The 57671-nt window shown below is 39.6% G+C and carries 49 protein-coding genes and 2 tRNA genes (1 of these 51 running past the window's edge); 21 read left to right on the top strand and 30 right to left on the bottom strand.

What is annotated here, in order from left to right:
* The 3 genes from ftsA to RYH73_RS24795 form a co-directional block, all read left to right on the top strand.
* Window positions 1-832: the 3' portion of a cell division protein FtsA gene (ftsA, locus tag RYH73_RS24805; RefSeq protein WP_335316146.1), read on the top strand. It extends 503 nt beyond the left edge of the window; 832 of the gene's 1335 nt are visible here — the last part of the coding sequence; the start codon falls outside the window, past its left edge; the stop codon is at window positions 830-832.
* Window positions 833-1090: 258 nt separating this feature from the next.
* Window positions 1091-2791, top strand: a complete 1701-nt coding sequence (ftsZ, locus tag RYH73_RS24800; protein WP_335316145.1) for a cell division protein FtsZ — start codon at window positions 1091-1093, stop codon at window positions 2789-2791.
* 317 nt (window positions 2792-3108) lie between these two features.
* On the top strand, window positions 3109-4350 hold the full coding sequence (locus RYH73_RS24795; RefSeq protein WP_335316144.1) for an aminotransferase class I/II-fold pyridoxal phosphate-dependent enzyme: 1242 nt from the start codon (window positions 3109-3111) through the stop codon (window positions 4348-4350).
* Window positions 4351-4442: 92 nt separating this feature from the next.
* On the opposite strand, the gene dapA is transcribed toward RYH73_RS24795, so the two are convergent.
* From dapA to ileS, 8 genes are all read right to left on the bottom strand, one after another.
* On the bottom strand, window positions 4443-5348 hold the full coding sequence (gene dapA, locus RYH73_RS24790; RefSeq protein WP_335316143.1) for a 4-hydroxy-tetrahydrodipicolinate synthase: 906 nt from the start codon (window positions 5346-5348) through the stop codon (window positions 4443-4445).
* 60 nt (window positions 5349-5408) lie between these two features.
* Window positions 5409-7427: an NAD-dependent DNA ligase LigA gene (gene ligA / locus RYH73_RS24785; RefSeq protein ID WP_335316142.1), complete on the bottom strand. Its 2019-nt coding sequence runs from the start codon at window positions 7425-7427 to the stop codon at window positions 5409-5411.
* A gap of 205 nt (window positions 7428-7632) precedes the next feature.
* Complete coding sequence (locus RYH73_RS24780; protein ID WP_335316141.1) at window positions 7633-7818, bottom strand: hypothetical protein; 186 nt, start codon at window positions 7816-7818, stop codon at window positions 7633-7635.
* A gap of 200 nt (window positions 7819-8018) precedes the next feature.
* Entirely contained in the window at window positions 8019-10742 is a 2724-nt protein-coding gene (acnA, locus tag RYH73_RS24775; RefSeq protein WP_335316140.1) for an aconitate hydratase AcnA, read from the bottom strand.
* Between the two features lie 145 nt (window positions 10743-10887).
* The gene (locus RYH73_RS24770; RefSeq protein WP_335316139.1) at window positions 10888-11598 is read right to left on the bottom strand and encodes an SIMPL domain-containing protein; all 711 of its coding nucleotides are present in this window, start codon (window positions 11596-11598) and stop codon (window positions 10888-10890) included.
* A 158-nt stretch (window positions 11599-11756) separates the two neighbouring features.
* Complete coding sequence (locus RYH73_RS24765; protein WP_335316138.1) at window positions 11757-12407, bottom strand: lipoprotein signal peptidase; 651 nt, start codon at window positions 12405-12407, stop codon at window positions 11757-11759.
* An 84-nt stretch (window positions 12408-12491) separates the two neighbouring features.
* Entirely contained in the window at window positions 12492-12875 is a 384-nt protein-coding gene (locus tag RYH73_RS24760) for a TraR/DksA family transcriptional regulator (protein WP_335316137.1), read from the bottom strand.
* A gap of 81 nt (window positions 12876-12956) precedes the next feature.
* On the bottom strand, window positions 12957-16370 hold the full coding sequence (gene ileS / locus RYH73_RS24755) for an isoleucine--tRNA ligase (protein ID WP_335316136.1): 3414 nt from the start codon (window positions 16368-16370) through the stop codon (window positions 12957-12959).
* A gap of 170 nt (window positions 16371-16540) precedes the next feature.
* On the opposite strand from ileS, the gene RYH73_RS24750 reads away from it, so the two are divergent.
* From RYH73_RS24750 to RYH73_RS24730, 5 genes are all read left to right on the top strand, one after another.
* A complete protein-coding gene (locus RYH73_RS24750) occupies window positions 16541-16780 on the top strand; it encodes a signal peptidase (RefSeq protein WP_335316135.1) in 240 nt (79 codons plus the stop codon).
* A gap of 1 nt (window position 16781) precedes the next feature.
* Window positions 16782-17156 carry a diacylglycerol kinase family protein gene (locus RYH73_RS24745; protein ID WP_335316134.1) on the top strand — a complete coding sequence of 125 codons (375 nt, stop codon included), beginning with the start codon at window positions 16782-16784 and terminating at the stop codon, window positions 17154-17156.
* Window positions 17146-17868 (top strand): DNA repair protein RecO, encoded by a 723-nt coding sequence (gene recO, locus RYH73_RS24740; protein WP_335316133.1) that lies wholly within the window; start codon window positions 17146-17148, stop codon window positions 17866-17868. Before RYH73_RS24745 ends, recO begins: the two co-directional genes overlap by 11 nt.
* Before the next feature lie 126 nt (window positions 17869-17994).
* On the top strand, window positions 17995-18855 hold the full coding sequence (locus RYH73_RS24735; protein WP_335316132.1) for a M20/M25/M40 family metallo-hydrolase: 861 nt from the start codon (window positions 17995-17997) through the stop codon (window positions 18853-18855).
* A gap of 50 nt (window positions 18856-18905) precedes the next feature.
* Complete coding sequence (locus RYH73_RS24730) at window positions 18906-19805, top strand: DUF72 domain-containing protein (RefSeq protein WP_335316131.1); 900 nt, start codon at window positions 18906-18908, stop codon at window positions 19803-19805.
* A gap of 60 nt (window positions 19806-19865) precedes the next feature.
* Here RYH73_RS24730 and RYH73_RS24725 read toward each other — a convergent pair whose 3' ends face one another.
* The gene (locus RYH73_RS24725; protein WP_335316130.1) at window positions 19866-20492 is read right to left on the bottom strand and encodes a hypothetical protein; all 627 of its coding nucleotides are present in this window, start codon (window positions 20490-20492) and stop codon (window positions 19866-19868) included.
* 238 nt (window positions 20493-20730) lie between these two features.
* Here RYH73_RS24725 and RYH73_RS24720 point away from each other — a divergent pair.
* Both RYH73_RS24720 and RYH73_RS24715 read left to right on the top strand, forming a co-directional pair.
* Window positions 20731-20805 (top strand) — tRNA-Val (locus tag RYH73_RS24720).
* Window positions 20806-20855: 50 nt separating this feature from the next.
* Window positions 20856-20933: transfer RNA gene (locus RYH73_RS24715), tRNA-Val, on the top strand.
* Window positions 20934-21312: 379 nt separating this feature from the next.
* Here RYH73_RS24715 and RYH73_RS24710 read toward each other — a convergent pair.
* The 5 genes from RYH73_RS24710 to RYH73_RS24690 form a co-directional block, all read right to left on the bottom strand.
* Window positions 21313-21825, bottom strand: coding sequence for a glutathione peroxidase (locus RYH73_RS24710; protein WP_335316129.1), 513 nt, complete (start codon window positions 21823-21825; stop codon window positions 21313-21315).
* 12 nt (window positions 21826-21837) lie between these two features.
* Complete coding sequence (locus RYH73_RS24705) at window positions 21838-22689, bottom strand: N-acetylglucosamine kinase (protein WP_335316128.1); 852 nt, start codon at window positions 22687-22689, stop codon at window positions 21838-21840.
* Between the two features lie 89 nt (window positions 22690-22778).
* Window positions 22779-24086 (bottom strand): TolC family protein, encoded by a 1308-nt coding sequence (locus tag RYH73_RS24700; protein ID WP_335316127.1) that lies wholly within the window; start codon window positions 24084-24086, stop codon window positions 22779-22781.
* A gap of 14 nt (window positions 24087-24100) precedes the next feature.
* Entirely contained in the window at window positions 24101-27217 is a 3117-nt protein-coding gene (locus RYH73_RS24695; RefSeq protein ID WP_335316126.1) for an efflux RND transporter permease subunit, read from the bottom strand.
* Window positions 27218-27220: 3 nt separating this feature from the next.
* On the bottom strand, window positions 27221-28279 hold the full coding sequence (locus RYH73_RS24690; RefSeq protein ID WP_335316125.1) for an efflux RND transporter periplasmic adaptor subunit: 1059 nt from the start codon (window positions 28277-28279) through the stop codon (window positions 27221-27223).
* A 269-nt stretch (window positions 28280-28548) separates the two neighbouring features.
* Here RYH73_RS24690 and RYH73_RS24685 point away from each other — a divergent pair, with 269 nt between their 5' ends.
* The gene (locus RYH73_RS24685; RefSeq protein WP_335316124.1) at window positions 28549-30318 is read left to right on the top strand and encodes a M61 family metallopeptidase; all 1770 of its coding nucleotides are present in this window, start codon (window positions 28549-28551) and stop codon (window positions 30316-30318) included.
* Window positions 30319-30396: 78 nt separating this feature from the next.
* On the opposite strand, the gene RYH73_RS24680 is transcribed toward RYH73_RS24685, so the two are convergent.
* A complete protein-coding gene (locus tag RYH73_RS24680; RefSeq protein WP_335316123.1) occupies window positions 30397-30891 on the bottom strand; it encodes a hypothetical protein in 495 nt (164 codons plus the stop codon).
* 271 nt (window positions 30892-31162) lie between these two features.
* Between RYH73_RS24680 and RYH73_RS24675 the strand changes: the two genes are divergently transcribed.
* Entirely contained in the window at window positions 31163-32959 is a 1797-nt protein-coding gene (locus tag RYH73_RS24675; protein ID WP_335316122.1) for an AMP-dependent synthetase/ligase, read from the top strand.
* An 18-nt stretch (window positions 32960-32977) separates the two neighbouring features.
* On the opposite strand, the gene RYH73_RS24670 is transcribed toward RYH73_RS24675, so the two are convergent.
* Window positions 32978-33844 (bottom strand): cupin-like domain-containing protein, encoded by an 867-nt coding sequence (locus RYH73_RS24670; RefSeq protein ID WP_335316121.1) that lies wholly within the window; start codon window positions 33842-33844, stop codon window positions 32978-32980.
* Window positions 33845-34101: 257 nt separating this feature from the next.
* Here RYH73_RS24670 and RYH73_RS24665 point away from each other — a divergent pair, with 257 nt between their 5' ends.
* The 5 genes from RYH73_RS24665 to RYH73_RS24645 all read left to right on the top strand — a co-directional run bounded on the left by RYH73_RS24665 (window position 34102) and on the right by RYH73_RS24645 (window position 41009).
* Entirely contained in the window at window positions 34102-34539 is a 438-nt protein-coding gene (locus RYH73_RS24665) for a MarR family winged helix-turn-helix transcriptional regulator (protein WP_335316120.1), read from the top strand.
* Window positions 34540-34596: 57 nt separating this feature from the next.
* Window positions 34597-37026, top strand: coding sequence for a 3-hydroxyacyl-CoA dehydrogenase/enoyl-CoA hydratase family protein (locus tag RYH73_RS24660; protein ID WP_335316119.1), 2430 nt, complete (start codon window positions 34597-34599; stop codon window positions 37024-37026).
* A 22-nt stretch (window positions 37027-37048) separates the two neighbouring features.
* Window positions 37049-38221 (top strand): acetyl-CoA C-acyltransferase, encoded by a 1173-nt coding sequence (locus RYH73_RS24655; RefSeq protein WP_335316118.1) that lies wholly within the window; start codon window positions 37049-37051, stop codon window positions 38219-38221.
* A gap of 63 nt (window positions 38222-38284) precedes the next feature.
* On the top strand, window positions 38285-40078 hold the full coding sequence (locus RYH73_RS24650) for an acyl-CoA dehydrogenase family protein (protein ID WP_335316117.1): 1794 nt from the start codon (window positions 38285-38287) through the stop codon (window positions 40076-40078).
* 121 nt (window positions 40079-40199) lie between these two features.
* Entirely contained in the window at window positions 40200-41009 is an 810-nt protein-coding gene (locus RYH73_RS24645) for a DUF4198 domain-containing protein (protein ID WP_335316116.1), read from the top strand.
* Window positions 41010-41030: 21 nt separating this feature from the next.
* On the opposite strand, the gene RYH73_RS24640 is transcribed toward RYH73_RS24645, so the two are convergent.
* The 11 genes from RYH73_RS24640 to pdxA all read right to left on the bottom strand — a co-directional run bounded on the left by RYH73_RS24640 (window position 41031) and on the right by pdxA (window position 51609).
* Window positions 41031-42419 carry a LutB/LldF family L-lactate oxidation iron-sulfur protein gene (locus RYH73_RS24640; RefSeq protein WP_335316115.1) on the bottom strand — a complete coding sequence of 463 codons (1389 nt, stop codon included), beginning with the start codon at window positions 42417-42419 and terminating at the stop codon, window positions 41031-41033.
* Window positions 42420-42460: 41 nt separating this feature from the next.
* Window positions 42461-44041, bottom strand: a complete 1581-nt coding sequence (locus tag RYH73_RS24635) for a M28 family peptidase (RefSeq protein ID WP_335316114.1) — start codon at window positions 44039-44041, stop codon at window positions 42461-42463.
* A 12-nt stretch (window positions 44042-44053) separates the two neighbouring features.
* Window positions 44054-44494, bottom strand: coding sequence for a ribose 5-phosphate isomerase B (rpiB, locus tag RYH73_RS24630; RefSeq protein WP_335316113.1), 441 nt, complete (start codon window positions 44492-44494; stop codon window positions 44054-44056).
* Between the two features lie 11 nt (window positions 44495-44505).
* The gene (gene tatC / locus RYH73_RS24625; RefSeq protein WP_335316112.1) at window positions 44506-45390 is read right to left on the bottom strand and encodes a twin-arginine translocase subunit TatC; all 885 of its coding nucleotides are present in this window, start codon (window positions 45388-45390) and stop codon (window positions 44506-44508) included.
* A 232-nt stretch (window positions 45391-45622) separates the two neighbouring features.
* Entirely contained in the window at window positions 45623-46963 is a 1341-nt protein-coding gene (gene accC, locus RYH73_RS24620) for an acetyl-CoA carboxylase biotin carboxylase subunit (protein ID WP_335316111.1), read from the bottom strand.
* Between the two features lie 49 nt (window positions 46964-47012).
* Entirely contained in the window at window positions 47013-47501 is a 489-nt protein-coding gene (gene accB / locus RYH73_RS24615; protein ID WP_335316110.1) for an acetyl-CoA carboxylase biotin carboxyl carrier protein, read from the bottom strand.
* 103 nt (window positions 47502-47604) lie between these two features.
* Window positions 47605-48594, bottom strand: coding sequence for a beta-ketoacyl-ACP synthase III (locus RYH73_RS24610; protein ID WP_335316109.1), 990 nt, complete (start codon window positions 48592-48594; stop codon window positions 47605-47607).
* An 8-nt stretch (window positions 48595-48602) separates the two neighbouring features.
* The gene (gene plsX, locus RYH73_RS24605) at window positions 48603-49541 is read right to left on the bottom strand and encodes a phosphate acyltransferase PlsX (protein ID WP_335316108.1); all 939 of its coding nucleotides are present in this window, start codon (window positions 49539-49541) and stop codon (window positions 48603-48605) included.
* 105 nt (window positions 49542-49646) lie between these two features.
* Window positions 49647-49838, bottom strand: a complete 192-nt coding sequence (rpmF, locus tag RYH73_RS24600; RefSeq protein WP_013663337.1) for a 50S ribosomal protein L32 — start codon at window positions 49836-49838, stop codon at window positions 49647-49649.
* Between the two features lie 14 nt (window positions 49839-49852).
* A complete protein-coding gene (locus RYH73_RS24595) occupies window positions 49853-50389 on the bottom strand; it encodes a YceD family protein (RefSeq protein ID WP_335316107.1) in 537 nt (178 codons plus the stop codon).
* Between the two features lie 164 nt (window positions 50390-50553).
* Window positions 50554-51609, bottom strand: coding sequence for a 4-hydroxythreonine-4-phosphate dehydrogenase PdxA (pdxA, locus tag RYH73_RS24590; RefSeq protein ID WP_335316106.1), 1056 nt, complete (start codon window positions 51607-51609; stop codon window positions 50554-50556).
* A 215-nt stretch (window positions 51610-51824) separates the two neighbouring features.
* Between pdxA and rsmA the strand changes: the two genes are divergently transcribed.
* Both rsmA and RYH73_RS24580 read left to right on the top strand, forming a co-directional pair.
* On the top strand, window positions 51825-52607 hold the full coding sequence (rsmA, locus tag RYH73_RS24585) for a 16S rRNA (adenine(1518)-N(6)/adenine(1519)-N(6))-dimethyltransferase RsmA (protein ID WP_335316105.1): 783 nt from the start codon (window positions 51825-51827) through the stop codon (window positions 52605-52607).
* A gap of 9 nt (window positions 52608-52616) precedes the next feature.
* A complete protein-coding gene (locus RYH73_RS24580; RefSeq protein ID WP_335316104.1) occupies window positions 52617-53573 on the top strand; it encodes an NAD(P)-dependent oxidoreductase in 957 nt (318 codons plus the stop codon).
* Between the two features lie 58 nt (window positions 53574-53631).
* Here RYH73_RS24580 and RYH73_RS24575 read toward each other — a convergent pair whose 3' ends face one another.
* Window positions 53632-53985: a HesB/IscA family protein gene (locus RYH73_RS24575; RefSeq protein ID WP_335316103.1), complete on the bottom strand. Its 354-nt coding sequence runs from the start codon at window positions 53983-53985 to the stop codon at window positions 53632-53634.
* Window positions 53986-54074: 89 nt separating this feature from the next.
* Window positions 54075-54521 (bottom strand): acyl-CoA thioesterase, encoded by a 447-nt coding sequence (locus RYH73_RS24570; RefSeq protein ID WP_335316102.1) that lies wholly within the window; start codon window positions 54519-54521, stop codon window positions 54075-54077.
* 130 nt (window positions 54522-54651) lie between these two features.
* Between RYH73_RS24570 and RYH73_RS24565 the strand changes: the two genes are divergently transcribed.
* Complete coding sequence (locus tag RYH73_RS24565) at window positions 54652-55089, top strand: Hsp20/alpha crystallin family protein (protein ID WP_335316101.1); 438 nt, start codon at window positions 54652-54654, stop codon at window positions 55087-55089.
* A gap of 71 nt (window positions 55090-55160) precedes the next feature.
* On the opposite strand, the gene dnaA is transcribed toward RYH73_RS24565, so the two are convergent.
* The gene (gene dnaA, locus RYH73_RS24560) at window positions 55161-56591 is read right to left on the bottom strand and encodes a chromosomal replication initiator protein DnaA (protein WP_335316100.1); all 1431 of its coding nucleotides are present in this window, start codon (window positions 56589-56591) and stop codon (window positions 55161-55163) included.
* Window positions 56592-57263: 672 nt separating this feature from the next.
* Between dnaA and RYH73_RS24555 the strand changes: the two genes are divergently transcribed.
* Window positions 57264-57671 (top strand): hypothetical protein (locus RYH73_RS24555; protein WP_335316099.1); only part of this gene is annotated, 408 nt, incomplete at its 3' end.

The raw sequence follows: 57671 nt of genomic DNA, 5'->3' as shown, positions 1-57671 counted from the left end.
ACACGTGAGTGCGGTAAGGAATATTAAACGTTGTGTTGAATATGCTACTTTAGAGGCGCAGGAACTTATACTGGAACCTTTGGCTTCTTCTGAAGCGGTGCTTAGTCCGGAAGAAAAGGATGCAGGTGTCGTTTTGGTTGATATAGGAGGGGGAACTACCGATGTGGCCATTTTCCATGAGGGTATCATTCGTCATACAGCTGTTATTCCACTGGGTGGTAATATTGTAACAGAAGATATTAAACAAGGATGCTCTGTTCTCCGCAACCAGGCTGAGTTGTTAAAGGTTAGATTTGGATCTGCGCTGGCTGAGGAGAATCGGGAAAATGAAATAATCTGTGTACCTGGTTTACGCGGTCGGGAACATAAGGAAATCTCTGTAAAAAATTTAGCCTATATCATTCAGGCCCGCATGGAAGAGATTATAGAACATGTTTACTATGAAATCAAGTCGTCCGGATACGAACGCAAACTGATAGGTGGTATTGTTATTACCGGAGGAGGAGCCCAGTTGAAGCATTTGGTTCAGCTGGTAGAATATGTAACGGGTCTTGAATGTCGCATTGGTATGCCAAATGAGCACTTGTCTAAAAATGAAGTGCTGCCTAAAAATACGTACGATGAGCTGAAGAGTCCGCTCTACGCAACGGGTATTGGTTTACTGATCAAAGGGATCGAATCAGCGGAGTATAATGAAGTGGAACACCCTGTAAAGAGTCAAGTCGTTAAAGGGATCGTGGAAGAAGGGAAACGGACTTTTGGCTTTTTAGATAAGATTATCCGCTATATCAGCGATGATAATAAAATTGAAGATACGGACTATATTAAATAGTTTTCAACACTTGACTTTTTTTCCACATTATAAACAATTGTGGAAAACAATTGTGGAAAAAGTATTAATATTACAATGCGAAAGTTGTGTAGAGGTTGAATTAGGATACCACTCATTTAGAGTAAATTAAGATAGTATGAAACGGGCGTATTTACGTGTAGAAAGGGAAAAACGGGGTGCCACGACATACTTTACAAATTTGAAAAGGAGCAGGAATAATACATTTCATAGAGCCTTTAAGGAACAAATTATACACGTATGAAATTTGAAATGCTTAAAGAACAATCATCTATTATAAAGGTAATAGGTGTTGGCGGAGGTGGTGGCAATGCGGTTAACCACATGTACAGACAGGGTATTAGCGGTGTGGACTTTATAATTTGCAATACCGATGCACAAGCATTAGAGCTGAGTCCTATACCAAATAAGGTTCAATTGGGCGCCAGCCTGACAGAAGGAATGGGAGCCGGTTCGGATCCCGATGTGGGCGAGAATTCGGCAATCGAAAGTATCGACGATATAAAACGCATGTTAGGTGTAAATACTAAAATGTTGTTTATTACTGCCGGAATGGGAGGGGGTACAGGTACAGGAGCAAGCCCTGTTATTGCAAAAGCTGCTAAAGAGCTGGGAATCCTGACAGTTGCAATCGTTACCACTCCCTTTGCCTTTGAAGGAAAGAGGAGAAGGAGCCAAGCAGAGGAAGGCTTAGGGGAATTGAGAAAGTATGTCGATTCATACCTTGTCATATCAAATGACCGATTAAGGGAGATATTTGGTAACTTAACCATGAGTTCTGCTTTTGCCAAAGCAGATGATATTTTAACGACAGCAGCAAAAGGTATCGCAGAAATTATCACTATTCCGGGTTATATCAATGTCGACTTCAAAGATGTTCGTACCGTGATGAATGATAGTGGTGTAGCTATCATGGGGAATGCGAAAGCAAGTGGTGACGATCGTTCGCAAAAGGCTGTTGAAGGGGCTTTAGCATCACCGCTTTTAAAGGATAGTGAAATTGAAGGCGCCCGTTATATTTTATTAAATATATCTTCCGGAACACAAGAGGTTACCATGGATGAGATTTCTGTGATTACCGATTATATTCAAGAACGAGCAGGCTTTACGGCGGAAATTATTTGGGGTAACTGTTTAGACGAATCTTTAGACAAGGATTTGTCAGTTACGATCATAGCCACCGGTTTTCAAACCACAGAGGAGCGTAAGCAGGAAGAAAGTAATCGACGTATAGCCATTCCTTTAGAGGAAGAGAAAGCGCCTTTGGTGAGGCCGGTAAATCAAATTATCAATAAGCCGAAAGAAGAGGTCGTAGAAAAAGTGCCTGTTGAAGAGCCTGTACAAGACAAAGTACAGCCAACAGCTATGCCCCAAGCTGATCTATTCAGCGGCTTTGGACGTCCACCTGGTCAAAACCAAGTGGAGAATAAGGTGGTTGCTCCAAAAAAGGAAGAAATTATTAGGCATACATTAGTTGAAGAGGAGCCCGTACCTGAACAGAGTAAACCCGCCGATGAGTATCAGCTAAAGGTTTCAGAGAGTGAATTTCTCTTTACCAATGAAACGGATAGTAATCAGCAAGTTTCCGAACCTGAAGCAACAAATTACGCAGTTTCTGAACCTGCCAAAGAAAATTTAAATTCAGAAAGTGATCCGGTAACCAAACAGGTTGATGAATACAAATCGGATGAGAGTATTGAAGAGCAGCTTAGAAAAACGAAAGAGCGCATACTGCGTTTAAAAGACCTAAGTATGAAATTGCGTTCTACTAACGGGCTGCAGGAAATAGAAAATGAACCAGCTTATAGAAGAAAACAACGATCGTTAGACCAAGTGCCTCATTCTTCCGAATCACAGGTTTCAAGATTTACACTTTCTTCCGAAGACGGAATCACTGAAATAAGACCTAACAATTCTTTTCTTCATGACAATGTCGACTAAATTGTTATAACTAATAGTAGAAAAGGCCAGAAAGAGCGATGCGCTCTTCTGGCCTTTTTGTTTAAAAAAATACATAAAAGAGAAGTTTTTATACCCATTTCGATTATGGTTCACTAGAAAGTTGATAATTCTGCGGTGAAACTTTATCTTTGTAAACAATTTAATAACCACGTATTGTGGCTTTTAAGAAATCAGAATAGCAGTGACAAACCCTTTAGCACGAATCCTTAAAGGGATGCATTCAATTTGTTTTCTAAAAAAGACCTAAGTTGGATTTGTGGTTTTGAGAGGTATTAATTAAATTAAACGTATTTACTTTGGATTTATTCGATAAAATATCAAAAAATTTAGGTCCAATTGGACAACATCACAAATGGTCTCATGGTTATTTTTCTTTTCCAAAACTGGAAGGGGAGATCGGTGCACACATGAAATTTAGAGGGAAAGACCATCTTGTTTGGAGCTTAAACAACTATCTAGGTTTAGCAAACCATCCGGAAGTGCGTGCAGCAGATGCTGAGGCCGCAAAGTCGTACGGTATGGCCTACCCCATGGGAGCAAGGATGATGTCTGGTAATTCAAATCAACATGAAATCTTAGAGCAAGATTTGGCCACGTTTGTAGGAAAGGAAGATGCTTTTCTTCTAAACTATGGTTATCAGGGGATGGTATCTATCATAGACGCACTGGTGGACAGGAATGATGTGATCGTATATGATGCCGAATCGCATGCTTGTATTATAGACGGCGTTCGTTTACATATGGGTAAACGATATGTTTATCAACATAACGATGTAGAAAGTTGTAAAAAGCAATTAGAACGTGCCACTAAGATCGTTGAGCAAACAGGTGGAGCTATATTGGTTATTACAGAAGGAGTGTTCGGTATGTCTGGAGCGCAGGGCAAGTTAAAGGAGATCAATGCGCTAAAAAGAAAATTTAGTTTCAGACTACTCGTAGACGATGCACATGGTTTTGGTACAATGGGGCCAACAGGCGCCGGAACACACGAGGCACAGAACTGTATAGATGGCGTGGATATTTACTTTGGGACTTTCGCGAAGTCAATGGCCGGTATTGGTGCTTTTGTCGCAGCCAAAGAAGAGATCGTGACGTTCTTGCGTTATAACATGCGCTCTCAAACCTTTGCGAAGTCTTTGCCAATGCCTATGGTTGTTGGTTTACAAAAACGTCTGGAGTTATTGAAAGGAGAACCCGGGCTTAGAGAGAAGCTTTGGGAAGTTGCTTTGTCCTTACAGAAGGGCCTAAGAGATAATGGATTTGATATTGGCCATACAAATACCATGGTAACGCCTGTGTTTTTGAAAGGCGATTTATCGGAAGCGACGGCCTTAACCATGGATTTGAGAGAAAACTATGGTATTTTCTGTTCTATTGTTGTTTACCCCGTAATTCCAAAGGGACAGATTGAATTGAGATTGATTCCGACAGCAATGCATACGCTCGAAGACGTTAAGCGGACAATTTTTGCGTTCTCTGAAATTGCAGAAAAACTAAATAATGGCCACTATAGAGAGCAACAAGTAGTGCCGGCATAATAAAAAGGAATGACTAAGTTTTCTTTTACGTTTTGTAAAAAGATAAGCCTACCGGAATACCGGTAGGCTTATCTTTTTAAATGTCGCTTAATTTAATTTGCCGCGGTAAGTTTTGTTTTAACTTGCAAATCCTTAACCGCTATCGCAATCCTCCGCTTGGTTTCTTCCCCGACACCGACCAATGGTAAGCGTACATGATTCTTGCATACACCAAGTTCTTGAAGCATTTCTTTCACACCTGCTGGATTTCCCTCAATGAAACAAAGATCATCAATGTTTAGTAATTCATAGTGAAGTTTACGGGCTTCCTCATAATGCCATTCATTGCAATACCTAACTAATTGCTGTGTTTGTTTTGGAAAAGCATTGCCTACAACCGTGATTACTCCTACCGCTCCTAATGACATCATGGGGAGTGTAAGTGCGTCGTCGCCTGAAATTAACAGGAATGCATCTGGTTTGTTGGCCATAATACGTGTAAAGTGTTCAAAATTGGCAGAGGCCTCTTTTACACCGACGATATTGTCAAAATCATTGGCCAGGCGAATAATGGTGTCCACATTTATCATACTACCTGTTCTCCCAGGTACATTATATAAGATGATAGGGAGTGTAGTAGCTTGCGCTATTGCCTTATAATGTTGATAAATTCCTTCTTGGGTTGGTTTGTTATAATAGGGACTTACCGATAAAATGGCTTGATAAGCAGGGTTCTTAAATTCCTTTATCTGTGCTACTAACTCGGCGGTGTTATTCCCTCCAAAACCAGCAACCAAGGGGACACGGCCTGCCACTTTTTCTGCGGTAAAGTCTAAAATATGCTTCTTCTCCTCTTTTGTCAAGGTAGCTACTTCCCCGGTTGTACCCATGCTAACCAGGTAATCCATCCCTCCTTCTATTTGATATTCGATCAAATTAGCTAATCCCTCGAAGTCGATACTCCCATCGCTATTGAATGGGGTTACTAATGCCACTCCGGCACCATGTAGGCTATTCATTCCTTTTTATATTTGATTTATTACTTATTCTTTTGTATTCACGGGAAATATATTGCAAAGCTACTGAATCATTTTTATTAACTCCTCTTCAGAAATGATGGGGATGTTAAGTTTCTGAGCTTTTGCAAGTTTTGACGGCCCCATTTTGTCGCCTGCTATTAAATAGTCTAACTTTGCACTAATGCTGCTTAATAGCTTTCCGCCATTCTGAACAATGATTTTTCCCAAGTCTTCTCGACTATAATTTTCGAAAACACCGGATATAACGAATGACTTATCGACCAGCTTATCGCTATTCAGCTGAAATTCCTCTTCAACAATTGCAAATTGCAAATCCTCGTTTTTTAAGATAGTAACCTGTTGTAGATGAAGTTCATTGCTGAAATATTCCTTAACGCTCCGTGCTATCCTTTCGCCGATCTCGTCAACAGCAGCGATTTCTTCCTCATTAGCTTGAATTAGGTGATCTATGTTTTTAAAACTAGTGGCGAGCTTTTTAGCAATCGTTTCACCAACATAGCGGATTCCTAGACCAAATAACACTTTCTGAAAAGGTTGCTCTTTTGATTTTTGAATACCGAGAAGCATGTTATTGATAGACTTTTCACCGAAACGTTCAATCTGTTCAAGCTCTTCTTTATGAAGATGTAATTGATAGAGGTCGCTTATTTGCTTTAGTAAACCCTTTTTGTATAATACTTCAACGGTTTCATTTCCCATACCCTCGATATCCATCGCTTTTCTACTAATAAAATGTTGAATTTTCCCGACGATTTGCGGAGGACATCCTAATTCATTAGGACAGTAATGTACAGCCTCTCCTTCTTTGCGAATTAAAGTCGTACCACATACAGGACAGCATATAGGATAGGTTATTTGCTTCGTATCAGGGACGCGCTTATCTTTGTTAACACCGATGATCTTCGGAATGATCTCGCCACCTTTCTCTACCATAACAGTATCCAGCTCATGGAGATCGAGTCGTACAATCTCGTTGGCATTGTGAAGTGTAGCTCTTTTCACCGTTGTACCGGATAATTGTACCGGTTCTAGATTAGCAACCGGCGTTACAGCACCTGTTCTTCCTACTTGATAACTTACGGATTTAAGAATTGTCTCCACCTCTTCTGCTTTGTATTTATAAGCTATTGCCCAACGCGGTGATTTTGCCGTAAAACCGAGCTCGTGTTGTTGTGCATAGCTGTTCACTTTAATGACAATCCCGTCAATATCGTATGAAAGATTATGTCTTGCGTCATCCCAATATCCAATAAACTGCAAAACTTCATCAATAGTACGGCAGAGCTTCGTATGTTCACAAACATGAAAGCCCCAAGATTTGACAGCTTCTAAGCTCTCCCAGTGTGTTGCGTATACACGGTCGCGATTATCCATATACAGGAAATAAAGAAAGCAATCCAAGGGGCGTCTCGCTACTTCTGAGGAATCTTGTAGTTTAATAGTACCTGCCGCGAAATTACGTGGATTAGCATAGGGGATTTCCTCATTTTCTACCCGTTCTTTATTTAGCCGTTCAAATGCTGCCCGATGCATAAAAACTTCGCCCCGAATCTCAAAGAGATCAGGAAACTGACCTGATTTAATTTTATTCGGAACACTTTTTATCGTTTTTATATTGGTGGTTACTTCGTCACCTTGTGTGCCGTCTCCTCTGGTGACCCCTCTCGTGAGTACACCGTGTTCATAAGTTAAGCTAATCGACAACCCGTCAAATTTAAGTTCGCAAACATATTCAAAATCGTCTCCCAGTACTTTGCGTACTCGCTCGTCGAAATCTTTGAGCTCTTTTTCGCTATAGGTGTTGCTCAAAGAGAGCATAGGCCATTTGTGGCGAACGGTTTTAAATTGCTTGGTAATATCCCCGCCAACTTTTTGAGTTGGAGAATCAGGGTCTAGAAATTCGGGATATTCTTTTTCCAGCGCAGCTAATTCTGCCAATTTGTGGTCAAAATCAAAGTCAGATATACTCGGTTGTGCGAGTACATAATATTTGTAATTGTGATCGTTTAGCTCTTTAGTTAGTGCTTCTATGCGACTTAATGCATCGTTCCTTTGCATATGCGAAGTTAATAAAATTTCTAGTTCTCTGAATCAATCTGTGATTTTAGCGCGCGCGTTTTTCAGGGCCTGAGAAACCTTATTTTTGAAATAGGTATACAGTATGCTTTAAAGCTATTGAATTAATTGAATAAGAGATAAGAAAATTATAAGTAATAGAAGAAAGGTGTGGTTTATAAAATAGTACCCTTCTAAAGGGTACTATTTATTCGTTAAATTTACGTTTAGGACGCTTGTAGAGCACTGTTACGATGATGGTGACCAAAATAACGCCAATAACAAGATAGGCTACTGCTTTGGGCGTACTGTACTCTTCCGCAACGCCCACTTGGTTGGACAATGCTGCGTTTGAATAAATCGCTGCCATCAACACTAAAAATAATTTCTTCATTTCCTAATCCCTCCTTGCTTTTTAAATAAAAATAAAACACGTAACGTGATTTCAGGTTTTTATTGATCGTAAAACATAAATATAAGAAAAAAAATATAAAAAATGAAATTTAATATTATTTTGTGCTTAACGAGAGAAAATATTCACAAATATAGGTTAACAAGCTGACAATTAGTACGCTGAAACCCTGTTTTTGCAAGTTATGCTTTTAGAAAATTTCTTAAAACATAATGTAATATACCGCCGTTTTTATAATATGCTATTTCAATCGCCGAATCAAATCGAGCTTTTACTTTAAAAGATAAGTTTTTCCCTTGTTCGTCCAACACGTCTACCTCGAGGATTTTATGTGGTATCAGCTGATCTGCCAGGCCTTTAATATAAAAAGTTTCTTTACCTGTTAGACCCAGTATATCAGCATTTTCACCAGGTAAAAATTCCAATGGCGCTACGCCCATACCCACTAAATTGCTTCGATGTATACGCTCGAAACTTTCTGCAATCACTGCCTTAACGCCAAGTAGATTCGTACCCTTTGCCGCCCAATCTCTCGATGAACCGCTACCGTATTCTTTACCCGCCAGAATAATAAGTGGGATGGCATCCTTTTGATAGTTAGAAGCAGCTTCATAAATGTTCTGTGTTTCTCCAGTTTTAAAGTAGGTTGTATAGCCTCCTTCTTTGTCGGAAATTCTATTTTTAATACGAACATTGGCAAATGTCCCTCGCACCATAACCTCATGATTGCCGCGCCTGGATCCATATGAGTTGAAATCCTTAACAGCAACTCCCTTGCTTTTCAAATATTGACCTGCAGCGGTATCTGACTTGAACGAACCGGCTGGAGAGATATGATCTGTGGTTACAGAATCACCCAAATATAATAAAACCCGTGCACCCTCGATATCACGGATCGGGCTAAGCTCATCACTGATATTTTTAAAGAAAGGTGCTTCTTGTATATAAGTAGAGTTCTCGTCCCATTGATAGTCTGTCCCTGTAGGAGCTATCAGATTTTGCCATTGCTCGTTTCCATCAAAGATGACATCATATACTTTTTTGAAATCAGCCTGTTTTAGGGATGATTGGATAACTTGACTAATTTCTTCTTGGGTTGGCCAAATATCTTTTAGATAAACAGGCTCTCCGTTGGGGTCGGTATCGATTGGGTCATGAAGAATATCTACATCAATTCTACCAATAAGTGCATAGACTACTACAAGCATCGGAGAGGCGAGGAAATTCATTTTTACTTGGGGATGTACGCGCGCCTCAAAATTTCGATTACCGCTTAAAATGGACGTGACAACGAGTTCCGCTTGGTCAACGGCCTCTGCTATATGAGGTGGTAAGGGACCGCTATTTCCAATACAGGAAGTACATCCATAACCTACGTGATGGAATCGTAACGCTTCGAGGTCTTCTAATAGGCCTGAGCGCTCCAAATAAGCTGTTACTACTTTTGAACCGGGGGCTAAGCTGGTTTTGACCCACGATTTGGTGCGTAAGCCGCGAGCCACCGCTTTTCGGGCTACGAGGCCTGCACCGATCATTACAGCAGGATTGGAGGTATTCGTACAACTGGTGATGGCAGCTATAACAATGGAACCATCACTTAATTCATATTCCTGGTTATTGTTAATTATCCTTACTGTTTTTAGCTGATCACTTTTAACGGTTGTCTGTGACGAAGGTTGCGATCTTCCAGGAGTAAATTGTGTTCTGGACCCCCCTTCAGATAACCAGGTATTTACGGCTCTATCTTTATAGGGCACGTAGGTACGACTATATTCTTTGTTTAATAATTCACCAAATTTAAGATAAAGATCCTTAATCAAAATCTTATCCTGGGGTCTTTTAGGGCCGGCGACTGTCGGTTCCAACGTACTTAAATCCAGATAAAGGATATCAGTGTATTGAATCATTTCATCGCCTTTACGCCATAAGAGATTCTCTTTACAATATGCTTCTACCAAACGAATATGTTCCTCCGACCGATTCGTTCGCTGCATATAATCGAGGGTTTGGTGATCGATGGGGAAATAAGTTACTGTACAACCGAATTCGGGTGACATATTTGAAATGGTTGCACGATCGGTTACCGTCAAGTTGTCGAGCCCCTCTCCAAATACTTCCACAAATTTACCAACTACACCATAATCTCGAAGCAGCTTTGTAATGGCTAATACCATGTCTGTTGCGGTACATCCTTCGGGTATTTTTCCTGTTAGCTTTAAGCCGACGACTTGTGGGCAAGTAAAATATATTGGTTGACCCAACATGGCCGCTTCCGCTTCGATACCACCGACACCCCAACCTAGAACACCAATTCCGTTAACCATAGGTGTATGAGAATCTGTACCTACCAATGTGTCAGGAAAATACCATCCATCTCGATCGATAATACCCTTGGCTAGATATTCAAGATTAACTTGATGGCAGATGCCCATTCCCGGTGGCACCACAGTGAAGTTATTTAATCCTTTTTGAGCCCATTTTAACAATTGATACCGTTCTGCATTCCGTTCATATTCGAGGTCGACATTTCGTTCATAAGCGTAATCAGTACCAAAGTAATCTACCTGAACTGAGTGGTCAATTACTAGATCAACCGGGATCGCAGGATTGATTTTATTTCCATCTTTTCCTTTTCGTATTACTTCTGCTCTAATGGAGGCAATATCAACAACCGCAGGTACACCGGTAAAATCCTGCATAAGTACCCGAGCAGGTTTAAAAGGAATCTCCTTATCGGTACCGCTTGGCTCCCACTGAACGAGTGTTTCTACATGTTCATCGGTAATAGAAAATCCATCATGATTGCGTATAACATTCTCCAATAAAATTCGAATGGAAAACGGAAGCTTTTCTATTTGCTTTCCGCTGTTCTGCAGTTGACGAAGGGAGGCTATTTGTTTATCCATTTTAGTTTAGTTTTCGTGTTATTATAAAACTTCATTTTATAACAAAATGTTTTTGGTAACCCGGTTCTTGAATTTTAAATGACTCGAGCAAAAAAAAAGCCAAGAGGTTTGCTTCTCTTGGCTTAAAGATATAGTTCTGTATTTATTATTTTAGCTCGAACACAACCCTGAATTGATAGTTAACTTTAATTTTCTTAAAATCTATATCTAATGATTCTTGGGGTGCAAAATCAGCAGAAGCCTTTCCTCGTAGAGCCATCGTATTATACATGGCTTGCGGACTGCCTGCATCGGTATTATTATCGTTCACTTCCAAAGCCTTTCCTAAGGTGTCGCCTAAGGCTTGTGCAAGCACCGCTGCTTTCTCTTGAGCATTTTTTACGGCTTTTATGCGAAGTTCATTCCGTATTTCAGTCATCCTGCTATGGTCATAGCCGGCAACATTAGTGGACTGAATCCCTTTTTCATCCACACTTGATAGGATACTGTTAATAGCATTCAGATTGCTTACCTTTACCTTATATTGTTTACTAGCCAAAAAACCTGGATCTTTTTTCTTCTTGGGATCGATATAGTTATAACTGGATATATTCTCTATTGTGAAATCTGCTTCTTTTATTCCAGCTTTCTTTACTGCAGTTGATAACTGTCTTTCAAGTTCATCGATCGTTACCTTATTTTTGTTATTATTATCTTTAAAATATTCTTTTAAAGATATTGATACATAAATAATATCCGGCGTTATCTCTTCCTCAGCAGCCCCGTACACTTCTATCTTCCTCCTTGTATCGATATTTTGTGCTGAAGCCGATAATGCGATTGTTCCTAACAATACTGCTGCTAATATTTTTTTCATCTGCATAAGTTTTTCTTCTAAAGTGATGAAGCTCGTACAAATATGGCAATTAATTCTGCTGATCCATACGCCTTTCACCGACTTGTTATAAGTTTTATATTTTAATATAGAACGTGACGATAAAAGAAAATGCTACAATCAACTGTAATTTTAAAATTTTATTCTTCAATTACTTCACTGTGATAACTGGCGGATTCTTGAATTTCTTCTTTAAAGTAGCGTTTCTGAAAGATGAGTATAATGATTACACCAACCGAAATGGCAGAATCTGCCAAATTGAATACAGGCCTGAAGAAAATAAATTCTTCATTTGACCATAGTGGAAACCACGATGGAAATGTTCCTTGCAATAAGGGAAAATAAAACATATCCACTACCTTTCCATGGAATATCGTGCTGTAACCACCTCCTGCCGGGAATAGATGCGCTTTTTCGTACCAAGTACTTTCACTGAAAATTACACCGTAGAACGTAGAGTCGATGATGTTCCCCATTGCTCCTGCAAATATCAGCGCGACACATAGAATGAGCCCACGATGATACTTACGTTTAATCATATAGATCAATCCGTATCCAATGCCCAGTACGGCGAGTATACGGAACACCGATAGCGCCAACTTTCCACTCTCGCCGCCAAACTCCATACCGAAAGCCATACCGTTGTTTTCGGTAAAATGAATGAGCGCCCGGTTTCCTATGATTTTAAATTCCTGACCTAAAGTCATATTGAGCTTGATCCAGAATTTGATGGCCTGATCTAGAAATAAAACAATTAATACGAGGAAAAGCGGTCTAGTATATCCTTTCATTAGTTCGTTCGCACAAAATCAATTAGCCATTTTCCATTAGGAAGACGAGTGTCTCAGGTTAATGGGAAATGGCTAAATTTGTTGTTAATATTGTTTTAATTTGGCTTCCATACTTAAGGTTGTATGAGGAACTGCGCGCAAACGCTCCTTTTGGATTAGCTTGCCTGTTTCTCTGCATACACCATATGTTTTGTTCTCTATTCGAACCAACGCGGCTTCTAAATTGTCGATGAATTTCTTTTGGCGAGCTGCTAATTGATTGATTTGCTCTTTCTCAAGCGTAGCCGAACCATCTTCCAATGTTTTGAAAGTACCTGCCGTGTCATCTGTGCCATTGCTATTTGGGTTACTTAAAGACTTAGTCAAAGAGGCTAATTCTTCTTTCGCTACTCGAAGTTTTTCTAAGATAATTTCTTTAAACTCTTGTAGTTCGGCATCACTGTAACGTGTCTTTGCTGTGTTTTCCATTTTTTAAATTTTTTAACAAGAATCTAAATCTGCCAAGGTTTTATAAAAGACCTTTAATCGTAAGGGTTATAGATTCTAAAACTACACTTTTTCAATTAATACATTGAGCTCAGTCTCTTCTATTTCAACACGCTCTCCACTGCTTAAATTGTCTTCAACTTTAAACGAGTTGGCTAGGATCTCCGTGCTAATATAGGATAAATTATCCTTAATAGCATCAGCAATTAGGGAACTATTGCTGATCGTCACATTGATCTTATCTGTTACTTCAAAATTAAGTTCTTTCCGAAGTGTCTGTATACGGTTTACCAGCTCACGTGCCAATCCCTCATTTTTTAGCACAGATGTAATATGAACATCTAAAGCTACCGTAAGCTTATCTAAGTTAGCTACTTGCCAGCCGGCTACATCTTCTGCAATGATTTCTACATCCTCTAGACCTATTGTATAAGTAGGTTCTGCTAAGGTGAAGGATCCGGATGTTTCCAGTTGATTGATTTCCGATTCGCCGAATGCTTGGATCGCTGCTGCTACCGATTTCATCTCTTTCCCAACCTTAGGTCCCAAGGCTTTAAAGTTGGGCCTGATTTTTTTTCGTATAATCCCGGAAGTATCCTTAATAAACTCTATTTCTTTGATATTGGTTTCTGATAAAATCAAATCTTTTACCTTCTCTACCTTTTCCCGGAATGTATCATCTAACACGGGAAGTAGAATTTTGTTCAGCGGTTGACGAACATTTATACCAACTTTTTTACGCAGCGAGAGGGTTAACGATGAGATGTCTTGTGCGAGTGTCATCCGTTCTTCCAAACGTTTATCAACAAGGGATTCGTCAAAAGCGGGATAGAAAGAAAGATGAACAGATTCTGCTTGATCTTTTTGTGTTGCTTTATTAAGATCTAGGAACAGTTGATCACTGAAAAATGGAGCAATTGGAGACATCAACTTGGCAACAGTATCTAAGCAAGTGTATAGCGTTTGATAAGCGGAAATCTTATCTTGGCTATACTCACCTTTCCAGAACCGCCTACGGCATAACCGCACATACCAATTACTTAAATGTTCATCTACGAAATTTTGAATAGCCCGAGCCGCTTTTGTTGGTTCAAAATCATGATAGAAAGAATCTACCTCTTTTGTTAAGCTATTTAAGAGTGATATAATCCAGCGATCAATTTCGGGACGATTTTTATAGCTGATCTCTGCCTCCTGATAAGAGAAACCGTCAATGTTGGCATAGAGGGCAAAGAACGAGTAGGTGTTATATAGTGTGCCAAAAAATTTACGACGAACTTCATCTAGCCCTTCCTCGTTAAACTTTAAATTGTCCCAAGGTGCTGCGTTGCTGATCATGTACCAACGAGTCGCATCTGCACTGTATTTTGAAATGGTTGAAAAAGGATCTACGGCGTTACCCAATCGTTTGGACATTTTATTTCCGTTCTTATCAAGTACTAACCCATTAGAAACTACATTTTTAAAGGCCACGGAATCGCAAAGCATGGTTGCTATTGCATGCAACGTAAAAAACCATCCACGTGTTTGATCGACGCCTTCGGCGATGAAATCGGCAGGATAAGCTTCTTCAAAGCCTTCATTGAATGGTAATTTCTCTCCATTCGCTAGTTTTTTATGATCTAGTCCCCATTGTGCATAAGGCATTGATCCAGAATCGAACCACACATCAATCAGATCCAGTTCTCTAAACAATTTCTGATTATTGGCAGATACAAGTACAATGTCATCTACATAAGGGCGATGAAGATCAAATTTATCTGTATCGAGTTTTACAAGGTATTCACGCAGTCGGACATTTTCTTCCTCATTTAATACGTTGGATGCCAAACTGGACTCGATATAATCACGTAACTCCGGTATTGAACCGATACAAATTTCTTCATTTTCGTCTTCTGAACGCCAGATAGGAAGAGGGGTGCCCCAGTACCTTGAACGAGATAGATTCCAATCAACTAGATTTTCCAGCCAGTTACCAAATCGCCCGGTTCCGGTAGCTTCAGGTTTCCAGTTGATAGTTTTGTTCAGCGCAACGAGTTTCTCCTTAACCGCAGTGGTTTTGATAAACCAGCTATCCAACGGATAGTACAGAATGGGTTTGTCTGTCCGCCAACAATGTGGGTAGCTGTGCTCATATCGTTTGACATCAAAGGCTTTATTTTCTTCTTTTAACTTAATGGCGATTAATACATCAGTTGGCTTAAAATCAGCATGCTGTCTTTCTTCGTCACTATAATACTCTTCTTTAACAAAACGTCCAGCAAAATCGGTGATTTCCTTCACAAATCTTCCTCGCTTATCTACAATCGGAACATCCTTTCCATTTTCGTCCTTTACTAAAACTCCGGGAACCCCATTTTCGCGACATGCCCTAAAGTCGTCTGCACCAAATGTAGCTGCCGCATGGACGATTCCCGTACCATCTTCGGTTGTGACAAAATCACCTGGTATGACGCGGAATGCGTTCTTTTGTAAGTCATCATTGACCACGTAGGGTAGCAGTTGCTCATAACGTAAATTAAGCAGATCTTGACCTTTAAATTCAGCCGCAAATTCCCAAGGAATCAGCTTGTCGCCTTCTTTGTAATCTTGGAAGGGAAGATCTTGTGCTTCAGATTTGAAATACTTACCTACGAGATCTTTTGCCAAAACGATGCTGATCGGTTCAAAGGTATATGGGTTAAAGGTCCGTATCTTTACATAGGAGATGTTTTTTCCTACGACGAGCGCACAATTGGCAGGTAAAGTCCAAGGTGTTGTCGTCCATGCAATGATGGCTGTGTCCTCCCCTTCTTCTTCAAATAATTGCGGCATTAAAGGGTGAATCTGATCTTTTACGATTCTAAATTCAGCTACGATGGTAGTGTCTTTAACTGGTTTATAAGTGCCCGGCTGATTCAACTCATGGGAGCTTAAGCCCGTTCCTGCAGCAGGGGAATAAGGTTGAATTGTATAACCTTTGTATAATAGATCTTTTTTATATAGTTCCTTCAATATCCACCAAATGGTTTCTATATATTCATTTTGATAAGTGATATAGGGATTTTTTAGGTCAACCCAATAACCCATTTTTTCGGTAAGATCATTCCAAACGTCTGTATAACGCATCACCTCTCGTTTGCAGGCATTGTTATATTCTTCTACCGAAATCTTCTTTCCGATATCTTCTTTGGTAATACCCAGTGTTTTTTCCACGGCTAATTCGATGGGAAGTCCATGCGTATCCCATCCCCCTTTTCTTTTTACCTGAAAACCTTTTAACGTCTTATACCGGCAGAAAATATCTTTTATTGTTCTGGCCATGACATGGTGTATACCCGGCATACCATTGGCTGAAGGTGGGCCCTCATAAAAAGTATATGGCTTTGTTGATGGCCTACTGGTGATACTTTTTTCAAAGACATTCTTTGCCTGCCAATTAGCTAAAATATTGTTGCCTATATTCGGTAAATCGAGCTGTTTATATTCCTTGTACATCAGTGTATTAATCCAAAAATTAAGGATGCAAAGTTAAGATATTAAGGCGAAAAGTGAAAGTGATGTAATGTCTTCCATGCTTATTCCTGTATTTTCCTTTGATTTATGCTTATAGGTAGCTACAAAGCTAAATTTTATTATCTTTAGCTGACAGTTTAGCTGTTATCGGTATGATGAATAAATATTTGAAACGCGGTATTTTAATTACGGTGCTTGGGATTTTGATCGGAATGTTAGGCATGTATTTGAAAAGATTGGAAAATGATTTCTACGGAATTATATTAACATTGGGCGTGGTCTTATTTGGTGTTGGCTTTGTTACGATTGTATATAGTTTAATTCGAAAAATCGAACGTCAAAGTATCCTCGAATCCAGAGAAGAGGAGCAACGGACTTCCAAAAATAAATAGCATGGGCTTTTTATCTGCTTTGAGATTTGCTTGGGACGGTGTTCGTGATTCGTTTAAAACAGAAATGAATTTTAGAATTCATTGTTTGGTTGCCCTTCTTGCCCTCGTGTTGGGTTTCTTGTTGAAAATCAACGGCAATGAGTGGCTTTGGGTCCTCTTATCGATTTTTCTTGTGCTGGCGGCTGAGTTATTTAATACGGCACTGGAAGCCTTAACTAATTTAGTATCACCTACCTGGCACCCCCTAGCGAAAAAGGCAAAAGACGCTGCTGCAGCTGCTGTTTTGCTAGTAGCCATATTTTCCATTGTCGCTGGAATGATTATTTTTTTGCCTAAACTTGTACAAGTAATAAAGCATTTCGATCGTGTTACATAAAACCAGGGGAATCGTGCTAAAGACTACCCCCTATGCTGAAACCAGTATAGTGGCTCAAATCTTTACAGAAAAATTTGGGGTACAGGCTTACCTTATCAATGGGGTGAAAAAGGCCAGGGCTAAGATTCACCTTAATATATTACAGCCCTTGCATTTATTGGATCTTGTTGTTTATCAAAAGAATACTGGTGGATTAAACCGGATAGCAGAAGCAAGGCAGCTGCCTGTTTTTCAACGAATTCCTTATCACATCATTAAAAGCTCTATGGCTTTGTTTATGACGGAAGTCGTTTATAAAAGTATTAGGCACCAGGGGCCGGATGAAAAACTTTTTGAATATCTTTTCAATGCCATATGCTGGTTAGATTCTGTAGAGGAAACGCCTGTCAATTTTCATTTATCCTTTCTCCTGAAACTTACAAAGTATTTAGGGTTTTACCCAACACCTCGTTCAACAACCCAAACTTATTTTGATCTTAAAGAAGGTGTTTTTACACGATTTACACCTAACCATATTTTAGTCTTGCAGGAGCCACATACTAGCCAATGGGATGAATTGCTAAATACAAGTTTAACCGCGCTGAATAAGGTGAGGATAGGCAATCAGGACAGAAGAATACTTCTGCAGAAAGTAATCGATTTTTATCAACTCCATATTGACGGCTTGGGTGAAATTAAATCACTTGAAATATTGGAAGAGGTCTTGGCCTAAATAGAAGCTACTATGCACATTAATAACCTGTTTACGTTCGCTAAAAATTACTTACTAATTCTTTTGTTTTCTTTGATAACGTCATGTTGTCTGGCTCAGACCAGTAAGATCCAAGCGGATTCGCTCTTGATAAAAAAACATGTTTATTTTTTAGCAGCGGATAAATTGCAGGGTAGGGGAACGGGTAGTAAGGGAATCAACCGTGCAGCTAAATATATTGAGCATTATTTTAAAATGTATGGCTTAGCCCCTCTGGGAAATACGGGGTACCGACAGTCGTTTGTTGCACGCGTAAAAAAGGTAAAGGTTCCCGATAGTTTACGAAAAGCAGTTAATTTAATAGGATATTTGGATAATGGGGCGGCGAACACCATTATAATCGGGGCACATTATGATCATTTAGGATTGGGAAAACAAGGAAGTTCAAAAGCGATTTCTCCCGAAGGTAAGATCCATCATGGAGCGGACGATAATGCTTCGGGTGTTGCGGGTTTGTTGGAGTTGGCGAGATGTTTTTCCCAAAATGGGCAACAAGAAAACTGTAATATTCTTTTTATTGCTTTTTCGGGAGAGGAATTAGGTTTGTTAGGCTCTAAATATTATGTAGAGAATCCCGTTATATCCATGGATAAAGTAAATTTTATGCTAAATATGGATATGATTGGTCGATATGACCCATCCCGTGGAGTTGGAATAGGTGGTTTTGGTACGAGCGATAGTTGGCCGGTTATTTTTGAAGGTGTCACAAGCAAGATTAAGTTTTTCACCGACAAAAGTGGAAGCGGTGGATCCGATCATGCCTCTTTTTATGAGAAAGGCCTTCCTGTTCTTTTTTTTCATACAGGTGGGCATGCAGATTATCATATGCCAACAGATACGCCCGAAAAAGTGAATGTCAATGCTGAGGCAAAAATAATTGATCTGGAAATGGAAATTATTTTGAAAGCAATGGAAAAAAATAAGCTTAACTTTACGGAAGTCAAGTAAAATGACTGTATAACTCTTTTACTAAAAGCTAATAAGAAAAAGAATCAATAATGAAATTTGGACAAGTTGAAGACCCCGCACAAGTGGATTTTACATTGCCGGCTACGCACCCGGATACAATTAACGTATTAAATGCTGCGAAAAATCAGGCTGCCTTTAAGGTGAGTGTAGGATGTGCTAAGTGGAACAAGCAAGACTTAAAAGGTTTTTATCCACGTGGAACAAAAGATGAATTGACATACTATGCAAGCCAATTTAATGCGATTGAATTGAATGCTACTTTTTACAACGCGCCGGATAAAGAGCAGGTGTTGACATGGAAGAATAAAGTGCCGGCAGATTTTAAATTTTTCCCAAAATTGCCAAATCAAATCAGTCATTACAGACGGTTATTAAATACAGATGAACCGACAATCGCTTTTTGTGACGCTATCAGCTTTTTTGAAGAAAAGTTGGGAATGGCGTTCTTGCAACTCCATGATAACTTTAAACCGACTAATCTGGATCGTCTGTCTGCTTATTTGTCCGGTTTTCCACCAGGTATACCTTTAGCGGTAGAAGTCAGGAATGAGGAATGGTTTCAGAATAAAAACGTATTTGATGAATATACTCGACTGCTGGAACGGCATCACATGGCCAATGTATTAGTTGACACAGCGGGCAGGCGAGATATGGTACATATGCGGCTAACTTCTCCGGTAGCTTTTGTGCGTTATGTTGGTGCAAATCATTCAAGCGATTATGAAAGGTTAGACCAGTGGGTGAATAGGATAAAGCAATGGCGATCGGAAGGCTTACAATCTTTATATTTCTTTGTACATCAAAATATAGAGATAGAATCACCTTTGCTCTCTGCTTACTTTATTGAGAAACTAAATAAGGCCCTTGATCTGGAGTTGCACATTCCGAAAGGTCTAGCGAATACAGGAGAGCAGGCTAAATTGCTTTGATGAGAGGATTGCCTAAGGTGCCAGATAGAAGATGGTGCTATTAGACAATCCTTTTATATATTATAATCTTCTATTCAATTCATCTTGAAGTTGTCGGTTTAGCTTTTGTTCTCTTTCCATGGCTTTCTTGCGGTGTTGCTCAAATTCGACGCGCAATTCTTCCAATGTTTTTTTTGCTTCCGCAGTTACTAAATGACTTTGATTGAAGCGATATATATAAAATACGAGTGCCAAAGCGAGTACGCCGATAATACACCAGACCAGTAAATTATAGGTGCTCTTAGCTAAGAGGATTCCTAACAAACTAAAACTCTCTTTTTGTTCTCTTGTTGTTTTAAGCTCTTGTGCTACGTTGTTCAAGCTGTCTTTAAGAGAAGACACTTCGTTGTCATGATTAGCTAACGTTGCATTGATGTTCGCTAGCTTGGCCTGCATGGCCTTGATGGAATCGGTTATATTGACCTCTAATTTTTCTAAAGAGGTTTTTCGTACGACTTTATAGTCTTGGTAGTTATTGGAAGTATTGTTAATATAGTCAAACTGACTTGCAATGGTTCCTGCGTTTAATCCTTGTTGTGATTTTGCCGCAGAGGTCTTCTGCGTTTTGGCAGGTGCAGTTTGCGCTTGTGCATTAGCTAAAGGAAGAAAAAGAACGAAAATAAAAAAAGGAAATTTTAGTCTTTGCATAAGTAATATAAGTTGTGTTTGACGTATTTAACTTGGCAAATATAATATAAACCTTATAGAATGCCATGGGGTATTCGGTATTTGAAGGATGGAATTAGAGCCATAATGAAAATAAAATATTAAAAATTAAATGATTACGGAGCCTATAAAGAAATAGTTGAAAAATATTTTGCAATGTTGTGGAACAAGTCTATATTTGCATTCCCAAACCGAAAGAATACAAAGTAGGGAGGGAAAAGGAGGCTTAGCTCAGCTGGTTCAGAGCATCTGCCTTACAAGCAGAGGGTCACTGGTTCGAATCCAGTAGCCTCCACAGGAAGTTCTTACAAAAATATAATTGATTACTTTTCATAAGTAACATTTGGAGGCTTAGCTCAGCTGGTTCAGAGCATCTGCCTTACAAGCAGAGGGTCACTGGTTCGAATCCAGTAGCCTCCACCACTTATCAAGCACCTAAAACCAAGGTGCTTTTTTTGTTTTCTTAATTTATTTACAATATTTCATACACTCGAGGTTCTCACATTTGTTCATCTTCGCTGCTTTCGTGCCGAAACTTTGTCATGGGAATGAAAAAAAGATTGTAGTTTAATTTTGATTTATCACTTGTTTGTCATACTTTTATGAATACCGATTACAAACCTAAAATGTTAAATGGGCAATCCACTTGGGATTGCTCATTTTTTTTATTGGCATGAAATTTGAGTTATACCAAACTGACTGCCTTAAAGCAGTATTAAGTAGTCTTTTCATAATTTAGGTTTATAATTGGTTAAGTAAAAGCCTTGATGCCCATCATCAAGGCTTTTTTACTTTAATATTTTTAAAGCTGGGATGTGATTTCAGTCGCCAGCGGTTTTACTGCAGAGCGGTAACGGTGTATCAGACGGCCATTTTCATCGATTAGGAACTTCTCAAAATTCCACTTGATATCTCCTTCAAAGTCGGGGTTCTCTGCTTTTGTCAAATAAGCAAAAATAGGATTGATATCATCACCCTTTACACTGCTTTTTTCCGCTAATAAAAAAGTGACACCATAATTTTGCTCACAAAAGGATTTTATGTCATCATTAGAGCCGGGCTCCTGAGAGCCGAAGTTGTTGGCAGGAAATCCAATGACGACAACTTTGTTCTCGAATTTCTTAGATAACTCTTCCAGTTCTTTATACTGAGGCGTGAAACCGCATTTAGAGGCGGTGTTTACCAGGAGAATCTTCTTGCCTTTGAAATCTTTGAGGTTAATTGTTTTTCCGTCGATGGAGGTGAACGAAAACTGATAAATGTTTTCGGGAGGGAGAGCAATAAACATGCTCATTATTAAAAGCAACGTTTTCATGTTTTTATTGATTTAAACTGTTTCTCTTTCGATAACGAAGTTAAACAATTCTTCAATAGGCTGCTTAATTATTTTGCCGATTTGTACGGCATATTGTTCACAAACAACGCGCAACTGCTCGCTGAAATAATAGGCGATGGATCCCACAAAATGAAATAGATGACTTTGATAGTCCGGGAACAACAAAATGTTTGTTTTTACAAATTCTTCAAATCCTCGATGCAACATACCCATAATATAAGGATGAGTTTGATTGCTTTCCATGAATGGAGCAAAGGAGGCGAGATAAGTATTTGGCGAGTTCCTTTGATAAACGTTTTTGATAACGATTTCTTTATTGATTCGGTAGGTACTTTCAAATTTTTTGGAAAGCTCTTCAGGTAAAGCACCATAGAGAAAAGCAGTTATCAATTTTTTTCCGAACCAAGCGCCCGAGCCTTCATCACCCAATATAAACCCAAGTCCCTGTTTAGTTGGCTGCACCTGTTCACCATCAAAAAAGGTGACATTTGATCCTGTTCCAAGTACCGCGGTATAGCCGCTATCATTCCCACAAGTAGCGTATGCGGAGCCAATAAGGTCTGTTTCTACTGAAATGAAAGCCTTTTTAAAAATTTGAGAAAGCGCATTGGATACCAATTCCCGACGATCAGGATTCGTGCAACCCGATCCAAAAAAATAGACTTCCGTAATAAGATCTGCATAAGGCGCTATATCTGTAATGTTTTGCACGATCTTAACGATTTCCTTCTCTGTTGTAAAAAAGGGATTTAGTCCCCTTGTTCTAAAGGTTAAGGGTTCACTGTCAGGAAGTGCGAGCATCCAGTCAGATTTATATGATCCGCTATCTACAACCAATATCATAGTAAAACTTGGTAGGTTTTATGTGTTAACGTTTTAACTACAAATATACTAAAATACTGGAATAACCATTATAAAGTGTCATTAATACATTAATCGAGAGTGAGTGATCCAGCTATTTGTTTTAAACCGATTTCTGCCATTTTTGCTTCATATTGGGCGTTGCTAAATCGGACACTGGCATCTACATAGTTTCTCTGGGCCTCTCGAAACTCGAGAGGCGTAATACTTCCCAAGCGGTATTTTTCGAGCGTTATATCCATATTTTGCTTGGCTATCGTTTGATTTCCTTCTTCTCTATCAACCAGTTCTAAATTAACAAGGTAAGTTTGATAGGCGGATGCAAGCTGTGAAAGAAGCGCCTGATTTGTCTTTTCTAAGTTAATACTCGCGTTTTCAATTGCCAGCTCCGCATTTTTTTCATTCCTTTTTTGTAAAAAACCATTGAAAATATTCATGGATGCTGATACACCATAACTGAATCCGTTGCCCTGATTTTTAGTAGCAAACCCTAATTCCGCTGTAGTTCGTGTCCTTGTGTAAGCCGAATTCACACCAATTGTGGGATAACGTTGGCCCTTCACTTCTTTTAGTTCAAGTTGTGCTATTCTGCGGTTAATTAATGCTGCCTGTAAGGCAGGATTATGTTGAAGTGCGAGATTTAGTAAATTATCATATTTCAAGTTTTCTTCTATACCAATACTATCTGTTACATCGAAAAGTGTATTTACATCGCGTGCCAACACTTCGTTCAATCTAATTTTCGTATTACTAAAAAGCACATTCTGACGCATGAGATTGGTTGTGTCAGTATTTAAATCAACTTTTGAAGCCAAAACTTCTAATTTAGAGGCTCTTCCTATTTCATAGCGATTTTCCGCCATTTCCAAACGATATTTTGAAAGATCAAGTGCCGTTCGCAAGGCTGTGAGTTGCTGTTTTTGCTGTACAAGATTAAAATATTCGCTTACCACATTAAAGACGGTCGATAAAATGGCCTGTTTCAAATTTGCATCTCCCAGTTTTTGTAATTCTTTTAATTGATCATAACGCGTAAACATTTGAAAACCATCAAAAACAGTCCAGTCCAAATTGGCTCCGTAAGCCATTGACGTATTTCTAGCACCTTTTAGTGAACGTGTTTCTCCACTTAATAAGGTTTGGGTCGTGTTTTGTGTAGCGGCAGATGCTGAGGCATCACCGGTGACACTTGGTAACATACCGGCATTGGCTATATTTGCGTTGTTCTTTGCGACAGCTGCGTCATTACTAACCAGTCTAATATCATAGTTCTGTTTAAGTGCAATAGCTACTGCGTCTTCCAAACTCAATATCTCCTGTGCGAAGGCAATAAAAGGTAAAATATATATTGGTAAAAAAATATACAATAATTTTTTCATAAACGATTGGCTGTTTATAGCATTGCCTGAGCGGCATTTAATTCTTGTCTTTCTACTTCTTCTGCTTCTTTTAGGTCCAAATTTGGTTTATATGCTCTAGACCACAATAGGTATATGGCAGGGATAACAAATAAAGTAAGGATCAGTGAGAAAATAGTCCCACCTACAATTACTACCCCCATGCCTATTCTACTTGTTGCCGCCGCGCCAAGGGCCATCGCAATCGGTAGAGCCCCTAAAGCGATGGCAAAACTTGTCATTAATATCGGTCTTAAGCGAGCCTCAGATGCCTCTAAAATCGCTTCTTTCACCGTTTTACCTTCCTCTTTAAGTTGATTGGCAAACTCAACGATCAAAATACCATTTTTAGTTACCAAACCGATTAACATAATGGTGCCGATTTGACTGAATACATTCCAGCTTTCCCCAACAACCCATAAGGATAACAGCGCGCCCGCAACGGCCATAGGAACGGTGAGTATAATGATAAATGGGTCGAGAAAGCTTTCGAATTGCGCTGCCAGGATTAAATACACTAATAACAAAGCGAGGCCAAAAGCAAATAATGTGTTGGAGCCGCTTTCCCTAAAGTCTCTCGATTCTCCACCTAAATCTGTTGAAAAACTATCATCAAGTACTTTTTCGGAAATTCGATCCATTGCATCAATGCCTTCGCCAAGACTTACTCCCGGTGCCAGGCCAGCCGATACAGTGGCGGACATAAATCGATTGTTGTGGTACAGTTGAGGTGGACTGGAGCGTTCTTCAATAGTTACAACGTTATCTAGCTGGATCAATCGACCTGTATTTGTACGGACAAATATGGAGGCGAGGTCCAGGGGAGAGCTTCTGTCCGCATCATCGAACTGCCCGATCACTTGGTACTGTTTACCGTTCATAATGAAATAGGCAAAGCGTTGGCCACTTAAGGAGAGCTGTAGGGTTTGCGCAACATCTAAGACAGACACACCAAGACTTTGCGCTTTATCCCGATCAATGCTAATATTTAATTCAGGTTTGTTGAACTTTAAGTCAACATCCACTACCGAAAATGCGGGATCGTTATTCGCTTCGTCCATGAATTCCGGGATTTTCTCTTGCAGTTTGTCGAATGTTGGCGCTTGAATAATGTATTGTACAGGTAATCCTCCGCGTCTATTTACCGAAATGGTCGGTGTTTGCGTAACGAATGTTCTGGCTTCGGTATATTTACGGGTTTGTTTGGTTAAGGTTTCCGCGATTTCTGCTTGCGAGCGCACCCTATCCTCAGGTGTCACTAAGCTCATTCGCATCCTACCACTGTTAATAGAAGATGATCCAAACCCGGGGGCGGTCATCACTAAATTGACAGATTTTTCGGGAATGGAGTCGTTAACTAATTGCGTGAGTTCCGTCATGAAACGATCCATATAGTCGTAGGAACTTCCTTCTGGTGCCGTTACGTTTACACGGATCAGGCTCCTATCTTCATATGGTGCCGTTTCTTTTTTAATATTTGTCCAAAAAAAGGCAATAAGCCCAAAGCATAGGATAAGGATGGGAAAGCTTAACCATTTGTGACGCAGGAAATACGATAAAATACGACCATATCCTGTTGTCATTTTAACAAAATAAGGCTCAGTCAATTCATAGAAACGAGAATGCTTGGTACCTCCCTTCTTCATGAGATACGCATTTAACATCGGTGTCAGCGTAAGTGAAACAAAAGCAGAAATGAGGACGGCTGACGCAATAACTACGCCAAATTCTCGAAAGAGTCGGCCTACAAATCCCTCTAGAAACATGACAGGCAAGAAAACAGCTGCCAATGTTACGGATATGGAGATAACTGCGAAAAAAATCTCGTTTGACCCTTTGATAGCTGCTTGCATAGGTGTCATGCCTTCTTCAACCTTTTTGTAAATGTTCTCCGTTACAACAATACCGTCATCCACCACCAACCCTGTTGCTAACACAATTGCCAGAAGCGTTAGTACATTAATGGAAAAGCCAAAAAGATACATGATAAAGAAGGTGGCGATAAGCGATACCGGGATATCAATTAGAGGCCTGAAGGCAATACCCCAATTTCGGAAGAACAGGAATATAATTAAAATAACGAGCACCAATGCTATTGCGATCGTTTCAGCTACTTCCGTAACAGATTTTTTAATAAATAACGTATTGTCTAATGCAACGTCGAGCTTAATATCTGTTGGAATCTCATTTTTTATCTGCGCTACTCTTTTATAAAAGGCCTCCGCAATTTCGATGTAATTAGTACCTGGCTGTGGAATAATTGCAAGACCTACCATCGGAATACCAGACTCCGTCATTTTGGTCTCGATGTTTTCCGGTCCTAATATAGCGCGTCCCACGTCACTAAAACGTATAATCCGATTACCATCTGTTTTGATAATCAGCCGGTCGAAATCTTCCTCAGTTACAAGGTTACCAGCTGTTTTAACGGTAAGTTCCGTATTAGCCCCGGTGATTTTGCCCGAAGGGAGCTCCACATTTTGCAGTGTTAGTGCATTACGTACATCTAAAGGTGTCAATCCGTAAGCCGCTAGACGCATGGGCTCGATCCATAAACGCATGGCATAGCGTTGTTGCCCCCAAATTTGCACGGTACTTACCCCTGGTAATGTTTGTAAACGCTGCGCGATTACATTTTCCGCGATATCGTTTAGATCTAAAGGATCGCGGGTATCACTTTGCACCGTTAACGTAATAATAGGTTCAGAATCAGCATCTGCTTTTGAGACAACCGGTGGGGCATCAATATCTTGAGGTAAGCTACGAAGGGCCTGCGAAACTTTGTCGCGCACGTCATTTGCCGCTTCTTCCAGATCTTTACCGAGCACAAATTCTATGTTGATGTTGCTGGATCCCTGATTACTTGAGGATGAAATATTCCGAATCCCATCGATTTGGTTAATGGATTTTTCAAGAGGTTCTGTAATTTGCGATTCAATGATATCCGGATTTGCGCCCGCATAATTTGTACGAACGGAAACAATCGGAGGGTCAATAGAAGGAAATTCCCGGATACCTAAAAAAGTGTAACCAATAATCCCAAAAAGGATCAAAATCAAGTTCATGACAATTGTCAGAACTGGACGTTTAATACTGGTGGTTGAAAGACTCATGGCTTAATTTTTTAAGTTAACATGCACATCCATTCCATTTTTTAAGGCCATGACACCTGACGTTAGAACCGTATCTCCAATTGATATTCCTTTGTTTACGAGGATGTCTGTGCTTGTCCTGCTGTCGCTTTCTATGTCCACCGCGCTAGCCTTACCGCCTTTGTAGAGAAAAACTTGCTTTCCTCCTTGCACTGGAATAACGGCTTCCGTGGGTATTAATACAGCTTCTTTCACCATATTGATTGGTAATTGAACCCGGGCAAAAGAGCCTGGGAATAATTCACCTGCGTCATTAGCTGCCAGTGCTCTGATTTGTATGGTCCGCGTCTGCGCATCGATACCTGGCTCAATGGCATATATTTTTGCATTATATTGCTTGGACGAACCACTTATCGTAAAGTTTAATGGCAAGCCTTCCTTTATTTGGGAAGTATATTTTTCAGGAACGGAAAATAAAATTTTTACCGGATTGGTGCTCATTAAGCTTGCTACAACTGTTGTCGGCGTCAAATATTCGCCAGCTGATACGGTGCGAAGACCAATTTTTCCGCTGAATGGCGCTCTCACTTTCGTTTTGGCTATCTGAGCAGTTACCAGTTGCGTTTGTGCTTTAGCCGATTGCAGGTCTGCATGAGCTACGTCGTTTTCCTGTGTACTGATGGCCTCCTTTTCTAACAAAAGAGTGGCTCTGCGTGCATTTTCTTCCGCTAATTTTTCTTCTGTTTGACGCTGTAATAACTGTGCTTGAAGTTCTGTATCGTCAATATTGAATAGAATTTGCCCCTTTTCCACAAAGGATCCTTCTTGAAAATAGAGGTTGCGTATAATACCTGACACCTCACTCCGGATCTGAACCTGCTCATTGGGCTCGATACTACCCGATACGGTTAAAATATTCTCAAAATCTTTTGGCAATACCACAACTCCACTTACTTCAATGGGAGCACCTTTTGGACTTTCACTAGGTGGGGCAATTTTACCTCCTTTTTCACTTGAAAATTTGTAGGCAACGAAAGCGATAATACCTACAATAATGACTAAGTAAATGTACTTTCTCTTCATTCAGAAAAAATTGACTGTGTTTTAGTTTTATTTATATTAGATGTTAGCTCACAAAAAGTTGATCTGACGGATGCTACTAAGCTTTACAAGGCATAAAGTTAATTATTATTTGCCATACAGTTTTGCAACATTATTGATGGTAAAATTTATGATATTGGATGTGAGCACTAAATAGGTGTAGCGATGCGGTCGCAAATTGCTACCTTTGCCATTTAATTCTTTTATGCATGAACAACATATTTATTAAATTTTCTAGCTTTTTAACCATCATGATAACAACCTTATCTGCCGAAGCATTCGCGCTGAATCCCATTCGTTTTAACGTTTCTTTTAAGGAACCACAGGCTCATTATGCAGAAATTACTATGAAAATTGGCGATGTAAAAGAGGAGTATATTGATGTAAAGATGCCCGTTTGGGCTCCTGGTTCTTACCTGGTGAGGGAGTTCTCTAAAAATGTCGAAGGATTTGGTGCGAAGGACGCTAGTGGAAGCTTATTGGATAGTCGAAAAGTGACGAAGAATACTTGGCGAATCTCAACTAAAGGTGTCAAAGAAGTAGTAGTAAATTATCGGATTTATGCTTTTGAGGTATCTGTTCGAACCAGTTTTATCGATGCCTCACACGCCTTTTTATCGCCGACGGGAGTCTTTATGTATGTAGACAAACAAATAAATCGTCCTTCGGAGGTAACAATTATACCGCATAAGGCTTGGTCTACGATTTCTACCGGTTTAATGGAGAAAGAAGGCCAACCCAATACGTATATCGCGGAGAATTTCGACATCTTATTTGATGCACCTATTGAGATCGGGAATCAGGACGTGTTCAGGTTTACTGCTGCCGGAATCCCACATGAAGTTGCGATGGTTGGCGGTGGGAATTATGATAAGGAGCGACTGGGCAGAGATATGGCAAAAATCGTTGAGTCGGCTACAGCTGTTTTCGGCGAAAACCCAAATCAGAAATATGTATTCATTGTGCATAACTATCAATCTGGAGGCGGAGGGCTAGAACACCTGAACTCGACTGTTCTTGGAGCAAGTAGATTTAGCTATGCCAGTGAAAGTGGCTATAAATCCTTTCTTGGGCTGGTAGCGCATGAATATTTTCACCTGTGGAACATTAAACGATTACGTCCGGAAGCCTTAGGTCCTTTTAATTATGATCAAGAGAATTATACAACTGACTTGTGGATAGGGGAAGGTTTCACCGCTTACTATGATAATCTCTTAGTTCGGCGAGCTGGCTTCTATACCGAAGACAATTACTTGCAAATGTTAGCCGCTGATGTAACTGCCGTTGAGAATCGTCCGGGTAATCAATTGCAGCCTTTAAGTGAATCGAGCTTTGATGCTTGGATTAAGTATTATCGTCAAGACGAAAACTCATTGAATAGTATTGTTTCCTATTATAATAAAGGAGCCTTAATTGCCATGATGATGGATCTGAAGATATTGCAGGCAACGAAGGGACAGAAAGGCTTAAACGATGTAATGCGTGAAGCCTATAACGAATTTTATAAAAAGGAAGGCAAAGGTTATTCTGACGCTGCTTTTAAAACGTTGGCAGAAAAAGTAGCCGGAACTTCGCTAACGGATCTCTACGATTTGGTAAATAATGCCGGTACACCGGAGTATAATAAGTATTTACAATGCGTTGGCTTGGAGCTTATCGACTTAAATGCGGGTTATGAAACACCGGATATTGGTATTAAGACCTCGACTACCGATGGTAAATTGATCGTGCAAAATGTAATACGTGGAGGAGGTGCCTGGAATGCTGGGATTAATGTGAAGGATGAGTTAATTGCAGTCAATGGTTACCGAATAGATGCTGCAGGAAAGGAGCTGGATCGAGTAATCCAAGCAACTAACATCGGTGATATTTTAAAAGTGCTTGTTTCACGCGACGGCATTATCCAAGAATTGACCGTGAAGATACAGGCTAGTAAGATGGGGAAATATACATTTATGCCCATTGAAAATAGTAACGCAGAACAACAGAAATTGAGAGAAAAATGGCTGGCTGAGCAGTAGAAAACAGGTACCTATAAGAGGCTGTCTAAAAATCTTTTTTCGACATTATGATATCTTTTTAGACAGCCTCTGTTTACATTAAAAGGCAAAACGAATTGAAAAGCCGAAACCGGCGAAATCCAGGCCTGTGTTATCAGGAGCAAAACGCATTTCTGGTTTCCAATCTAAGGAAAGGTTAATCGGAGCACCATCAATTTTATAATCCAAACCTAAAACACCGTCGATACTGAAGGCTGCTCCACTGTTATCAGTTTCTTTGTTTTTATAAGTTCCGATACCCGCGCCGGCACCATAATACCATCTCAAACCGGGAGCACCATCGAAATCGTTATGTATTTCGTATAAACCGACAAGTTTGAAGGTGGATGACTTACTATTGGAGCGAAAGTTCAGAATTACATCCAATGCATTTTGACCTTGTAAAAAGGTTTTAAAAGTTACCCCATTGGCAACTCCAAAGCGACCTCCGATTGCACTTTTATATTCATAACCATCTGTGGCTTGTGCTCGCGTCTTAAGTGATATAACCGAAAGTGTAACCACGCCTAATGCAATAAAAAGCAATTTTTTCATAGAATTAATCTTAAATAAATGTTAAATAGTTAAGTCATCATGTTTTAAGCGCCAAAGTTACGCTAACTTGTTACAAAAACAATTTTTGTGTGATTTTATTGTGCTCCGATGAAGGTAAATAACCTTCTTGTTATGCATGCATAGTATATTTTTTATTCTTCAGGTGATTTGGTGGTATTTTTTTCTTAATTGAAATGACACAGAGCTGTTAAATTTTTGTTATCTTTAATGGACGCTGAATGAACCGATTAATAAATTAATACATATAGTTATGGCACTATCGCGCGTTTTTGATTTGCTAGCTCATTATCAATCTTCCTTTGGTCAGAAAACAGTGGTAGCTGGTAAGGAAGGAGGAAAATGGGTAGATTATGATACAGATCATTTTATTCAAATTATTGATAATTTTAGCAAAGGTTTGATCAGTTTGGGGATAAAGAAAGGGGACAAACTTGCTATTATGTCTGCTAATAGACCAGAATGGAATTTTGCAGATTTTGCGATCAACCAGATTGGTGCAGCGGTTGTTCCTTTATATCCAACTTTATCTGACCATGATCTTAACTATATAACAGAGAATGCGGAAGTGAAAATGGCCTTCGTGGGGACCGCAGACTTAGCAAAAAAACTGAAGACAGCACTTGAGGTAAATGGGCTTGATATTCCTCTCTATACTTTTGATAAAATAGAAGGGAAGAAACATTGGAAAGAAATTGAAGAAAATGGGGCCTTAACCAAAGAGATTGATCTTGATGCTTATCGAAACGATATTCATGCGGATGATTTATTAACGCTTATTTATACTTCCGGGACTACCGGGAGTCCTAAAGGCGTATTTTTATCGCATGGAAATTTGGTAAGTAATTTTACGGATTGCGCGCACCTGCTTCCCGATAATTATAAAACCGCCATCAGCTTTTTGCCTTTATGCCACATCTTCGAAAGAATGGTTGTTTATCTATATTTTTATAAAGGAATTAGCGTCTACTACGCGGAGAATATGGATACTATAGTTGCTGATATCAACGACGTAAAACCGAATGGCTTTACGACGGTGCCTCGCGTGTTGGAGAAAGTGTACGATAAAATTGTGGATAAAGGAAAATCGCTTACAGGAATTAAACACGCTCTTTTCTTCTGGGCGTTAAATTTAGGGTTGAAGTTCAAGGAACCACGTAAGAACTCGCTGATTTACAATATCAAATTACTGATAGCAAGAAAGCTTATTTTCAAGAAATGGCAAATGGCGCTTGGTGGCAATATCGTAGGGATTATCAGTGGGGGTGCTGCGTTACAAGAACGGCTAGCACGTGTATTTTGGGCCGCAGGGATTCCAGTATTGGAGGGTTATGGACTAACGGAAACTTCACCGGTTATTGCGGTTAATAATTTTGAAAAGAATGGACTGGGGTTTGGGACTGTTGGCCCTTTATTGAAGTCTGTAAAAGTAAAGATTGCGAATGATGGTGAAGTTTTATGCAAGGGGCCTAATGTGACGAAAGGATACTATAAGAATGATCAGGCTACCCAAGAGGCTTTTGACGAAGAGGGGTATTTTAAAACGGGTGATATCGGAGAATTAACGGTGGAGGGCTTCTTACGAATAACAGATCGTAAAAAGGAGATGTTTAAAACAGCAGGGGGAAAGTATGTTGCTCCCCAGGTTATCGAAAACAAGTTTATGGAATCGACACTGATTGCTCAAGTTATGGTAATTGGAGAAGGAAAGCGCTTTCCGGCGGCACTGATTGTTCCGGCCTTTGACGAACTAAAAAAATGGACCGGCAAAAACGGCATTTCGGCCAATAGCAGCGAAGATTTGATCGAAGACCCAAAAGTTATAAAGAAATATCAAAATGTACTCGATAAAGCAAATGAAGGCTTTGGGCATTGGGAGCAGGTGAAAAAATTTGTTTTATTACCAAATGAGTGGACAATCGATGGTGGTGAACTGACACCCAAACTAAGTTTAAAACGGAAAGTAATATCGGAACGTTTCAAGGACCTGATTGATCATATTTATAATGAAGAACAAGATCAGAAACAAAACGAACAACACCCGTCCTAATTACATAAGAAAAAGACCTTACTTGATTTTCTTAATGGCTCTGTTTGCCCGTGAAGTTGCAATAGCAATTTTGTATTGATACCACCGGTCCTTGAAAATCTTTCGCATGGTATTATCAAAGTGACGTGTGATCACCAGATTTCTAAAACCACGCCATTTATCCATTCTTTTCGAAGGTAAAGCCCGAACACTGATAGAATAACCTTCTGTTACATATTGTATATAGTGCCAATATCCGGAAGGCATTAATAAAGTTTCACCGGGATGGATTTCTGCCTCATAACCGTTTAAAAATTTAAGTGCCGGGTATTTACTGTAATCCGGACTTTTTAAATTGGCAATGCTATGAAAATTATAAGGAAGTTTGTACATCAGATCGGATTGATCCAAAGGGAAAAGCCAGATGCGTTTGATACCCTTGTATTGGGTGATAAACACATGAGACATATCGATATCAAAATGGTTTCGTGTGCTAGAACCTTCTCCGCCAAAAAATAAAAATGGAAGCCATTTCAGTACCTTCCCGTGTGTTAAATCGTTGTATATTATGTCGTTATTTAATTCGGGTTTTAATTTTATCAGGTTGAATAAAAATATCCGTAAATCAGTTGGCTCACGTTCGATCAAATCCAGGTACTCAGCGAATTTCATCTTCGTTACCGGAGCGCTCTTGGCTCTGTCATTTGAGGTGTCCTCCTTGCCGTATAGTTCAATAACCTGGTCGCCTGCAATCTGTTTAAAGTAGTCGTAATTCCATTTGCTGAGCGCGGGACTATCTTTACTAATAAAATCTTCTAGAATAACGGGTATCCCTTTATTAAAATATTGATCAAGGAACTCTTTTGAGCTCAATCCTGATCGCCTATCTGTCTTCTTTAATTGCACTTCTATATAGGTATGACACGTGTAACTGCAAACTTATAAATTCTTTTGCATATGTAGTATGCTTTTTATTTAGATAAATTACACACAAGGGAAATGCTGAATTCTTTTGTGGGGATTTATATGACTTAACGGATTTAAATTATGAGGGCCAATTATGGCATATTCCTTCATACACTTTGGCATGTGATGGAAACTTTATAAAGTTCTTGTATTTTACACAATTATAGATTAGATTTGCTATGCAAGCATAATAAAAAATGAACCAAGAGAATACTATTGACTATTACTTAAAGATTACCTGGCAGTCGATCGCTAGTAAATATAACCAATTGGCATCCAAACATGGCATCACACAAGCAACCGGGTATGTACTAATTAATATTAGAAAGGACGGAACACCGGTTACCCAAATAGCTGGGTTACTAGGTGTTAAATCGACAAGTTTGTCGCGTATGTTAAGTGGAATGGAGCAGCAGGGACTGATTTATAGGAGAGCGGATATGCAGGATAAACGCTCTGTTCGTGTTTTCTTAACCGAATTAGGACAGGAAAAACGGGAGATTGCAAAAAATATCGTACGTGAGTTTAATAGTTATCTGGATGGTTTGATTAAAGATAGCGAACGACAGAAACTTATCGATACGTTGAAACGATTAAACGAACTGGCTGTTAAATATGTTCCGAAGGAAGAGTGAGCTGAATAAAACTTAAATAAGCTGTTATTGCTATGTTTTACTAAAAAGATCTTAGTTATGATAAATAAAAGTATTAAGAAGGTGGCTGTACTAGGTTCAGGAGTTATGGGATCACGTATTGCTTGTCATTTTGCTAATATCGGTGTCTCCGTTTTATTATTGGATATTGCGCCAAATGAACTCCTGCCGGAAGAAGAAACAAAGAAATTAACGTTAGCGGATAGGCAGGTTAGAAATCGTATTGTTAATCAATCACTGGAAACTGCACTCAAGACGAATCCTTCTCCTATCTATAGTAAACAATATATTCAACGTATCGCTACAGGTAACTTTACAGATAATATGGCTGATATAGCCCAAGTGGATTGGATCATTGAAGTAGTTGTGGAACGTTTGGATATTAAACAACAAGTGTTTGATCAAGTAGAAAGATATCGAAAGCCAGGCACCCTGGTTAGTAGTAATACTTCGGGGATTCCGATGCATTTAATGACAGAAGGCAGGAGCGAAGACTTCAAGAAGAACTTCTGTGGAACTCATTTCTTTAATCCTCCTCGCTATCTAAGATTATTGGAAATTATACCTTCGCAGGAAACGGATCCCGCTATTATTGAATTTTTAATGCATTATGGAGATAAGTTTCTGGGTAAAACCACGGTATTATGTAAAGATACACCGGCGTTTATCGGAAATAGGATTGGTGTATATTCAATGCTGGCTATCACCCATTTGGTTAAGAAGTTAGGCCTTACGGTTGAAGAAGTGGATAAATATACTGGACCTGCTATGGGGCACCCTAAGTCGGCTACTTTTCGAACCTCGGATGTTGTAGGCTTGGATACAATGGTAAATGTTGCAAAGGGCTTATATGAGAATGTTCCCGAAGATGAAGCGCGAGATATGTTCATTTTACCGGACTACATCAACGAAATGGTGGAAAAGAAGTGGCTTGGCGAAAAAACTAAGCAAGGATTTTATAAAAAGGTGAAAGACGAGAAGGGAAATAGTGAAATCTTAGTGCTTGATTTGGGCACTTTATCTTACAGAAAGCAAGAAAAAATAAAATCAGCCACTTTAGAGGAAACGAAGAAGGCGGATGATTTGATCAAGCGAATGAAAATATATGAACAGGGGAGTGATAAAGCAGCCGAGTTATTTCGTGCCATGCATTATCCGTTGTTTGAGTATGTATCTAAACGAATTCTGGAGATAAGTGATGAGTTCTTTCGTGTTGACGATGCCATGCGTGCCGGTTTTGGTTGGGAATTAGGGCCGTTTCAGGTTTGGGACGCGTTAGGTGTGGAGGAAACATTAGCGAAAATACAGCAAGAGGAAAAACGGCTTCCCGGCCAAACCGGTGAAGTGGCCCCTTGGGTGCTGGAGATGCTTGCGTCCGGCCATAAGAGTTTTTATAAGGTCGAAAACGGGAAGAGATTTTTTTATGATATTCAGCGTAAAAATTATCGGGAAATACCGGGAATAAGTGACTTGATTATCTTGGACGATCTTCGAGCAACGAAGACTTTATGGAAAAATAGCGGTGTATCGATCATCGACTTGGGAGATGGAATAGTGAACGCAGAGATTCACACAAAGATGAATACGATCGGCGGAGACGTAATTCAAGGTATTAACAAAGCAATTGATATAGCAGAAAAGGAATATAAAGGGTTGGTAATCGGGAACGATGGAGCCAACTTTTCTGCGGGAGCGAATATCGGGATGATTTTTATGATGGCTGTAGAACAGGACTATGATGAGCTGAATATGGCTGTTAAATTGTTTCAGGATACGTCAATGCGGTTGCGCTACTCGAGCATACCTGTAGTGGTTGCTCCATTTAATCTGACCTTGGGAGGAGGCTGTGAATTTGCTATGCATGCCGACTTTGTACAACTTCACGCAGAAACTTATATGGGACTTGTCGAGTTTGGTGTTGGTGTTATACCCGGGGGCGGTGGTTCAAAGGAGTTTGCGCTTCGAGCTTCTGATGAGTACAAGAGCGATCAGATTAGTCAGAATGTACTGAAAGAACGTTTCTTGACGATTGGCCAAGCGAAAGTAAGTACTTCTGGAGTGGAAGCTTATGAGTTAGGCTATCTTCAACAAGGAAAGTTTGCAATTACAATGAACCGTAGCCGGTTGCTTGCAGATGCAAAAGAAAAGGCTTTGGCTTTAGCAGAAGCTGGCTATACTGCCCCCGGGCAGAGAAATAACATTCAGGTACTTGGAAAACAAGGGCTCGGCATTGTGTATGTGGGAGCGAACTCAATGAAATCGGGAAACTACATTAGCGAACATGATCAGAAAATATCGGAGAAGCTAGGCTGGGTAATGTGCGGAGGCGACCTTTCTGCTCCTACAGCAGTTTCCGAGCAATATCTTTTGGATCTTGAACGAAAGGCCTTCCTGGAGCTGACAACTGAAAGAAAAACATTGGAACGCATACAGCACATGTTGACCAAAGGTAAGGCGTTAAGAAACTAAATCATTTTTAAACAGTGAAAATATGGAAGCATACATAATAGCGGGTTATAGAACAGCTGTAGGAAAGGCCCCAAAGGGAAGTTTTCGATTTACCCGTGCTGATGATCTGGCTGCTGCAGTTATCAGTCACCTCGTTAGTACTGTTCCCAATCTTGATAAAGAAGAAATAGATGATGTAATTGTTGGGAATGCTACACCTGAAGCAGAGCAAGGTTTAAATATGGCACGGTTAATTTCGCTGATGGCACTTGATACGGACAAGGTCCCTGGTGTTACGGTAAATCGATATTGTGCATCGGGTTTGGAAACGATCGCAACTGCTGTCGCGAAAATCAAAGCTGGAATGGCTGATGTAATTGTTGCGGGGGGTGTCGAAGTGATGTCCGGTATGCCTATGGGGGGATGGAAGGTGGTGCCGAATGCCGATGTTGCAAAAAAACACCCTGACTGGTACTGGAATATGGGGTTAACAGCGGAGGCGGTTGCGAAGGAATATAAGGTGAATAGGGAAGATATGGACGAGTTTTCGTATCATTCGCATCAAAAAGCGATTGCGGCTATTAACAATGGTCTATTCAAAAAGGACATTCTCCCTTTTACTGTTCAGGAAAACTTTATTCGGGATAGCAAAATTCATACGAGAGAATATATAGTGGACACTGATGAAGGACCTAGAGCCGATACGAGTTTGGAGGCACTGGCGAAATTGAAACCTGTTTTTGCCGCGGACGGACTCGTTACTGCGGGTAATTCGAGCCAAACATCTGACGGAGCTGCTTTTGTATTAGTAGTGTCGGAAAAAAAATTGAAGCAATTGAACTGTGAACCGATTGCCAGATTAGTCAGTTATGCCGCTGCCGGGGTTCCTCCCCGTATCATGGGGATAGGTCCTATTTTTGCAATCCCGAAAGCACTAGAGCAGGCGGGTTTACAGCTGGATGAGCTTAGCCTGATTGAATTAAATGAAGCCTTCGCTTCGCAGTCACTCGCAGTCATTCGTGCATTGGATTTAAACAAGGAGATCGTCAATGTTAATGGCGGAGCTATTGCTTTGGGCCATCCGTTGGGTTGTACAGGAGCTAAACTGAGTGTACAGTTATTTAACGAATTAAAAAGAAGAAGGCAAAAGTATGGAATGGTAACAATGTGTGTAGGAACAGGACAGGGGGCAGCAGGAATTTTCGAAATCCTTTAACCTTATGCTTCCTGTTTTTTTAAACTAAAGATCATTACCTAACAATTATTAAAAATAAAAATTATGGAAACCGTGGATAAAAAGAAGGCAATCAAAGGTGGTGAATTCGTTATTAAAGAAACGGATTATAAGGATATCTTTATTCCTGAGGAGTTTGACGAAGAACAGTTGATGATCAAGAAGACCTGCGAGGATTTCCTACAGACTGAAGTTACACCGAATTTAGATAGAATCGATCGTCAGGAAGAGGGCCTGATGCAAAATTTACTCGATAAGGCCGGAGAGCTGGGGCTATTAGGAGTTTCTATACCAGAGGAATATGGCGGTTTTGGGAAAAACTTCAATACTTCCATGCTTGTCACCGATGCGGTGGGAGCCGGGCATAGTTTTGCCGTGGCACTTTCTGCCCATACAGGTATTGGTACTTTACCTATCCTTTATTATGGCAATAGCGAACAAAAGCAGAAGTATATACCAGAATTAGCTACGGGTGCGTGCAAAGCAGCTTATTGTTTAACAGAACCTAATGCGGGGTCGGATGCTAACAGTGGGCGAACGACAGCTAAGTTAAATGCAGAAGGAACCCATTACTTGATCAACGGTCAAAAGATGTGGATTACAAATGGTGGATTTGCTGATATATTTATCGTGTTTGCTAAGATTGATGACGATAAAAATCTTTCCGCATTTATTGTAGAGCGTGCATTTGGAGGGGTTACTATGAACCCGGAAGAGCATAAGTTAGGAATCAAGGGTTCGTCTACCCGACAAGTGTTCTTTAATGATTGTCCGGTTCCAAAAGAAAATCTGCTGTCTGAACGCGAAAATGGTTTTAAAATCGCCGTTAATATACTAAATATAGGAAGGATTAAGCTTGGAGCAGCGGCTATCGGTTCTTCCCGAAAGGTGATTTCGCAAGCTATTAACTATGCAAATGAGCGCGTGCAGTTTAAGCTCCCGATTGCCAAATTTGGAGCTATTCGTTATAAGCTTGCTGAAATGGCGACTCGGAATTTTGCAGTGGAAAGTGCGGCCTATCGTGCCGGACAGAATATAGATGACGCATATGAGGCACTTATTGCAGGCGGTATGGAACCAGCGAGGGCCAAATTGAAGTCGACCGAAGAGTTTGCCATTGAGTGTGCTATCCTGAAGGTTTGGGGCTCTGAAATGCTCGATTATATTGTTGATGAAGGTGTACAGATTTATGGTGGGATGGGGTATTCGGCGGAGGCCCCAATGGAGCGTTCGTATCGAGATTCAAGGATTAATAGAATATTCGAGGGAACCAATGAAGTAAATCGTCTACTTATCGTTGATATGCTATTGAAGCGAGCACTTAAAGGAGAACTTGATCTAATGGGACCTGCACAAGCAGTAGCAGGGGAATTAATGGCAATACCTGATTTTTCAGAACCTGAAAGCACCTTTTTTGCTTACGAAAAACGTGTTATTGCCAATTTGAAGAAAGCGGGACTACTAGTTGCGGGAGCGGCTGTGCAGAAGTTGATGATGACACTGCAAAAAGAGCAGGAAATTTTAATGAATATTGCTGATATTATCGGAACGGTTTATGTCGCTGAGTCTACGTTATTGAGGGTAGAAAAATTAGTACACCTTAAAAATGAACAAGAAGTAGCGGGGCAAATCGATATGGCGCGTATTCTTCTGTACCAGGCGGTAGATAAAGTGTATTTGGCGGGTAAGGAAGCGTTAATTTCGTTCGCGGAGGGCGATGAGTTGAAGATGATGCTGGTAGGTTTACGAAGATTTACGAAACTCGAACCGTTTAATGTCAAGGAGGCCAGACAGCGTGTAGCTAAACAGCTTATCGAAGCGAATAAGTACTGTTTTTAAGGTGAAAATTTTTGTTGATGCCTATCGAATATGTTTGAAAAGTGTTAAAATTGAGCTAAAGGTTTTTTGAAGTAAAAATTTTATATTAGGTTTGGACTTACTTAACGTTAAGGATAGCCCAATGCATAATATGATCAAAAGTTTCCTATTTGTTGCTTCTTTTTTTGTTTTATCTATTTTTCAGGTTAATGCGCAGGATTATTCCCTCATCGCTGATGAATATGTCGCCTCTTCTGGTGACAGTATTAACTATACTTTATATCAAGGGAGAGGGTTGGAATCTTCTGAAATAGCACCGGAGGCAGTTAAAAATCTGACTTATGCCAACTATACACAAGGTGGGAAAAAAGTGGCCGATACGATTTCTTTGAATAAAGACTTCGTAAAATATACCGCTATTCAACAAAATGGAGGACAAAGCTTATTGACAATTGAGTTTAAAGGAGGGGCCGTTACTTACGACCAGCTCGTAGTAGAAGATTTTGCTAAAACCGAGAATTTAACGGATCTAGCCTCGGTTATTGATTCCTCAGGATTTACAACTGAATATACGGCAAATACGTTTTTTACGGCCAAAGCATTGACCATTACCGATAAGTCCAACGGCAACCTTTACAAAACGAAAGAATGTAAACAACTGGAGGTCATATTGGAGCAAAACCCTTATAAATTACAATATGGGGATGATATAACTGCAGTGATTCTATTGGATGGAAAACCTTTAGAAGGGACAAGCACTACCATTTATACGAAATCAAGTAATGGGCAAGTGCATGCTGCAAAGTACCGGTCGAATGCGGAGGGGAAAATATACTTCAAGCTCAACCGATCTGGATTATGGCTATTGCAAACGGTATATGCGAACCCAAGTCAGGAAAAAGGTGTTAACTATAACTATTATCAAAGTTCTTTTTCCTTTCGTTTTCAGTAAAGCAGTATTATAGTATATTTATCAGGTTCTGTCTTTTTGTTGTTCTTTCCATTTTTTGCTAAAAGATTCAGACGCAACGGATGGTAATGTTCGTTTGGTTCCCCAAGCTTTGGTGAAGAACTTGTTGAGGAAGAAGTTTTTCCATTTACCGCTTAGGAGATCTAGCCATTTTCTTTTAGTTACTACCTGAGTGAATGCTTTCCAACCCCATGTTTCAATTTTAGGACTTAGTCCTTCTTTAACGGAGTCGCGCCGATTCAATAGAAGCATTTTATGGATGTCAATTTTGACCGGACACACTTCAGAGCATTTACCGCATAAGCTGCTGGCGTAACTTAGATGTTTGAACGTTTGCATTCCTTTCATATGAGGAGTGATGATTGAGCCTATCGGACCACTGTAGGTCGTTCCATAAGAATGGCCACCAACATTTTTGTAAATGGGGCAAGCATTTAAACAGGCTCCGCAGCGAATGCAGTACAATCCCTGTCGTTGATCTTTTTGTGCTAATAAATCTGTCCGACCGTTATCAAGCAGGATGACATACATCTCATCAGGGCCATCTGATTCATTTTCTCGCTTCGGGCCACTTAAGATCGTGTTGTAAACGGTGAGATGTTGTCCTGTACCGTGATTACTTAAAAGTGGCCAATACAGGTCTAAATCGGTAATCGATGGAATTAGTTTTTCTATACCAACAACGGCGATATGTATTTTTGGAAAGCTTGTACTCAGCCGGGCATTACCCTCGTTCTCGGTTATCGCAATACTTCCGGTATCTGCAAGTAGAAAATTTGCGCCGGTAATTCCTACGTCCGCCGCTAAATACTCATCTCTCAGCAGTTCACGTGCTTTCAACGTAAGTTGTTCTGCACTGGCGTTTTCAGGTGTACCGAATTGCTCATGAAAGAGTTTAGCGATGTCCGCCAGACTTAAGTGCATAGCCGGTGTAACGATATGGTAAGGTTTTTGGCCAAGGAGTTGAACAATATACTCTCCTAAATCAGTTTCAACCGAACTAATCTGATTGCTTTCTAAGAATGTATTCAATTCAATCTCTTCGGTCACCATTGATTTTGACTTGACAACCTTCTTTGCTTGTACTTTCTTCAGAATGGTTAGGATTTCTTGCTGCGCCTCTTGTGCATCGTTAGCCCAGATAACCTTACCACCATTTTTTTGGAAATTTGCTTCAAACTCGGGTAAAAGTTTATCTAAATTTTCCATTACCCTCCACTTAAGGCTATGGGCCTTACGTTTCGCATTTTCTAAGTTATTCCACCTTTTAAGCCCATTACTGACAGCGGTATCATATCGATCAATATTGAAATTAATGACTTTTCGATGTTGTAAATCGAAGGCTTTGTTTTCGCTAGCTAATATGAAATCCGATGCAGTTTTTGTAGACATAAGGCAGTGGGTTCTTCTTTAATAACGCAAATATCCCCTAGTTATTTTTTATTTGAATCTACGATAGGTTTTGTATCTCTTGTGACCAAATCCCACGCGGTATAAAAAACAAGTTTAGCGCGTTTGCTTAACAATTCGAAATCAATTTTATCCACGGTATCGCCGATATCATGATAATCCTCATGTACACCATTGAAGTAAAAAATAACAGGAATATTGTTTTTTGCAAAATTGTAATGATCTGAACGATAGTATATTTTTTCGGGATCGTTTGGATCATTATATCGATAGTCTAAATTCAATTTAGTGTATGTTTGATTCGCCGTTTCACTAATGTGATGAAGGGTTGAACTTAGTTTATCTGAACCCACTAAATAAACATAGTCGGGTTTCGCAAAATGTGATGGATCGATTCGGCCAATCATATCTATATTAAGATTAGCAATGGTTTTATTTAAGGGAAATATTGGATGCCTTGTATAATAATCGGATCCTAACAAGCCCTTTTCCTCGCCGGTAACCGTCATAAATAAAATACTTCTTCTAGGTGAGTGACCATCCCGCTTCGCTTTGGTGAATGCTTTTGCAATTTCGAGTACAGCTGTAACACCCGAAGCATCATCGTCCGCTCCGTTGTTTATTTCTCCGTCAGGGTTAACACCAATATGATCATAGTGTGCAGTGATCACTAACAGCTCATTCTTTAAGTCGGTCCCCTCCAAATAGCCCAGGACATTTTGGGCTTTAATAGCCACATTTCGTTGTCCGAAAGATAGTGAAAGAGGACTTTTAAAGGTTCGGTGTACAGGTTTTTTCTTTTCGGTGATTGCTTGTTTAAGCTGTTCCAAATTGGATTTGGAAGATTCTAATATTAAATTGGCCGTTCGTGGAGAAAGGTATACGACGGTAGGTGATTGGTCTATGCGCTGGCTTTCCTGTTCTAAATCTTCTTTTATTCGAATCCTTTCAGCATATCGATTCTTACTGATTTGGTGCATCAAGGAGTCTGCATCATTTGATACCGCTAAAATCAGTTTTGGTTTTTTACGAATAATGTTTTGTATGCGCTTACTATTACTTGTCGTCCAAAGAGAAGCTTTAGTTTCTCCTGTTATAAGTGACTTTCCGGTTTCATCCCTTGGTTCATCTTCATTAATCAATAGGACCACCTTGTCCGTAATATCAACTTTAGCTAAGTCATCATAATGTTTTTCGCTAATACCGTATCCAATAAAGACCAGCTCATTAGCTTTAATTTCCTGTTTAGATCTTTTGCCAACTATCAGAAAATCTTTTTCATGTTGAAACGAGCGATTTCCTACTTGAAATGTATCAACAAAAAAGGCTTTACTAGCTAATGCCACGGGTTGATAATAACTATTATTAACAGGCGCCTTTAACCCCAGCTGTTTAAACTGTTCTGCAATATAATTGGCTGCTTTTTCAGCACCTGCTTTGCCGGTCTCTCGTCCCTCAAATTCGTCTGATGCGATAATCTCTAAATGTTTTTTGGCCGATACGGGATTAATGAGCTCGGCGTAAGAAGACGGTGCACCGTCTTGTGCCAAACAACCATTAATAATAAGAAGATGTATTGCGGTAACAAACCCTTTAATCGACATGGGAAAAATTATTTATAAACAAGCAATTTTGTTGACGCGAGTACCGTGTCTTCCGCCTTCAAATTCAGTAGTAAGAAAGATTTGTACCATTTCTTTACATTCTTCAATTGAGGTGAATCGGGCTGGTAAACAGATAATGTTTGCATCATTGTGTTGGCGGGCAAGTAATGCTATCTCTGGTTTCCAGCAAATAGCAGCTCGTATGGCCTGATGCTTATTGGCCGTGATGGCAACGCCATTGGCACTGCCGCAAACTAATATACCCATATCGCATGAACCATTCTCTACTGCACTGGCTGTAGGATGTGCAAAATCCGGATAATCAACGGACTCGCTACTGTCCGTTCCAAAGTTACGTACGCTATATCCCAGTTCTTCCAAATGTTGAATAATGGCTGATTTATAGTCGAAACCAGCATGGTCCCCTCCAATGGCTACTGTTTTGATTTGCATGATTATATCGTTTATTTTTCTTTATTGTAAAAGTCATTTTCTGCTTTCAGTTTAGCTTTCTCAACCCGTCCTGCGATGACAATGCTCAGCTCATAAAGCAAGAACAAAGGAAAGCTTACGGTTAACATGGTCAATATGTCCGGCGTAGGGGTTACAATAGCGGCTATTACGAGGATGACAATAATTGCATATCGTCTTGTAGCCCGCATAAATTGAGGTGTCATAATACCGATTTTTGACAGAATATAGATAATAATCGGCAACTCAAAAACAATCCCCGTACCTAAAGTTAAGGTAGCAACTGAAGATAAATAGGAGTCTACGGTGATTTGGTTGTCAATCTCCGGACTTACAGTATAGTGAGCCAAAAAGTTGACAGACAAAGGTGCAATCATAAAATAACCGAAAAGAATCCCTAAAATAAATAAAAGTGTTGCGTAAAACACGAAACCATTAGCAGATTTTCTTTCAATATCGTTTAATGCCGGTTTAACGAAAAGCCATATTTCGTAAAGGAGGTAGGGGAAACCTAAAACTAGCCCGATTAAGAGCGAGGAATTCAGTTGCAAGGTGAATTGCCCGGCCATATCGGTGTTTATAATATTGATTGGAATTTCCGTTACACAAAAATCGGGACCTAGGTTAAATTTTTCTCCAATGATACACATCATTCTGTAGGTCCAGAAATCAGGTTTTTTGGGTCCCATTATAATCGTATCAAAAATAAAATCATAGAAGGCGAAAGCTAAACCCATAAATAACGCAACCGCTATGGCGGAGCGGATTAAATGCCATCGCAAAACTTCTAAATGATCAAAAAATGACATTTCGGCTTCGATCGTCTTGCCTTTTTGTTTAATGGTTTCAATAATTTTTTTTCCGGAGATTTCACTCATAATATTTAGTAGTAAATAAAAACCAATCTACATGTTAATGAAATAGGTTTGTTGGACTTGCCAGCACGTACCTTATAAGAAAACAAAAATACCATTCTTCATATAAGAATGGTATTTTATTTAAAGATTATCGCATAAAAAGCGAACATCTAAATAAGATTTCGCTTGAAAAGCGTAACTTTTATTTTGAAAGCGATCGACAAGAGTCTCAGCCGTCAAGAGACCATAACTATTACTCAGAAAGGTCAAAGTTTTCCATAAATTTTGTAGTGAAATTCCCTGCTCTAAAGTTAGGATCTCTCATTAATCGTAAGTGTAAAGGAATGGTTGTTTTGATACCTTCAATAACAAACTCGCTCAATGCCCTCTCCATGGTTGATATAGCCTCCTCGCGTGTTTGGGCGACACAAATAAGTTTAGCAATCATGGAGTCATAGTTAGGAGGAATTTGATACCCTGCATATACATGCGTGTCAACCCGAACACCATGGCCTCCCGGTGAATGGAAGGTTGTGATTTTTCCAGGTGAGGGACGGAAACCATTGAAAGGGTCTTCAGCATTTATTCTACACTCTATTGCATGCATGTTCGGTTCATAATTTTTACCCGATAGCGGAACGCCAGCTGCAACCTTTATCTGCTCTTTTATTAAATCAAAATTAATGACCTCTTCTGTTACTGGATGTTCCACTTGAATACGTGTATTCATTTCCATAAAGTAGAAGTTACGGTGCTTATCTACAAGAAATTCAATGGTACCTGCTCCTTCATAGTTTACGGCTTTAGCACCGGCTATTGCGGCCTCGCCCATTTTTTGTCTGAGTTCAGGTGTAATAAAAGGAGAGGGTGCTTCTTCTACCAATTTTTGATGGCGTCTTTGAATAGAACAATCTCTTTCAGATAAGTGACAAACGGTTCCATACTGATCACCGATAACCTGAATTTCTATATGGCGAGGGTCTTCTACAAACTTTTCTAAGTAAATACCATCGTTACCAAATGCTGCTCCAGCCTCTTGACGCGCGGAATCCCACGCCGGTTCGAACTCACTATCCTTCCAAACAACTCGCATACCTCGGCCACCGCCTCCAGCTGTTGCTTTTAGAATAATCGGATAACCAATCTCGTTCGCTATTTTTAACCCTTCTGAAACAGTGGGAACTAAGCCATCAGACCCAGGTATTGTCGGTACACCGGCATTTCTCATGGTCTCTTTGGCAGAGGCCTTATCGCCCATACTGCGAATTTGCTCAGGAGTTGCCCCAATGAATTTTATGCCATAGTCGCGACATATCGCTGAAAATTTTTCATTCTCTGATAAAAAGCCATAACCAGGATGGATGGCATCAGCGTTGGTCAGCTCGGCGGCGGCAATGATATTTGGGATATTGAGATAAGAATCTTTACTGGCCGCAGGACCAATACAGACTGCCTCGTCCGCAAAACGTACATGCAGGCTTTCACGATCGGCAGTTGAGTATATAGCAACACTCTTAATTCCCATCTCCTTGCATGTTCTTATAATTCGTAGAGCAATTTCTCCTCTATTCGCTATTAAAATTTTTTTAAACATGAATTTTTTTCAATAAACCAGTGTATTAAATTTGGTCCAAAAGTTATTATTAAGAAGGATCAACTAAGAATAAAGGTTGATCGTATTCTACCGGTTGTGCATTATCAACCAGCACTTTAACGATTTTTCCGGAAATATCTGATTCAATTTCATTGAACAATTTCATGGCTTCTACAATACAAACCACTTTTCCTGCTTTTATCTCATCCCCAACGTTTACAAAGGAGGGTTTATCGGGACTTGATGAGCGGTAAAATGTACCAATCATTGGTGATTTGATGGCAATGTACTTGGAGGAGTCATCTGCTGGTTTTGTTGTTTCAGCAGTTAAGGTTGACGCTGCGGCGACAGGAGCACTTACAGGATTCTGCACAGGCACAATAGGGGCCGCTGCAGGAAGAGTGGCAGTCACATAAGTTGGCTCTTGATTTGTCTTTATGGTTATTTTAAAATCTTTTTCTTCAATGGCAACTTCATTGACGCCTGATTTAGCGACAAACTTTATCAGGTCCTGAATTTGTTTTATATCCATGCTCATATTCGTTGATTCTAGTTTAATATCTAACAATTGTTGTTTTACGAAAGTGATAAAGAGATTGCAAAGTTAGCATCCTTTGATCAAAACTGAAATTAAAATTACACTAATAGGCCCATTTGAGGTATACAGAACCCCAAGTGAACCCGCCGCCAAAGGCAGCTAAAATCAGTATGTCGCCCTTCTTTAGTTGATTTTCCCATTCCCATAAACACAATGGAATGGTACCGCTGGTGGTATTGCCATATTTTTGGATATTGATCATTACCTTTTCGGGGCCAAGCCCCATTCTTTCAGCTGTTGCATCAATAATGCGTTTATTTGCTTGATGGGGGACAAGCCAGTTGACGTCTTCGGAAGTTAGTTGATTTCTTTCCATGATCTCCGCAGCAACATTTGCCATATTGGTAACGGCAAACTTGAACACCGTCTTACCTTCCTGAAAAGCATAATGTAACTTTTGATCGACGGTTTCATGACTAGCAGGCATTAAAGAACCACCCGCTTTGATATTTAAGTATTCTTTTCCGCTGCCGTCGCTCTTTAGAATAGCATCTAGGACACCCAATCCTTCCGTGTTAGGCTCTAATAAGACGACACCACATCCATCACCAAATATGATACAAGTTGCCCTGTCTTCATAATTGATGATCGACGACATTTTATCTCCGCCGACAACCAAAACTTTTTTATGTTTTCCCGACTCGATAAATTGAGCACCGGTAGTAAGGCCATAAATAAAACCGGAACAAGCTGCCTGAAGGTCAAATCCCCACGCATTAATTGCACCAATTTTATCTGCTAGAATATTCGCTGTAGCAGGGAAAGGCATGTCGGGCGTGCTCGTACAGAAAATGATCAGATCAATTTCCTCTGCTGAAATACCACGTTTCCGTAATAGGCCTTCCACAGCAGGTACAGCCATGTCAGACGTAGCTTTTCCTTCTCCTTTTAAGATGCGTCGTTCCTTAATGCCTGTTCGCGTGGTAATCCACTCATCATTCGTTTCAACCATAGTTTCCAATTCCTGATTAGTTAAGATATAATCAGGAACGTATCCGTTAACGGCGGTTATGGCAGCATGTATTTTAGACATTCTCTTATTTATTTAAAAGCAGCTTTTACCTTATCGACGAATTTTGATTCAATCATGTCCCGAGATAAAAGGATCATATTTTTAATTGCTTCCGGATTAGAAATACCGTGTCCAATGATAACAGGGGCGTTAACACCTAAGATTGGACTGCCTCCATATTGTTCGTAATTGAAGCGATCAAAAAAGGTGTCTTTGAATCCTTTTTTTACGGTTAAGCTGTAGAAAGATTCGGCCAGTTTTAATACAACATTTCCTGTGAATCCATCACATACAATGACATCAATATGATCTTCGAACAAATCTCTTCCCTCTATATTTCCGATAAAGTTGAAAGCTTGGGTTTCTTTCATTAAGCTATGGGCAGCGTTAGTAAGCATATTGCCCTTTTCTTCTTCTTCTCCTATATTTAATAATGCAACAGTTGGATTTCCATTGCCATAGATGTGCTGTGAGTATAAACTACCTAATATGCCGAACTGGAGCAAATTATCTGGTTTGCAATCGGCATTTGCACCTACGTCGAGTAAAACCCCGAAGCCATTGGTTAAACGTGGTACATTCGTGGCGATGGCAGGTCTGATAACACCTGGTATTGTTTTAACGCTGAACATGGAACCAACAAGCATGGCACCCGTGTTGCCTGCAGACGAGAACGCATCTATACGTCCCTCTTTCAGCAATTGAAATCCTAAACTAATACTTGCATTAGGCTTATGAGTGATCGCTTTTGTTGGATGCTCGCCCATACTAATTGTTTCAGTAGTATGCACGAACTCGAATACCGTTGCATCTAGGCCCGCCTCTTCTATAAGAGGCAAGGCCAGCTCCCTATTACCTATTAATACTAGTTGCTGGTTATTCGATAATACTTTTGAGGCTTCTATTGCTCCCAAAACAGTAGCGTTTGGTGCAAAGTCTCCGCCCATGATATCTAAGCCAATCTTCATCCTTGATTATCGTTTGCTGTTCTCTTAACTAAAAACATCCCAAAGTACCGCATTTTTTTAGAAATTGCGAACCTTGGGATGTTTTTTTAATATTGAAAAATCAACTTAGGCAATCGAGGTGTTTTCAATGAGTAACTTGCCGTTATAATAAAGATTGCCGTCAACATTATAAGCACGATGTGGCAAATGTACCGCACCGGTAGTTTGACAAGTAGTTAGTGTTGGTAACTCTGCTTTATAATGTGTTCTTCTTTTGTCCCTTCTAGACTTAGAGGTTTTACGTTTTGGATGTGCCATCTCGTCTTTTCTATTTAATTATTGTTTTTTATTTTTTTTAATATTTCCCAGCGCGGATCTGCATCGGTTGATGTATTGTCCTGATTGCTTAAACTATTTAATTTGTCAATCATCGATTGATCGCAACTTGCATTGATTCCTTGTTCTTCACATCGACTATAATGTGGTACGGATAAAGTAATATATTCGTAAAGTATGGTTGCCAAGTCGAGCTCATGCTCGTTTTTCTTGAGAATCATTATTTCATCAGTCAAATCTGAAACATTATCCTCATCATCAAATTTGACAATAAGTCTTTGCAAAATGTCCGATTTACCCCAAAAGTGATTGAGACAAACGTCACAAGTCAACTCTATTTTGCCCGTGATATGGATATCTGCAACCATCATGGTCTCTTGCTTGTCAAGAATCACGGAAGCTTTCAAGTCGCCATTTTCTACCAAGGAATATTCAAATTCCTCAAAAAAAAGCTTGTTTATCTCAAACTCAAATTCATGTTTTCCAGGCTTTAAACCTGTAAATGGTATTCGATATTGATCTAAAGTTTTCAAAGCACGACAATTAAGCTCGCAAATTTAGAAATAATAAATTAGAACTGAAAGTTTTTTTAAAAGTAGTAGAAATGCACGTTGACGCTCTCTGTAAGCGATTTTGAAACAATTTATTTCTTATCTGCTGTATAGGTTTTCAGGATAACTACACGAAAAAGGAATAATTAGTCCCTATCCTTCGAGAGTTTTCTTATCTTAAGCGGATTGGCTGTTAATTCTTCTTGTTCTCTCCTCCTTTTTACGATTTTCAGTGCTGTAAAAATAGCTTCCCTAAAGGATGTCTCGGATGCTTTGCTTTTTCCTGCGATATCGTATCCCGTCCCATGATCAGGAGATGTTCGGATTACCGATAAGCCCGCCGTAAAGTTAACTCCATTATCAAATGCAATTTGTTTGAATGGAATAAGCCCCTGATCGTGATACATTGCTAACACACCATCAAAGTTTTTGTAATTATCGCCTGCAAAAAATCCATCAGCCGGGTAGGGGCCAAAAGCAAAAATATCCCGATCATTGGCTTCTTTTATGGCGGGGGCAATTATTTCTATATCTTCGGTGCCGATGAGTCCGTTGTCGCCTGCATGGGGATTCAATCCTAAAACGGCGATTTTGGGTTTTTGAATCCAAAAATCTGCTTTTAGGCTGGAATTCATTAACTCGAGCTTGTTTAAAATGGCGTCTTTGCTAATGGCTTGCGAAATCTCATTTACGGGAATATGTCCGGTAACGACACCAACTTTTAACTCGTCACTTACCATAAACATAAGCACATCACTGGCGCCTGTTTTAGCTTGTATATATTCAGTATGCCCAGGGAAGGAAAAGGCTTCCTGTTGAATATTATGTTTGTTTATAGGTGCCGTAACCAAAACATCTATTTGTCCATTGATCAAATCCTGTGTTGCACGTTCTAACGATAAAAAGGCATACTTTCCTCCTATTTCATTTGATTCCCCGAGTGTGATCTTTACATCTTCCTGCCAGCAATTGATCATGTTCGGTCTTTTTTCATGCGCTTGCTCGGGGCTATTAATGACGTTGAAACTGAAATCATTAATACCTATTGTTTTGCGATGAAAAGAAGCGACTTTGGTATTTCCATATACAATTGGTGTGAAAAAGTCTAATATCCGGTTATCTGCAAGGGTCTTTATGATGATCTCAAGACCAATACCGTTCACATCTCCAATAGTTATTCCTACCTTTAGTTTATCGCTCATTTTGATTGCTTCTTTTATAGGCCAAACTTATGTAAAATTGAACTTATATGCAATTCGGATAATGTGGCTAAAGATTAAAGAACAATAAGGGTGCTTTACGGATCTATTGTGGTCTCTTGTTTCCTGCTTGGTTCGAGAAAATTGTAAGAGAATCATAACGCTTAAAAGTACATTTAAGTTAATAAATGTATCTTTGGCGAAAGGTATTACCAACGATGACAGTAGTTCGCGCAAAGAAACATTTAGGACAACATTTTCTCACAGATAAAAATACAGCGAAGCGTATAGTTGGCGCTTTACAACCTGACGGTCGGTTCGATAAGGTTTTGGAGGTAGGACCTGGAATGGGGATATTATCAGATTTTCTCGTTGAAGATCAACGATTTGAATCTTGGCTGATCGATTTGGATCTAGAATCTGTTGATTTTTTGAAATCTAAATACCCGACGCTAGACCAACGATTAATACATGGTGATTTCTTGTCGTTTGATTTTGCCGCAATTTTTCCGAGGGAATTTGCAATCATTGGAAATTTCCCTTACAATATTTCTTCTCAGATCCTATTTAAGGTGCTGGATTACAGACATCAAGTGCTTGAAGTGGTGGGTATGTTTCAAAAAGAGGTAGCGGAGCGTTGCGCTGCCCAACCAGGAGGGAAGGACTATGGGATTTTAAGTGTGCTTTTGCAGGCTTATTATCATATTGAGTACTTGTTTACCGTGAAGGCAGGGGCTTTTAATCCACCTCCAAAGGTCTTGTCGGGCGTTATTCGTTTAGAGCGTAACGAAGTTGACTATTTACCTTGCAACGAAGATCTTTTCCGAAAAGTTGTGAAGGCTGGATTTAATCAACGTAGAAAAACATTGCGAAATGCTTTGAGTGTAATCGTAAACAAAGAGCGAATGCCCCTCCATCCATTTCTTGATTTACGAGCTGAAAGGCTGTCTGTTGGTGACTTTATAACGTTAACTAACGAAATTGAAAAGTCGCTAAAATAAAACATTGTAATGGTTGAAAAAGAAAATTCTTCCCCTTGGAAGATTCTTATTGTTGATGATATCCATGGGGTTTTTTTGGATAAATTAGAAAGTATAGGGCTGCGTTGTGATTATCGTCCTGAAATCACACGTTCAGAAGCCCTTGAGATACTTTCTGACTATGAAGTTCTAATTATTCGCTCCAAATTTAGGGTAGACGAGGCGATTTTTGATGTGGCGTCTAAGCTGAAATGTATCGGAAGAGCGGGGGCTGGTATGGACAATATTGATGAACAGTTGGCGGAGAAAAAAGGAGTGCGTTTATTGAATGCGCCTGAAGGTAACCGGGACGCGGTGGCTGAACATTTGATTGGTATGTTGCTCGCTCTGATGAATAACTTGATCCGCGGAAATAGTCAGATCAGACAGGGGCAGTGGTTACGTGAACAAAACAGGGGTCTTGAACTGGGGGGACGGACAGTTGCATTAATCGGTTATGGAAATAATGGACAAGCGATGGCCAGAAAGCTGAGCGGCTTTGGTGTGAAGATTATTGCTTATGATAAATATAAAACCGGCTTTTCTGACGCCTATGTAGAGGAGGTCAGTATGGAGCAGGTTGTCAAGCAGGCAGATGTACTGAGCTTGCATATTCCGTTAACTCAAGAAACGCATAATCTAGTGAATGAAGAATACTTGCGTCATTTTCGCAAACCAATTTTTTTCCTAAATGGAGCCCGCGGCGAAATTGTTGATGTGAATGCTATCTTGAAAGGAATAGAGGAAGAGAAGGTGTCGGGTGCAGCGTTTGATGTTTTGCCGATAGAAAAGTTTCCTGCTCTGAGTCAAAATGACTGGTATGAAAAACTGAAAGTAAATGAAAAAGTGTTGCTCAGTCCACACGTTGCAGGATGGTCCGTAGAATCATATCACAAAATCGCCACTGTCCTGGCAGACAAACTTGTCGATTTTCTTTCTAATAAATGAACGTGAGGTAATATCAAAAACAGGACCTCACGTTCATTCGTCTTTTGATGATTGCTACTTATGCCGAGAAAGATGTTCCGCATCCGCAGGTATTGGTTGCATTCGGATTGTTAAAGGTGAATCCGCGAGCGTTCAGACCGTTCTGAAAATCGATTTCCATCCCAGCAAGATATAGGCCGTGAGCCTTGTTCATGAACACTTTGATTCCTGAAATGAGATATTCGGTATCTCCTTCTTTTTTTTGATCAAAACCTAATATGTAGTTCATGCCAGCACAACCGCCACCTTCTACACCGACACGTAAACCAAAATCATCGGCAATTTCTTGCTGCTCCTGAAGCTTTTTCAATTCCTTAACTGCACCCTCGGTTAATTGCAAAGGAGCAGAACTCGTTATTACTTCTGTACTCATAATTGTTTCTTTTATTCGCGTTCCTATGAAATTTGAATATCTGCTTACAAAGATACAGGAAATCAGTGTTTTTTCGAACTACTATGGCTTTATGACCTTTTATTAACAAATTCATCAAGTTCCACCTGCATCCTTTTCTTTTGCTTCTCAGGAATCAATATTGTGGTGTTGTTTTTGTAATCGATGCATACGCATACTGTTTTTGCCATCGCATGAATTGTTTGCTTTTCCTTTTGCTTTGAGGTAAGAACATACTCGAGTTCGAAACTCTTATTGCCTACTTTGGAAGTTCTTAGATATACGCGAAGATTGTTTTTTAATGTTAAGGGACTTAGGTAATCAACTTCTGCACGTGCGATAATTACTCCTGCCGTGTTCCAATCCCATTTAATCTTCTTCTGCCAATAAATGCTACGTGCCACCTCACAATAAGTAAGATAGTTGGCATTATTGACATGTCTGAAAGCATCGAGATCAACGAAGCGAATCTGGATGGGAGTGGAAAAGGGGAAGTTTTTTAGAAGAATATCTGTCATGTTGTCTTGTTTTAAGGAAAATTAGTGACAAAATGTCTTTTATTGCTTGATTTTGTTCCATTTTTCTAATTGGTATTTTATTTGATTAATGCAAATCAAATAAAAAGTAAATTAAATAGGAGGATATATAATGAACATTTCAAGATTTATTGATACGAACAATCGAGTAAAAACGCTTGATCCATGGGTAAACAATCTAATTGATAACTTGTTTTATGATGGTTCGGGACACAGTGTTTCTAAGTTTCCTGCAGTGAATGTTGCTGAGTCGACCGAAGGTTACCATGTAGAGTTTGCAGTACCGGGATTCAGCAAAGACGATTTTAAAATTAGCGTAGAAAAGGATGTTTTAACGGTGAGTGGTGAACACAAGGCAGAAAGTTTAGATGAAAAAAAACAATTCAGCCGTAAAGAGTTTAGCTACAGTTCTTTTAAGCGTTCTTTTACTTTGCCCGAAAGCATAGATGTGAATAAGATCGAAGCTAATTTTAAAGATGGTGTGTTAGCGTTGGATGTGGCGAAAAAAGAAGAGGTGAAACCAGTTATCAAGGAAATCTCGGTGAAATAATTTGCGTGTAGATAGATAAAACAAAAGGGGGCCTATGTGCCCCCTTTTGTTTTATGTCGTTGTTTCAAAACCTAACTCATTTTAAGTTTTTTCTGTATGTCTTGCACGTAAGCTTTAAATTTTTTGTCTGTATCAATTAAGTCTTCCACGGTTTGGCAAGCATAAATAACGGTAGAATGATCTCTGCCACCAAAATAGGCACCGATCGACTTAAGAGAAGTTTTTGTGTGGTTCTTCGCAAGGTACATGGAAATCTGTCTGGCTTGAACAATTTCTCGTTTTCTTGTTTTCGATTTAACCATTTCTACAGGAACTTCAAAATACTCACAAACCAGTTTTTGTATATAATCGATAGAAATTTCTTTATGCGAGTTCTTAATAAAATTCTTTAGCATTGATTTGGCTAAATTCAGATCTATTTCCTTTTTGTTCAGTGTGGCTTGGGCGAGCAATGAAACCATCGCCCCCTCTAACTCGCGTACATTATTATCGATATTGTTGGCAACATATTCAACTACCTCATACGGTAGTTCAATGCCATCTGCATACATTTTTTTCTTAAGGATAGCCATTCTCGTTTCCAAATCAGGGACCTGCATGTCTGCCGAGAGCCCCCATTTAAAACGACTTAAAAGTCGCTCTTCTAATCCGGCCAGATCTTTAGGCGCTTTATCTGATGTGAGGATGATTTGTTTGCCCGATTGATGGAGGTGGTTGAAAATGTGGAAGAAAATATCCTGCGTTTTATCTTTGCCTGCAAAGTTGTGTACATCATCCATGATAATCACATCCATTGCCTGATAAAAATTTACGAAATCATTAATGGTATTATTTTTTAAGGAATCAACGAATTGTTGGCAGAACTTTTCGCAGGAAACATAAATAACCAGCTTATCGGGCATGTGGCGCTTTACTTCATTACCTATTGCTTGGGCTAAATGTGTTTTTCCTAAACCTACTCCTCCATATATCATTAAGGGGTTGAAGGAGGTTCCTCCAGGTTTACTCGCTACTGCAAAACCTGCTGACCTCGCCAAACGATTGCAATCACCTTCAATGAAATTGTCAAACGTGTAATTTTGGTTGAGTTGCGGGTCTACTTGAAGCTTTTTTAATCCTGGAATAACAAAAGGGTTCTTAATATCCTTGTTAAGAGCTACAGGTACTGGTATTGACTGTTTTTTGCCTTCTGCGCCGTTTCCATTGGAAGGCATATTTGTTGTATAGGGTATATTTTTATTTGAAGACTTCTCTACAACAATGTTATATTCTAATCGGCCATTATCACCTAATTGCTTTTTTACTGTTTTGCGTAATAATCCTACATAATGCTCTTCCAACCATTCGTAAAAAAATAAACTGGGTACTTGTATGGTTAATACATTGCCTTCCAAACGCAAAGCTGATATTGGTTCGAACCATGTCTTGAAGCTCTGAGCCGGAATGTTATCTTTTATGATTTCTAGACAGCTATTCCATACACTTGTACTCGTTTTTTCCATGCCGTATATTCTAATATTCTGATTATCAATAATCGAAGGTTAAAATGTTAATAACCTATCGGAGATTCGAAGTTCACAAAAAAAAACAACTAAAAAAATTAAAATTTAAATAATGTTTTAAGTTGCTGTTTTTTAGTTTTTTACGTCGATTATATGTCGTTTATGTCTCCCTTTTTTCGAGGGTGTGAAAATTTTCCACAACCTGATAGGTTACGGTTTTTTTTATAAAATATTTGACGCTGTTTTTAGTAAAAATTGTTAATTGAAATGGGTGTAGTATGCTCCCTATGTCAGCGCTAAATTTCTCAAATAATCCTCAAAAAAAAAATAAAAAAGTAAAGTTTAATTTATTTTGCGTTTTCATGGTCTGTACAGCCCTCTTCTAGTAGGTTTTGACGAAGGTTCGCTAACTGATGATTTCATATCCCTTGAGTTTATGCGTCTAAATGAATATCGTGTAGCTCTTGTATCGGGACTTTATTCTTTTATATAAGTTAGAAAGAGATTTTGATAAGATGGATTCATGCGCAGCCAATAAGTAGTATAAGATTAAACGGGAATTTGCATGAAGACTTATAATAGTCATATTCTTATTTTTGCTTTAATGATTGAAGCAGTTGGATTGACATCTGCTTATGTATAAAGAAGGTCTTTTACCTGAATGGGTCCGCTGTGCGTCCGTTATGCATCCGTTTTTTTTCACTGAAAATACGGGCATATAACGGGCCGTATACGCCAAATATACCGTTCAGGGGAGAAGAAGGTCATTTCCGGGGTGCTCTTTTCCCCCGTTCCGCCGGTGCGCAGAAAAAAAACGCTCTGTTTTCCAGCTTGTTGTATATATCACGTATTTTTTTCGGGCTGAACATTTGCGTTTACGCAGAGGAATCGTACCTTTGCACTCCGCTGACGGAGGGAGGCGGTCGTTGTTCTGAAAGGTCCGCGGGGGTATATGAAGGGGTGCCGGAGAGGGGAGAAAAATATTTTCGGAAATATTTTGCGGATACGGAAAAAGCTGTTACCTTTGCAGCCCCGAAGGGGGAAAAGGGAATGACGCCCGAGGGGAGACCCGGGGGATGT

The sequence above is a fragment of the Olivibacter sp. CPCC 100613 genome, assembly GCF_036959255.1.
GTDB lineage: Bacteria > Bacteroidota > Bacteroidia > Sphingobacteriales > Sphingobacteriaceae > Olivibacter.
Note: the sequence above shows the minus strand (reverse complement) of the source record. Positions and strands in the feature narration are given on the sequence as shown.

Excerpts from the sequence above, each read along its gene's own strand:
- RYH73_RS24780 (WP_335316141.1), bottom strand. The coding sequence starts at position 7,818 with ATGAAGAAATTATTTTTAGTGTTGATGGCAGCGATTTATTCAAACGCA.
- pdxA (WP_335316106.1), bottom strand. The coding sequence starts at position 51,609 with ATGAGCGATAAACTAAAGGTAGGAATAACTATTGGAGATGTGAACGGT.
- RYH73_RS24745 (WP_335316134.1), top strand. The coding sequence starts at position 16,782 with ATGGGCTTTTTATCTGCTTTGAGATTTGCTTGGGACGGTGTTCGTGAT.
- ligA (WP_335316142.1), bottom strand. The coding sequence starts at position 7,427 with ATGCAAAGGAACGATGCATTAAGTCGCATAGAAGCACTAACTAAAGAG.
- RYH73_RS24705 (WP_335316128.1), bottom strand. The coding sequence starts at position 22,689 with ATGATATTGGTTGTAGATAGCGGATCATATAAATCTGACTGGATGCTC.
- RYH73_RS24665 (WP_335316120.1), top strand. The coding sequence starts at position 34,102 with ATGAACCAAGAGAATACTATTGACTATTACTTAAAGATTACCTGGCAG.
- accC (WP_335316111.1), bottom strand. The coding sequence starts at position 46,963 with ATGTTTAAAAAAATTTTAATAGCGAATAGAGGAGAAATTGCTCTACGA.
- RYH73_RS24660 (WP_335316119.1), top strand. The coding sequence starts at position 34,597 with ATGATAAATAAAAGTATTAAGAAGGTGGCTGTACTAGGTTCAGGAGTT.
- RYH73_RS24695 (WP_335316126.1), bottom strand. The coding sequence starts at position 27,217 with ATGAGTCTTTCAACCACCAGTATTAAACGTCCAGTTCTGACAATTGTC.
- RYH73_RS24690 (WP_335316125.1), bottom strand. The coding sequence starts at position 28,279 with ATGAAGAGAAAGTACATTTACTTAGTCATTATTGTAGGTATTATCGCT.
- RYH73_RS24730 (WP_335316131.1), top strand. The coding sequence starts at position 18,906 with ATGAAATTTGGACAAGTTGAAGACCCCGCACAAGTGGATTTTACATTG.
- RYH73_RS24760 (WP_335316137.1), bottom strand. The coding sequence starts at position 12,875 with ATGGAAAACACAGCAAAGACACGTTACAGTGATGCCGAACTACAAGAG.
- RYH73_RS24710 (WP_335316129.1), bottom strand. The coding sequence starts at position 21,825 with ATGAAAACGTTGCTTTTAATAATGAGCATGTTTATTGCTCTCCCTCCC.
- RYH73_RS24580 (WP_335316104.1), top strand. The coding sequence starts at position 52,617 with ATGGTTGAAAAAGAAAATTCTTCCCCTTGGAAGATTCTTATTGTTGAT.
- RYH73_RS24610 (WP_335316109.1), bottom strand. The coding sequence starts at position 48,594 with ATGTCTAAAATACATGCTGCCATAACCGCCGTTAACGGATACGTTCCT.
- ftsZ (WP_335316145.1), top strand. The coding sequence starts at position 1,091 with ATGAAATTTGAAATGCTTAAAGAACAATCATCTATTATAAAGGTAATA.
- dapA (WP_335316143.1), bottom strand. The coding sequence starts at position 5,348 with ATGAATAGCCTACATGGTGCCGGAGTGGCATTAGTAACCCCATTCAAT.
- RYH73_RS24770 (WP_335316139.1), bottom strand. The coding sequence starts at position 11,598 with ATGAAAAAAATATTAGCAGCAGTATTGTTAGGAACAATCGCATTATCG.
- RYH73_RS24570 (WP_335316102.1), bottom strand. The coding sequence starts at position 54,521 with ATGACAGATATTCTTCTAAAAAACTTCCCCTTTTCCACTCCCATCCAG.
- RYH73_RS24765 (WP_335316138.1), bottom strand. The coding sequence starts at position 12,407 with ATGAAAGGATATACTAGACCGCTTTTCCTCGTATTAATTGTTTTATTT.
- rsmA (WP_335316105.1), top strand. The coding sequence starts at position 51,825 with ATGACAGTAGTTCGCGCAAAGAAACATTTAGGACAACATTTTCTCACA.
- rpmF (WP_013663337.1), bottom strand. The coding sequence starts at position 49,838 with ATGGCACATCCAAAACGTAAAACCTCTAAGTCTAGAAGGGACAAAAGA.
- RYH73_RS24725 (WP_335316130.1), bottom strand. The coding sequence starts at position 20,492 with ATGCAAAGACTAAAATTTCCTTTTTTTATTTTCGTTCTTTTTCTTCCT.
- ileS (WP_335316136.1), bottom strand. The coding sequence starts at position 16,370 with ATGTACAAGGAATATAAACAGCTCGATTTACCGAATATAGGCAACAAT.
- RYH73_RS24685 (WP_335316124.1), top strand. The coding sequence starts at position 28,549 with ATGATAACAACCTTATCTGCCGAAGCATTCGCGCTGAATCCCATTCGT.
- tatC (WP_335316112.1), bottom strand. The coding sequence starts at position 45,390 with ATGAGTGAAATCTCCGGAAAAAAAATTATTGAAACCATTAAACAAAAA.
- RYH73_RS24675 (WP_335316122.1), top strand. The coding sequence starts at position 31,163 with ATGGCACTATCGCGCGTTTTTGATTTGCTAGCTCATTATCAATCTTCC.
- RYH73_RS24750 (WP_335316135.1), top strand. The coding sequence starts at position 16,541 with ATGATGAATAAATATTTGAAACGCGGTATTTTAATTACGGTGCTTGGG.
- RYH73_RS24575 (WP_335316103.1), bottom strand. The coding sequence starts at position 53,985 with ATGAGTACAGAAGTAATAACGAGTTCTGCTCCTTTGCAATTAACCGAG.
- rpiB (WP_335316113.1), bottom strand. The coding sequence starts at position 44,494 with ATGCAAATCAAAACAGTAGCCATTGGAGGGGACCATGCTGGTTTCGAC.
- acnA (WP_335316140.1), bottom strand. The coding sequence starts at position 10,742 with ATGGATAAACAAATAGCCTCCCTTCGTCAACTGCAGAACAGCGGAAAG.
- RYH73_RS24635 (WP_335316114.1), bottom strand. The coding sequence starts at position 44,041 with ATGTCGATTAAAGGGTTTGTTACCGCAATACATCTTCTTATTATTAAT.
- RYH73_RS24655 (WP_335316118.1), top strand. The coding sequence starts at position 37,049 with ATGGAAGCATACATAATAGCGGGTTATAGAACAGCTGTAGGAAAGGCC.
- accB (WP_335316110.1), bottom strand. The coding sequence starts at position 47,501 with ATGAGCATGGATATAAAACAAATTCAGGACCTGATAAAGTTTGTCGCT.
- dnaA (WP_335316100.1), bottom strand. The coding sequence starts at position 56,591 with ATGGAAAAAACGAGTACAAGTGTATGGAATAGCTGTCTAGAAATCATA.
- plsX (WP_335316108.1), bottom strand. The coding sequence starts at position 49,541 with ATGAAGATTGGCTTAGATATCATGGGCGGAGACTTTGCACCAAACGCT.
- RYH73_RS24640 (WP_335316115.1), bottom strand. The coding sequence starts at position 42,419 with ATGTCTACAAAAACTGCATCGGATTTCATATTAGCTAGCGAAAACAAA.
- RYH73_RS24700 (WP_335316127.1), bottom strand. The coding sequence starts at position 24,086 with ATGAAAAAATTATTGTATATTTTTTTACCAATATATATTTTACCTTTT.
- RYH73_RS24680 (WP_335316123.1), bottom strand. The coding sequence starts at position 30,891 with ATGAAAAAATTGCTTTTTATTGCATTAGGCGTGGTTACACTTTCGGTT.
- RYH73_RS24650 (WP_335316117.1), top strand. The coding sequence starts at position 38,285 with ATGGAAACCGTGGATAAAAAGAAGGCAATCAAAGGTGGTGAATTCGTT.
- RYH73_RS24565 (WP_335316101.1), top strand. The coding sequence starts at position 54,652 with ATGAACATTTCAAGATTTATTGATACGAACAATCGAGTAAAAACGCTT.
- RYH73_RS24645 (WP_335316116.1), top strand. The coding sequence starts at position 40,200 with ATGCATAATATGATCAAAAGTTTCCTATTTGTTGCTTCTTTTTTTGTT.